Origin of the sequence: Paraburkholderia sp. MM5384-R2, from assembly GCF_014201025.1 — a bacterium.
Lineage (GTDB): Bacteria > Pseudomonadota > Gammaproteobacteria > Burkholderiales > Burkholderiaceae > Paraburkholderia > Paraburkholderia tuberum.
Map to the genome: position 1 here is coordinate 109866 of NZ_JACHDI010000018.1, position 57671 is coordinate 167536.

General features: G+C 63.2%; 48 protein-coding genes (2 of these 48 cut by a window edge). 23 read left to right on the forward strand and 25 right to left on the reverse strand.

What is annotated here, in order from left to right; all coding sequences use genetic code 11:
- A protein-coding gene (locus HDG37_RS40080; RefSeq protein WP_311541590.1) for a sacsin N-terminal ATP-binding-like domain-containing protein crosses the window boundary here: on the reverse strand, positions 1-1917 show its 5' portion. The gene continues 1368 nt to the left of window position 1, outside the view; only the first 1917 of its 3285 coding nucleotides appear in the window; the start codon lies at positions 1915-1917; the stop codon falls past the left edge of the window.
- A 123-nt stretch (positions 1918-2040) separates the two neighbouring features.
- Between HDG37_RS40080 and mads1 the strand changes: the two genes are divergently transcribed.
- The 8 genes from mads1 (at position 2041) to HDG37_RS25725 (ending at position 17685) form a co-directional block, all read left to right on the forward strand.
- Positions 2041-2253: a methylation-associated defense system helix-turn-helix domain-containing protein MAD1 gene (mads1, locus tag HDG37_RS25690; RefSeq protein ID WP_184052362.1), complete on the forward strand. Its 213-nt coding sequence runs from the start codon at positions 2041-2043 to the stop codon at positions 2251-2253.
- Positions 2250-5171, forward strand: coding sequence for an ATP-dependent DNA helicase (locus tag HDG37_RS25695; RefSeq protein ID WP_184052363.1), 2922 nt, complete (start codon positions 2250-2252; stop codon positions 5169-5171). Before mads1 ends, HDG37_RS25695 begins: the two co-directional genes overlap by 4 nt.
- On the forward strand, positions 5171-7114 hold the full coding sequence (locus tag HDG37_RS25700) for a site-specific DNA-methyltransferase (RefSeq protein ID WP_184052364.1): 1944 nt from the start codon (positions 5171-5173) through the stop codon (positions 7112-7114). Before HDG37_RS25695 ends, HDG37_RS25700 begins: the two co-directional genes overlap by 1 nt.
- Positions 7104-9821, forward strand: a complete 2718-nt coding sequence (locus HDG37_RS25705; protein ID WP_184052365.1) for a TnsA endonuclease N-terminal domain-containing protein — start codon at positions 7104-7106, stop codon at positions 9819-9821. Before HDG37_RS25700 ends, HDG37_RS25705 begins: the two co-directional genes overlap by 11 nt.
- A 157-nt stretch (positions 9822-9978) precedes the next feature.
- Positions 9979-11931 carry an ATP-binding protein gene (locus tag HDG37_RS25710; RefSeq protein WP_184052366.1) on the forward strand — a complete coding sequence of 651 codons (1953 nt, stop codon included), beginning with the start codon at positions 9979-9981 and terminating at the stop codon, positions 11929-11931.
- Positions 11932-12049: 118 nt separating this feature from the next.
- On the forward strand, positions 12050-13921 hold the full coding sequence (locus tag HDG37_RS25715; protein ID WP_184052367.1) for an ATP-dependent endonuclease: 1872 nt from the start codon (positions 12050-12052) through the stop codon (positions 13919-13921).
- A complete protein-coding gene (locus HDG37_RS25720; RefSeq protein ID WP_184052368.1) occupies positions 13918-15771 on the forward strand; it encodes an ATP-dependent helicase in 1854 nt (617 codons plus the stop codon). Before HDG37_RS25715 ends, HDG37_RS25720 begins: the two co-directional genes overlap by 4 nt.
- A 789-nt stretch (positions 15772-16560) precedes the next feature.
- Positions 16561-17685, forward strand: a complete 1125-nt coding sequence (locus tag HDG37_RS25725) for a class I SAM-dependent methyltransferase (RefSeq protein WP_184052369.1) — start codon at positions 16561-16563, stop codon at positions 17683-17685.
- A gap of 25 nt (positions 17686-17710) precedes the next feature.
- Here HDG37_RS25725 and HDG37_RS25730 read toward each other — a convergent pair whose 3' ends face one another.
- On the reverse strand, positions 17711-18982 hold the full coding sequence (locus tag HDG37_RS25730) for a TIGR03862 family flavoprotein (protein WP_184052370.1): 1272 nt from the start codon (positions 18980-18982) through the stop codon (positions 17711-17713).
- 442 nt (positions 18983-19424) lie between these two features.
- On the opposite strand from HDG37_RS25730, the gene HDG37_RS25735 reads away from it, so the two are divergent.
- Positions 19425-19634 (forward strand): DUF1059 domain-containing protein, encoded by a 210-nt coding sequence (locus HDG37_RS25735; RefSeq protein ID WP_018420089.1) that lies wholly within the window; start codon positions 19425-19427, stop codon positions 19632-19634.
- A gap of 135 nt (positions 19635-19769) precedes the next feature.
- Here the strand turns inward: HDG37_RS25735 and HDG37_RS25740 are convergent, their stop codons facing one another.
- A complete protein-coding gene (locus HDG37_RS25740; protein WP_090802066.1) occupies positions 19770-20090 on the reverse strand; it encodes a DNA-binding protein in 321 nt (106 codons plus the stop codon).
- Between the two features lie 388 nt (positions 20091-20478).
- Here HDG37_RS25740 and HDG37_RS25745 point away from each other — a divergent pair, with 388 nt between their 5' ends.
- A complete protein-coding gene (locus HDG37_RS25745) occupies positions 20479-21321 on the forward strand; it encodes an SAM-dependent methyltransferase (protein WP_184052371.1) in 843 nt (280 codons plus the stop codon).
- A gap of 20 nt (positions 21322-21341) precedes the next feature.
- Here HDG37_RS25745 and HDG37_RS25750 read toward each other — a convergent pair whose 3' ends face one another.
- Together HDG37_RS25750 and HDG37_RS25755 are read right to left on the reverse strand one after the other, a co-directional pair.
- Complete coding sequence (locus HDG37_RS25750; RefSeq protein WP_184052372.1) at positions 21342-21896, reverse strand: DUF1415 domain-containing protein; 555 nt, start codon at positions 21894-21896, stop codon at positions 21342-21344.
- Positions 21897-21954: 58 nt separating this feature from the next.
- On the reverse strand, positions 21955-22602 hold the full coding sequence (locus HDG37_RS25755) for a TetR/AcrR family transcriptional regulator (protein ID WP_184052373.1): 648 nt from the start codon (positions 22600-22602) through the stop codon (positions 21955-21957).
- A gap of 153 nt (positions 22603-22755) precedes the next feature.
- Between HDG37_RS25755 and HDG37_RS25760 the strand changes: the two genes are divergently transcribed.
- Together HDG37_RS25760 and HDG37_RS25765 are read left to right on the forward strand one after the other, a co-directional pair.
- On the forward strand, positions 22756-24039 hold the full coding sequence (locus tag HDG37_RS25760; protein WP_184052374.1) for an MFS transporter: 1284 nt from the start codon (positions 22756-22758) through the stop codon (positions 24037-24039).
- A gap of 193 nt (positions 24040-24232) precedes the next feature.
- A complete protein-coding gene (locus HDG37_RS25765) occupies positions 24233-24826 on the forward strand; it encodes a nitroreductase family protein (protein WP_184052444.1) in 594 nt (197 codons plus the stop codon).
- Positions 24827-24929: 103 nt separating this feature from the next.
- On the opposite strand, the gene HDG37_RS25770 is transcribed toward HDG37_RS25765, so the two are convergent.
- The gene (locus HDG37_RS25770; RefSeq protein WP_184052375.1) at positions 24930-26423 is read right to left on the reverse strand and encodes an MFS transporter; all 1494 of its coding nucleotides are present in this window, start codon (positions 26421-26423) and stop codon (positions 24930-24932) included.
- A gap of 188 nt (positions 26424-26611) precedes the next feature.
- Here HDG37_RS25770 and HDG37_RS25775 point away from each other — a divergent pair, with 188 nt between their 5' ends.
- Complete coding sequence (locus HDG37_RS25775) at positions 26612-27862, forward strand: Hsp70 family protein (protein ID WP_184052376.1); 1251 nt, start codon at positions 26612-26614, stop codon at positions 27860-27862.
- A gap of 134 nt (positions 27863-27996) precedes the next feature.
- Here HDG37_RS25775 and HDG37_RS25780 read toward each other — a convergent pair whose 3' ends face one another.
- Complete coding sequence (locus HDG37_RS25780; protein WP_007180251.1) at positions 27997-28200, reverse strand: cold-shock protein; 204 nt, start codon at positions 28198-28200, stop codon at positions 27997-27999.
- 430 nt (positions 28201-28630) lie between these two features.
- Between HDG37_RS25780 and HDG37_RS25785 the strand changes: the two genes are divergently transcribed.
- Positions 28631-30226 carry an APC family permease gene (locus HDG37_RS25785; RefSeq protein ID WP_184052378.1) on the forward strand — a complete coding sequence of 532 codons (1596 nt, stop codon included), beginning with the start codon at positions 28631-28633 and terminating at the stop codon, positions 30224-30226.
- A 118-nt stretch (positions 30227-30344) separates the two neighbouring features.
- On the opposite strand, the gene HDG37_RS25790 is transcribed toward HDG37_RS25785, so the two are convergent.
- The 7 genes from HDG37_RS25790 to HDG37_RS25820 all read right to left on the reverse strand — a co-directional run bounded on the left by HDG37_RS25790 (position 30345) and on the right by HDG37_RS25820 (position 36510).
- Entirely contained in the window at positions 30345-31130 is a 786-nt protein-coding gene (locus HDG37_RS25790) for a class III extradiol ring-cleavage dioxygenase (protein ID WP_184052380.1), read from the reverse strand.
- 134 nt (positions 31131-31264) lie between these two features.
- Complete coding sequence (locus tag HDG37_RS25795; RefSeq protein WP_184052382.1) at positions 31265-31867, reverse strand: UbiX family flavin prenyltransferase; 603 nt, start codon at positions 31865-31867, stop codon at positions 31265-31267.
- A gap of 40 nt (positions 31868-31907) precedes the next feature.
- A complete protein-coding gene (gene grxD / locus HDG37_RS25800; RefSeq protein ID WP_018420101.1) occupies positions 31908-32219 on the reverse strand; it encodes a Grx4 family monothiol glutaredoxin in 312 nt (103 codons plus the stop codon).
- Positions 32220-32331: 112 nt separating this feature from the next.
- The gene (prmC, locus tag HDG37_RS25805; protein WP_184052384.1) at positions 32332-33219 is read right to left on the reverse strand and encodes a peptide chain release factor N(5)-glutamine methyltransferase; all 888 of its coding nucleotides are present in this window, start codon (positions 33217-33219) and stop codon (positions 32332-32334) included.
- 10 nt (positions 33220-33229) lie between these two features.
- Entirely contained in the window at positions 33230-34312 is a 1083-nt protein-coding gene (gene prfA / locus HDG37_RS25810) for a peptide chain release factor 1 (protein ID WP_184052386.1), read from the reverse strand.
- 121 nt (positions 34313-34433) lie between these two features.
- Complete coding sequence (gene hemA / locus HDG37_RS25815) at positions 34434-35720, reverse strand: glutamyl-tRNA reductase (protein WP_184052388.1); 1287 nt, start codon at positions 35718-35720, stop codon at positions 34434-34436.
- 79 nt (positions 35721-35799) lie between these two features.
- Positions 35800-36510 (reverse strand): response regulator transcription factor, encoded by a 711-nt coding sequence (locus HDG37_RS25820; protein WP_184052389.1) that lies wholly within the window; start codon positions 36508-36510, stop codon positions 35800-35802.
- Positions 36511-36739: 229 nt separating this feature from the next.
- On the opposite strand from HDG37_RS25820, the gene HDG37_RS25825 reads away from it, so the two are divergent.
- Genes HDG37_RS25825 through HDG37_RS25835 form a run of 3 tightly spaced genes read left to right on the forward strand, consistent with a single transcriptional unit; the run spans position 36740 to position 39508 of the window.
- Positions 36740-37018, forward strand: a complete 279-nt coding sequence (locus tag HDG37_RS25825; protein WP_184052391.1) for a hypothetical protein — start codon at positions 36740-36742, stop codon at positions 37016-37018.
- A gap of 18 nt (positions 37019-37036) precedes the next feature.
- Positions 37037-38851 (forward strand): aminopeptidase P family protein, encoded by a 1815-nt coding sequence (locus HDG37_RS25830; protein ID WP_184052393.1) that lies wholly within the window; start codon positions 37037-37039, stop codon positions 38849-38851.
- A 33-nt stretch (positions 38852-38884) separates the two neighbouring features.
- On the forward strand, positions 38885-39508 hold the full coding sequence (locus HDG37_RS25835) for an HAD family hydrolase (RefSeq protein WP_184052395.1): 624 nt from the start codon (positions 38885-38887) through the stop codon (positions 39506-39508).
- A 14-nt stretch (positions 39509-39522) separates the two neighbouring features.
- Here HDG37_RS25835 and HDG37_RS25840 read toward each other — a convergent pair whose 3' ends face one another.
- The 6 genes from HDG37_RS25840 to ugpB all read right to left on the reverse strand — a co-directional run bounded on the left by HDG37_RS25840 (position 39523) and on the right by ugpB (position 46962).
- Entirely contained in the window at positions 39523-40647 is a 1125-nt protein-coding gene (locus HDG37_RS25840; protein ID WP_184052397.1) for a DUF748 domain-containing protein, read from the reverse strand.
- Positions 40648-40803: 156 nt separating this feature from the next.
- Positions 40804-42468 carry an energy-dependent translational throttle protein EttA gene (gene ettA / locus HDG37_RS25845; protein WP_184052399.1) on the reverse strand — a complete coding sequence of 555 codons (1665 nt, stop codon included), beginning with the start codon at positions 42466-42468 and terminating at the stop codon, positions 40804-40806.
- 230 nt (positions 42469-42698) lie between these two features.
- Positions 42699-43787, reverse strand: a complete 1089-nt coding sequence (locus HDG37_RS25850) for a sn-glycerol-3-phosphate import ATP-binding protein UgpC (protein ID WP_184052401.1) — start codon at positions 43785-43787, stop codon at positions 42699-42701.
- Positions 43788-43837: 50 nt separating this feature from the next.
- Entirely contained in the window at positions 43838-44683 is an 846-nt protein-coding gene (ugpE, locus tag HDG37_RS25855; RefSeq protein ID WP_090802035.1) for a sn-glycerol-3-phosphate ABC transporter permease UgpE, read from the reverse strand.
- Complete coding sequence (ugpA, locus tag HDG37_RS25860) at positions 44680-45564, reverse strand: sn-glycerol-3-phosphate ABC transporter permease UgpA (protein WP_184052403.1); 885 nt, start codon at positions 45562-45564, stop codon at positions 44680-44682. Before ugpA ends, ugpE begins: the two co-directional genes overlap by 4 nt.
- 72 nt (positions 45565-45636) lie before the next feature.
- Entirely contained in the window at positions 45637-46962 is a 1326-nt protein-coding gene (gene ugpB / locus HDG37_RS25865) for a sn-glycerol-3-phosphate ABC transporter substrate-binding protein UgpB (RefSeq protein ID WP_184052405.1), read from the reverse strand.
- Positions 46963-47367: 405 nt separating this feature from the next.
- On the opposite strand from ugpB, the gene HDG37_RS25870 reads away from it, so the two are divergent.
- The gene (locus HDG37_RS25870; protein ID WP_184052407.1) at positions 47368-47781 is read left to right on the forward strand and encodes a hypothetical protein; all 414 of its coding nucleotides are present in this window, start codon (positions 47368-47370) and stop codon (positions 47779-47781) included.
- A gap of 77 nt (positions 47782-47858) precedes the next feature.
- Here the strand turns inward: HDG37_RS25870 and ychF are convergent, their stop codons facing one another.
- Positions 47859-48953, reverse strand: a complete 1095-nt coding sequence (ychF, locus tag HDG37_RS25875) for a redox-regulated ATPase YchF (RefSeq protein WP_184052409.1) — start codon at positions 48951-48953, stop codon at positions 47859-47861.
- Positions 48954-49221: 268 nt separating this feature from the next.
- On the opposite strand from ychF, the gene HDG37_RS25880 reads away from it, so the two are divergent.
- The 5 genes from HDG37_RS25880 to HDG37_RS25900 all read left to right on the forward strand — a co-directional run bounded on the left by HDG37_RS25880 (position 49222) and on the right by HDG37_RS25900 (position 54661).
- The gene (locus tag HDG37_RS25880) at positions 49222-49590 is read left to right on the forward strand and encodes a hypothetical protein (protein ID WP_260321397.1); all 369 of its coding nucleotides are present in this window, start codon (positions 49222-49224) and stop codon (positions 49588-49590) included.
- Positions 49591-49833: 243 nt separating this feature from the next.
- Positions 49834-51006, forward strand: coding sequence for a UbiH/UbiF family hydroxylase (locus HDG37_RS25885; RefSeq protein ID WP_184052411.1), 1173 nt, complete (start codon positions 49834-49836; stop codon positions 51004-51006).
- A 205-nt stretch (positions 51007-51211) separates the two neighbouring features.
- Positions 51212-51937, forward strand: a complete 726-nt coding sequence (locus HDG37_RS25890) for a DsbC family protein (RefSeq protein WP_184035963.1) — start codon at positions 51212-51214, stop codon at positions 51935-51937.
- A gap of 145 nt (positions 51938-52082) precedes the next feature.
- Positions 52083-53873: a M61 family metallopeptidase gene (locus HDG37_RS25895; protein ID WP_184052413.1), complete on the forward strand. Its 1791-nt coding sequence runs from the start codon at positions 52083-52085 to the stop codon at positions 53871-53873.
- A 191-nt stretch (positions 53874-54064) separates the two neighbouring features.
- A complete protein-coding gene (locus tag HDG37_RS25900; protein WP_018420121.1) occupies positions 54065-54661 on the forward strand; it encodes an FMN-dependent NADH-azoreductase in 597 nt (198 codons plus the stop codon).
- A 126-nt stretch (positions 54662-54787) separates the two neighbouring features.
- Here HDG37_RS25900 and HDG37_RS25905 read toward each other — a convergent pair whose 3' ends face one another.
- From HDG37_RS25905 to trpD, 4 genes are all read right to left on the reverse strand, one after another.
- The gene (locus HDG37_RS25905) at positions 54788-55603 is read right to left on the reverse strand and encodes a uracil-DNA glycosylase (protein WP_090802020.1); all 816 of its coding nucleotides are present in this window, start codon (positions 55601-55603) and stop codon (positions 54788-54790) included.
- A gap of 85 nt (positions 55604-55688) precedes the next feature.
- The gene (locus HDG37_RS25910) at positions 55689-56315 is read right to left on the reverse strand and encodes a CYTH domain-containing protein (RefSeq protein WP_090802018.1); all 627 of its coding nucleotides are present in this window, start codon (positions 56313-56315) and stop codon (positions 55689-55691) included.
- 62 nt (positions 56316-56377) lie between these two features.
- Entirely contained in the window at positions 56378-57163 is a 786-nt protein-coding gene (gene trpC, locus HDG37_RS25915; RefSeq protein ID WP_184052415.1) for an indole-3-glycerol phosphate synthase TrpC, read from the reverse strand.
- 18 nt (positions 57164-57181) lie between these two features.
- Positions 57182-57671, reverse strand: the 3' end of a protein-coding gene (gene trpD / locus HDG37_RS25920) for an anthranilate phosphoribosyltransferase (protein ID WP_090805481.1). The gene runs 542 nt beyond the window's last position; 490 of the gene's 1032 nt are visible here — the last part of the coding sequence; its start codon lies off the right edge, out of view; it ends in the stop codon at positions 57182-57184.

Consider the following 57671-nt stretch of genomic DNA (forward strand, 5'->3'; position numbering starts at 1 on the left):
GTCGTATTCGTGGTCGACGACCAAGATGTCGGGCACGCCGGCGAAGAGCTGCTGCAGGCGGTCGGTGGCGATGTAGATGTCTCCGGGCTTGGCGGCGTAGGCTTTGCCATCGCCGGTGTCGACCACCATCACAAAGGTGGTATCGCGTAGGGCTGAACGGAGCTTTTCTTTCTGCGCTGTTGAGTCGGTACTGAAGGCAGCACGGATGCGCTCGATGTCGGCAGCGTAGACGTCGTCGCCCACATCCACTTCTTCCTGCTGGTACTTCGGGAGGAGGTTCCAGATCACGTCATCTACCGGATCCGGTTCGGTGATGCCCAGCGAACTCAGGAACAGGCGAACCTCGGGTGTCGCGCACACTGCGCGGCGCATAGTCGGGAAACTCGTGGCAATGGCGCTGGGCAGGAAGGCCTTGGCTTTCCCGTTCTCGCGCGCGACGACGTGGGTGCCATCATCAAGGCGGATGAGCGGAACAGTGTCGAGGTGGCGACGCAGAGCCTTCTCCTGGCCGCTCAGAAATTCGTACAGCCGCAACACCCACTCGTCTGATTGTGTCTCAAGGAATGACTTGGCTAGGCTCGGCAGTAACTTTGTTGGCGTGATCTCGTCGATGTCGAGTTCGCGCATCAGGTACTGGCGAATCTCGGGTGCCTTGTCCTGAGTGATGTCGCCAGATAACCAGGCGGCGACCTCCGAACCGAACAGCGCCGCAACTTGTTCCGGGCTGAACAGCTCACGCAACTCTTGCGTGCGCGCCAGCCTGGCCTGATGGGCGGTGACATGCCTGCCGTCGAAGGCCGGAAGCAGCGCCTCCTCCTGAAATGCCAGCCGGACGCCATCGAACATCGGAGCGAACCGCGAATTTTCGGGGAACTTCTCGCGGTCAAGCGGCAGGCAGCGCAGCGCCGAGACATCCAGCATCTCCTTGTCACGCATCCAACGCATCGCTTCCACCAGTAGGTTGGACGTTTCCTTGACCAGATGTTGGTTCCACGGCTCGCTAGGTGGGATGTTGTCGCGGCTGGGCGTGGTGCGATACGGCCCCTGCACGAGGAAGCCAAGGTGGCTCTCAACCACGGTCGGGAAGAACACCACCAGCGGCGATTTGGCTAACGGCTGCACAGCCCAGCGACCCGGGGCGTCCTTCACCGCCGCGACCAGCGAGAAGGCGATTTCCACCCGCCCGACCTTCTTCTGCTCGGAAGAAAACACATCGCGGTGGAAAACGAGCCAGTTCTGATCGACTTCGGGCCGATCATCCTCTTTGCCGATCACCGTGATGCGCTGGACATTCGGTCCGAGCGGTTCCGGGATATTGCGTAGGTAGAACCCGGACGCGCGGCCCTCGACGCTCCAGTTGATTTCGTCAATGTGGCGCAGGAACAGCAGCGCGCCTGGCCCCAAGTTGCGGAACCCAGCCGTGATGTCCTGTGCTGCGCTCCTGTCCTCCGGTTTAAGGGGGAGGATGATCTGCGTCTCGTCCGCCGCGCGCGCCGAGCATTCCAGCCGTTTGGGAAAGACGTAATTCTCAATGGCGAAGTCCTCGTCGCCAGAGTGAATTTCCGGAAGATCTGTGACGGTGTAGACGGACTTGAAGCCGAGGCCGAAGCGGCCAATGGAGGACTCGTTCTTAGTGCTCTCGGCAATGTCGCAGACGCTTCGGACGTCAGCCTCGTCGAACGGCTTGCCGAAGTGGGAGAGCGTCAAGCGGGTCGGGTTCAGCGTGAACGAAACCGTGCGCGATCCGTGCCAGTCGCCCCGCCTACCGAGGGCGTCCTCGGCGTTTTGCATCAGTTCGAAGATGAAGTGCGTGCGGTCGTCGTACAGCCCGGCTGCCAACCTCCCGGACTTCTGAGCGCCTTTGGTGCCGTAGTTCTCCCGATTTTCCTCGCAGATTTTCTCGTAATTCGATGCCACCGCCGTTCCCTCTCGGTCAGGCATCCATCTGATGCCAAGTTTGCCCAAGTCTGCCCAACAACGAAATATCATGACAAAATATGCCAGCAAACTAAGCTCGGTGCAAACGACATGGGAAAGCCAATGAGCGACCAGCTAGACGAGATCCTCACGATTGACGAGGTTGCCGCCTACCTGAAGGCAGGCAAGCGCACGGTCTATCGCCTTGCAGCGAGTGGCGAGCTCCCGGCGTTCAAGCTCGGCGGCACTTGGCGTTTTCGTCGCGGTGAGCTGGATCAGTGGATCGCCAGCCGCATCGGCAAGGCGATTGTGGATGACGACGAGGGGGCAGAATGACCTCCAGTGCTACCGCCCTCCAGTCCAAGGCAAACCCCCAGCAGCTCGAAGCCATCCTTGCCACCGACGGCCCGGTGCTCATCATCGCTGGCCCAGGTTCGGGAAAAACTTTCACGCTGGTCGAGCGGATCGTTTATCTGATTACGCAGAAGGGAGTCGCGCCTGAATCGCTGTTCGTCGTCACGTTCACCGACAAAGCCGCGCGAGAGCTGACCACCCGCATCTCGAACCGGCTGGCCGAGGTGGGCATCAAATTCAACCTGAACGAGATGTACCTCGGCACCTTCCATTCGATCTGCCTGCGGCTGCTGGAAGATTTCCGCGAGTTCACGCGCCTCAAGCGCAGCTTCACGCTATTTGATCAGTTCGACCAGCAATACTTTCTGTACCAGCACATCAAGGATTTCCGCGAACTGCCAGACGCGCAGCTCGTCATGGGCGACGACCAATCCGGCCGCTGGGCACAGTCGGAGAACTTGCTCAAGTGGCTCAACAAGGTCAGCGAGGAAGCCCTCAGCTTCGCCGCGCTGGCGGCGGCCCCCGCCGTGGAAATTCGCGCGCTGGCAGCGTGTTTCGCCAAGTATCAGGAGTTGCTGCATGAGAACAACTCACTCGACTTCTCCGGCATTCAGTACGAGGCTCTGCAACTGCTAGAAAAGCGATCGGAGGTGCTGGCGCAGTTGCGCGAGACGCTGACATATTTGATGGTGGACGAGTACCAGGACACCAACACCATTCAGGAGCGCATCCTGTTGCTGCTGGCGGGCGAGAAGTGCAACCTGTGCGTCGTGGGCGACGACGACCAAGGCTTGTACCGGTTCCGGGGTGCGACCATCCGCAACATTCTGGAATTCCCATCGCTGTTTGCCGAAGGGCAGTGCAAGCAGGTCAAGCTGACTGTCAACTACCGCTCGCACCCGGACATCATCCGCTTCTACAACGAATGGATGCGCGAACAGACATGGGACGACGGCACGCGCGTGTTCCGCTTCGCCAAGCAGATCGTGCCGCGCGAGGACGACTTTCCCGACGTGCCTACGGCGGTGCGGCTGTCCGCCACCGACAACAAGGACGAAACCACCAACTGGCATGCCGAGGTGCTGGTCTTCCTCAACGGCCTGAAGGCATCGGGCCAGTTGTCGGACTGGAATCAGGTCGCCTTCCTGTTCCGCTCCGTCAAAAACGACAAGGTGGTTGCCCTGGCCCGCTTCCTCGAAACCGAGGGCGTACCCGTGTTCTCGCCCCGCTCGAACATGTTCTTCGAGCGCGAGGAAATCCGCTTGATGATCGGCGCGCTGATCTTCCTGTTTCCCCAATTTCCCAAGGTACGGGCGTGGGCCGAAGGCGTCACGCTGCCCATCTGGGACTACTACGACCACCAGTGCTTCGCGGCCTTCGCCGCCGAACTGCGCAAGCCGGAGAACAAGCCCTTGCTGGATTGGGCACGCCCGCTGGCCAAGCACCATGTCGTGCTTACGCAGAACACCGACTACGCCTTCTCCGGGCTGTTCTACCAACTGCTCCAGTTCCCGCTATTCTCACGCTTCCTCGCCGACGAGGCTGTGCGGGGCGTGGACAAGGGCCGCGCGGCGCGCAACCTCGGCACTTTCTCCAAGCTGCTCACCAAGTTCGAGTACCTGCACTACGTCAGCGTCTTGAACCCTGAGTGGCTGGAAAAGAACATCCGCGACTTGTTCAACCAGTTCTTACGCTTCCTCGTCGATGGCGGCATCGGTGAGTACGAGGACGAAGCCGAGTACGCGCCCAAGGGCTGCCTGTCCTTTCTAACCATCCACCAGTCGAAGGGCCTGGAGTTTCCGGTGGTCGTCTGCGGCTCGCTGGAGGCTGTGCCGCGCAAGCAGTACAGCGCGCTCGACGTGCTGCTGGAGGACGGTGGCTACCTTTCCAAGGAGCGCTTCGAGCCACTCGACCACATCAAGAACTTCGACTTTTGGCGGCTGTTCTACACAGCTTTCTCCCGTGCCCAGAATCTGTTGGTGCTGGCCGCGCAGGAGCGGCAGGGACGGGGCTTGGGCAAGTCGCCGTCCAAATACTTCGAGCGCTTGTTCTACGAGCTGCCGAGCTGGCGCGACGTTGACCTACCGGCGCTGAGCTTCGATGCGGTCAAGCAGATCAACCTCAAGCGCGAATACTCGTTCACCTCGCACATTACCGTGTTCGAGAACTGCGCAGAGCAGTACCGCTTCTTCAAGGAACTGGAGTTCGCACCCATCCGCGAAAGCCCGATGTTGTTCGGTACGCTGGTGCATCAAACCATCGAGGACATCCACAAGACGGTGCTGCGCGGCGAGGAAGGAACCCTTAGCCGCGATGCCATTGAGGGCTGGTTCTCGGCCAACTACGCCATGCTATCGAAGAAAGAGCGCGTGTACCTCGCACCCCGTTCGCAGCAGGCTGCGCTGCTGCACGTGCTGCGTTACTACGAGCGCGAGAACGGCAACTGGGATCGCGTGAAGGAGGCCGAGGTCGAGATTTCGCTCGTCAAGGATCAGTACATCCTCAAGGGCAGCGTTGACCTCATCCGGGGCGAACACGACACGGTCGAGATCATCGATTTCAAGTCGGAGAAGAAACCCGACATGGAGAAAGATCGGGACCGGCTGCGCCAGTACCAGCACCAGTTGGAGGTGTACGCCCACTTGGTCGAGGAGCGCACCGGCCAGAAGGTCAGCCGGATGCATCTTTACTACACCGGCGAGGATGGTGGCAACCCCTACGTCTCCTTCAACAAGGACAACCGCGCCATCGGCAAAACCATCGCGCGCTTTGACGATATTGTGGCGCGCATCGAGCGGCAGGACTACGGCATCGCCGCGCGACCGGCCAAGCTATGCCAAAACTGCGACATGCGCGCGTACTGCGACAACAAGAACTGGAAATTCAGGAAGAGCGACTAATGACGAAGACGAACACACTTGCGCAGGAAAGCCTGCAACTGGTCGCGTCCGGTGCCGGTGCGACCAACGTCGAGAAGTATGAGTTTGAGCCGATCAAGGGCTATCCGATGTTGAACTGGCGCGGGAAGCGTCCGTTCAACTCGACGCAGTACTACCCCGCGCAATTGAAGGAAGTCCACGGCGAGGAGGTGGACGGCTGGCGCAACAAGATTTTCTGGGGTGACAACCTACAGGTGATGAGCCACCTGCTCAAGCAGTTCAGAGGCAAGGTTGACTTGATTTACATTGACCCACCGTTTGACTCGAAGGCAGATTACAAGAAGCGCATCAGGCTCAAAGGCGGTTTGGTTGAAGGCGACCAGAGTTCATTCGAGGAAAAGCAGTACGGCGACATCTGGAACAACGATGAGTACCTCCAGTTTCTTTACGAGCGACTCGTACTGCTGCGTGAGCTTTTGACGGTTAGCGGCTCAATCTACGTCCACTGTGATGCCAACCGTGGGCATTACATCAAGTGCCTCATGGATGAAGTGTTCGGACCCGGGAATTTTCGGAACGAGATCATTTGGAAGAGAACGAGTGCGCGCGCCGATTCCAGCACCTACAACCACGTTCACGACACCATTTTCTACTACAGCAGGTCTGAAGCATTTACTTGGAATAGGCAGTTCACCGAGCACAGCGAGGCGTACCTAAAAAGCAAGTACAGCAGCGTTGACAAGAACGGACGCAAGTACCGTCTGGATAACATAACCAGCCCGAATCCACGGCCAAACATGACCTACGAGTGGAAGGGGTTTCCACCGCCTGCAAATGGCTGGAGATACAGCCAAGAAAAGATGGCTGAGTTGGATGCAGACGGCCGGATCTGGTATCCGGACGACAAGACCAAGCGGCCGCAACTCATTCGCTACTTGGATGAATCGGACGGTCGCCCACTGGATTCCGTGTGGACGGACATCTTCCCGGTCAACTCGCAAGCGAGCGACCGGCTCGACTATCCAACCCAGAAACCCGTTGATCTGCTGGAGCGCATCATCAAGGCATCCTCGGATGCTGAGTCACTCGTGTTTGATTGCTTCATGGGCTCAGGCACGACACAAGAGGTCGCGATGCGCCTGGGCCGTCGCTTTATCGGCGCGGATATCAATCTTGGCGCGATCCAGACGACGGCAAAGCGCCTGATCGGCGTCGCCGACGACCTGCGCCAGAAAGGCCTTGACGGTGAGGTCAAGCACTTCACTGGCTTTGAGCTTCACAACGTCAACCACTACGACGTTTTCCGCAACCCGATTCAGGCCAAGGAGCTGCTGATCGAAGCGCTGGAGGTGCAGAAGCTGGAGTTCAGCACCGTGTTCGACGGCGAGAAGGACGGGCGCATGGTCAAGATCATGCCCGTCAACCGCATCGCCACGCGCGCCGACCTGAACGAGCTGATCGCGGGTTTCGACTACAAGGCTTGGGAGCGCAAGCAGAACGAAAACCCGAACCGCCCGGTCGAAAAGATCACCCTCGTCTGCATGGGCCACGAGCCAGACTTGGCCGCCCAACTGGAACTGGCCGCCAAGCCCTTCAAGATCGACGTGGAAGTGATGGATATCCTGCGCGACAAGGCCGATCTGGAGTTCAAGCGCGACTCGCAGGCCAAGGTATCCATCAAGAAAGGCGAGCTGGTCATCGACAAGTTCTACCCGATGAACCTGCTACAGAAGCTCTCGCTCCAGAAGGAGTCGGTCGACGATTGGAAGGAGCTCGTCGAGAGCGTGCTGATCGACTGGAACTACGACGGCGCGGTGTTGCAACCGGCGGTGCTGGACATTCCGGGCAAGAACGATCTGGTCAAGGGCGCGTACAAGGTGCCGGACGATGCGGGCACCATCCGCGTGAAGATCACTGACCTTCTCTCGGAATCGTGGGAAGGGAGCGTCGGCAATGGCAACTAAACGCACAGTGACCAAGGCCGGCGGCAAGGTGGCCAGCACGTCCGGCGCGTCGCTCGACTTCGCCTTCTTCCGTTTTCTGTGGCGGTTCTACCAGGACAACCGGGGCGCGATCCGGCAGAACTACAAGGAGCTGAGCCGCAAGTTCCTCGACTTTAACAACCCCGACAAGAACCCCAAAGCCTTCCTGCGCCAGCCGCAGTTCGAGGCGCTGGAGACCTACGTCTTCCTCAAAGAGTTTCTCGGCAACGCCAAGGTCGAGGAAATCTTCCAGGCGTGGTACGAGCGCAGTGGCAAGTTCGAGGGCCGCAAGTTCGGCTCCTTCCTCGGCAACACCGGGCAAGAGATGTTCGAGTTCGGCGAAAGCGATGAGCTGGAACTGAACTCGTACAAGGTGCTGTTTGAGAAGATGCGCAAGAACTCGCGCGTCTACCCAAATTACATCTTCGCGCTGACGATGGGCACAGGCAAAACCATTCTGATGGCGACTTGCATCTTCTACGAGTTCCTGCTGGGTAATAAATTCGAGAAGGACGCGCGCTACTGCCACAACGCCCTGGTGTTCGCGCCGGACAAGACGGTGCTGTACTCGCTGAAGGAAATCGAGTCCTTTGACCTCACTCGAGTGGTGCCGCCGGAGTACGTCAACTTCCTGACCACGCACCTGCGCTTTCACTACCTTGAAGAAGCGGGCACATCGCTAGACACGCTGGATCGCTCGCGCTTCAACATCATCGTTTCCAACACGCAGAAGATCATCCTGAAGCGCCAGCACAAGGAAAGGACTTCCGTTGACAAGCTGTTCGGCGCGACCGGCGAAACGCTCGCGGCCACCGGCGTCTATGCCGATGCCGCCGATCTCTACAACTTCGACCAGCCGGAAGAGGAAGGCGAACTGACCACCAACCAGCGCTTCGAGAAGCTGCGCCGCTTGGAACAGTTGGGCATCTACGTGGACGAGGCCCACCACGCCTTCGGCAAGGCGCTGGCCAAGGACATGGGCGTCGGCGCGAAGGAAACAGACACCAGTCTGCGCACCACCATCGACATTCTCGCGGCCAGCCTCAACGCAGCAGGCACCCGCGTGGTGGCCTGCTACAACTACACGGGCACGCCCTACGTCGGGCGCGAGGTGCTGCCCGAGGTGGTGTACGCCTACGGGCTGAAAGAGGCCATCGAAAAGGCCTACCTCAAGAAGGTGGTCCTGCACGGTTACGCCAACACTCGTACCGATGAGTTCGTGGACATCGCCGTCGAGGGCTTCCTGAAGGAGTCCGGCACACTGCGCCCTGAAGGTCTACTGCCCAAGCTCGCCTTCTTCGCTGCCACCATTGACGAGTTGATCAGCGAGCTGAAACCGGCGGTTGAGCGCACACTTATTAAGAACGGCATACCGACCTCGCGCATTCTGGTCAACGTGGGCGACGACAAGCTCACCACCAACGACGACATCCGCGAGTTCAATCGGCTCGATACCGAAGGCTCGGAAAAGCAGTTCGTCCTGCTGGTCAACAAGGGGCGGGAAGGCTGGAACTGCCGCTCGCTGTTCGGCGTTGGTCTGTTCCGCGAGCCGAAGTCCAAGGTGTTCGTGCTGCAAGCCACGATGCGCTGTCTGCGCGCCATCGGCGAGGCCCAGCACACCGGCCATGTCTTTCTCTCGAACGACAACCTTAATACCCTGAACGACGAGTTACAACAAAACTTCCGCATCAGCGCCGACGAGTTGCAAAAGACGGGCAGCGACAAGGAGCGCGTGGAAGTGCGCGTTGTGGAGCCGCCGGTCAAGATCAAGCTCGTGCGCGTGCGCAAGCAATACCAGATGCGCGAAAAGCAGCTTGTTCCTGGGCAGGAACTGATCCCTGAACGCTCTAGCCGAGAGAAGTGGGCGGAGTTAGTTGAGAAGTACCGGCTAATCGAAACGCAGCAGGAGGGTTTGACCGCCGCCGACGCCGCACGTGCGTCGGGCAGTCGCACCTTCGACCTGACCGAGCGCCGCGAAAAGCGCATCTTTTCACGGATGACGCTGGTGGCGGAGGCGTCCCGCTACCTCAATCTACGCCCACTCGACATTGAGGAACTGCTGGACTCGACGAAGGAAGGCGTCGACGAGCTGGTGGCGATAGCCAACGAGTTCAACGAGTTGCTGTATGACGAGATCATCCCGCGCCTTTTCCGCCAGCTCTACGACCTCGACGAGTCGCAGCAAACCGAGGAGCATGAAGTCGATCTGATCAAGATGCCCCCGAACGGATACTACGAGGTGTCGGCGGCCAAGGACAAGATCGTCCGGATGAACGACGCGCAGATCAGGGGCGAGGAACGCTTGAAGAGCTTCCACCTCGACACCTACTGCTTTGACTCTGGCTCGGAGAACTGGCTGTTCTGGGATCTGCTGCGCGAGCAGCGGGTGAAGAAAATTTACTTCACTGGAATGCTGACCCACGGCCAGTCCGACTTTTTCATCCAGTACATCGATCCGGATTCGCGCACTGTGCGTAGCTACTACCCGGACTTCATCTTCCAGCGCGAGGAGCCGGATGGCAGCCTGAAGTACGTGATCGTCGAAGTGAAGGCCGACAACCAGATCGAGGACGCTGTGGTGTTGGCCAAGATGGACTTCGCTCAGCAGATCGCGGTGGCCAGCGGTATGGAGTACCGCATCCTCAAATCCTCCGATGCGGACAAGCGTCACTTCCGAATGCTGCTATAGCTGGCGTGGCAGGTGAAGAACACCCAGTCGGCATTCGAGACTAGGCGGTCGAGATATCGGTTGTGTTGAAGACATTCAAGCGATGCGTGGGGACAATGCGCGCCGCTCCGCTGAAGCGAGAACGGATAGGGGAAGAATGATGGCAAAGCCAAAAAGAATGACAGACACAACCACGGCGTCGTTCTTTGAAGAGGACTACCTGGTGCGCACTCTTGGGCGGATCGCGCACGATCCGGAGGTTGCGCTCACCGAACTTGTGGCCAATGCTTGGGATGCTGGTGCGTCGCTGGTCGACCTGACGATTCCGCCGACGCGCGAACTGGCCTTGACCGTCGTAGACGACGGGCATGGGATGAGCGCAGCACAATTCAAAGGCCGTTGGATGAGGCTAGGCTACGACCGCATCAAGCACCAAGGGCCGAACGTGGAGTTCCCTGCCGAGCGCAAGGATTGGCGCCGCAGAGCCTATGGTCGCAACGGGGTTGGCCGCCACGGGCTGCTGTGCTTCGCAAGCCAGTATTCCGTGGAGACTTGGCGCGACGGCAAAGGTGCAGGCTTCGAGATCGGAACGCAAGGCCAGGAGACTCCTTTCCGCATTGAGAAGGAAACTTCGTTTCTGCACCAAGGGCACGGCACGAAGCTTTCAGTGGTAGTAGAGCGCCACTTGCCCGACCCGGACAAGATTCGCGAAATCCTGTCGGCGCGGTTCCTGCACGATCCGCAATTCGTGGTGCGCGTCAACGGTCAGTCGGTGTCGCTGGCCGATCAGACCGGGCTGATCGAGAGAGCCGATTTGGCAATCGAGGGTTGTCCTCTCGCTGAGGCCTACGTTGTGGACTCAACCCGTGCGGCCAAGTCGACGCTCTACCAAGGCATCGCCTTCTGGGTGAACGGCCGGCTGGTGGGGGCCCCCGGCTGGGTCGTGGGGGCCGAAGCCGTCATCGATGGCCGCGCGCGCTTTGCCAAGCGGTACTCGATCGTGGTCAAGACCGGCGATGGCTGGATGGCCGAGGTCGAGCCGGATTGGTCCCGCTTCAAGCCTGGTCCCAAGGCGGAAGCCCTGTTTGAGGGGGTGCGCCAGTATGCACAACGCGTCTTTGCTTCTCTCTCGTCGACGTTGGTGGAGGAGAGTTCGGAGGAGGTGCTAGTCCGCAACAGGGAGCAGTTCAAGGATCTCTCGCAACTTGGCAGAGCAGAGGTGGCTACTTTTGCCCGCGAGCTGGTGAAATCGACTCCCACGGTTTCGCAGGATGTTCTATCCGCCGCAGTGCTGGCACTGATCAACTTGGAGAAGGCGAGAGGTGGGGCCGCCTTGCTTGAAAAGCTTACAAAGCTGGATGAGTCGGACATCGAAGGCCTGGATCGTTTGCTGGGTCAATGGACAGTGCGCGATGCCCTTTCAGTTCTTGACGAGATCGACCATCGGCTTGCGGTGCTTGCCGCAATCGAGAAACTCAGCGGAGATGAGGCAGCCGACGAGCTGCACACCCTTCACCCGTTGGTGACACAGGCTAGGTGGCTCTTTGGTCCCGAGTTCGACAGCAGCGAGTACGCTTCGAATGTGAGCCTACGGACGGCAGCAGAGAAGGTCTTCAAGAAGCGAGTATCTACGGATGCCTTCGTCAACCACAAACAGCGGCCAGATATCATGGCGTTGGCCGACGCGACTTGTTCGATTGTTGGAACCGAAGGCTTTGATCCAGCGGATGCGAGTCTCACCCGCATCCAGAACGTCTTGATCATCGAACTCAAGAAGGGCAAATCAGCGATCGGTCGCGAGGAGATGACCCAAGCCGATGGCTACGTACAGGACTTCCTGTCTAGTGGGGCGTTGGATGGGACACCGATGTTCCGAGCCTTTGTTGTAGGGCACGAGATTGCTCCGAAGACCACGAAAGAGAAGGAGCTCAGAGAGGAGGGCGTCCTTCGAGGGCGCGTTGTTGCCGCCACTTATGGGCAGCTTACGCGCTCTGCGCACCAGCGGCTTTTCCGGCTCAAAGAGCGGATTCCCGCACGGTATGAGGATGTGTCGGGCGCGGATCTGTCGGCAAAGGTCATGCAGACTGCCACGCAGGCTCCGCTTGCATTGTTCGGGGCAAAACGGGAATGAGCGTTGAATCAGGGGGCGAGATGTCAGCGCGCTGCGTCGGTCGCTCGGCGCCGAAGCTGATAGGGAGGGCGCTTCACCGCGCGAAAACTCATCGGCATTGCGAAAGTGAGAGGGACCTATGCCTAATTATGCGCCAGAAAGCGGCGTTGCCATCACCGACGTTCGTGTCAGCAACTTTCGCTCGTTGGCCAATATTGAGGTCGAGCTCAATGACTTGACCGTGCTCATTGGAGCAAACAACGCCGGAAAAACAAGCTTCCTTGACGCGATGTTCGCGGCTATAGGCTCCGGACGCAAGTTGTTGGGGCAAGACGACATTCGGCTGATGCACGGCGAGGCGATGCCGCCAAAAGACCGGCGGGTTCTCGTCGACATTCGGATTCGCCCGGTCGACGAAAACGGAAAGGTCGTCGATAAATTCCCGGAGGGCAGCTTCTGGACGGCTTTGTGGGGGCCCGGCATCGTGCTGGACGATCGCGATTTTGACGAGTTCATGGCCTTTCGCACGACGCTGGCTTGGCGTGTCGAAAAGGCGGACTACGTCGTCGAAAGGCTCTTTCTCAAAGAATGGAAGCCGTTTGAGGACTGGATCGACACGCCGACGCAAGACAAGCCAATCACGGCGGCCCAACTCGAACCTGTCGCCTTGCATTACATCGACGCCAAGCGCGACCTGGAGGATGACTTGCGCCGCCAAGGGTCGTTCTGGCGACGAATGACCGAGGATCTCGGCTTGTCTGGTGACGAGGTGGCCGAATTGGAGGCTGCACTGACCGGGATCAACCAGCAGATCGTAGATAAGAGCTCGATGCTCCAACGCTTGAAGGCGAATTTATCGGATTTGCAGGCGGTGGTTTCCGCCGATAGCGCGGGCATCGACATTGCTCCGGTCGCGCGGAAACTGCGAGACCTGTCGAAAGGCGTCGACGTGTCCTTCTCGACCGCCGGGGCGCAGTCGTTCCCGCTCGCTCGCCACGGGATGGGCACGCGGAGCTTGGCCTCTCTGCTCGTCTTCAGGGCGTTCACCGCTTGGCGCGGGGACGTGGCAGCGAAGAACAACGACAAATTGCATTCTGTTCTGGCCTTGGAAGAACCGGAGTCGCACCTTCATCCGCAGGCGCAACGGTCGTTGTTCGCGCACATCAAAAAAATCAAGGGGCAGCGCGTCGTCAGTACCCATTCACCATATTTTGCAGGCCAAGCTCAATTGGAGGACCTTCGGCTCTTCATCAAGAAAGGCGGAGACACGGGAGCGCGTAAGCTTGACTTGTCGAAGCTCGAGAAGGTCGACGATATCCGAAAGTTGCAGGAGACAGTCATCGAGTCGAGAGGGGACATCCTCTTTGCGAGGGCCGTGGTTTTGTTCGAGGGGCAAACGGAAGAGCAGTCGCTGCCGATTTGGGCGGAAGCCTATTGGGGAGCGTCAATTCACGAATTGGGATTCAGCTTTGTACGGGCGAACGGAACAGACTACTTCCCGTTCATCTGGCTTGCGAAGAGCCTTGAAATCCCTTGGTATGTCCTGGGGGACGGGGAGCAGAAGCCAATCAACGACTTGGAAGCGGCCTTGAAGAAGGCGGGGCAGCCCAACATCGCTTCGTCTTTCAACGTCGTTGTCGTGTCCTCTGGTAAAAACTTCGAGACGCAGTTGTTGGACGACGGCTATCTTGCCGAAATCGAAACCGCCCTGAGCGAAGCGCACGGCCGGGAGTCCTTCTTGGACGAATTCATCGACAAGCATCATGGACTGGAATTGGCGAAGGGAAAGGGCGTCAGGGACTACAAGAGCGATGGAGGTAGATCTCGCGCCGCCGCTGATGCCATGAAAGGTTCCAAAACACGCCTCGCCAAGCCGTTAGCCCGAACGATCTCCGGTTTGAAGGACCCGGAGAGACGTTTTCCGAAGCACATCGAGAGGCTGTTTTCGGTCATCGGAAAAAATCACGGAATTCAAAAGCTGGCAGTAGAGGCGGAGGCCGAGGAACAATGAACAGTCCAACCAAGTTGCGTCTGTCGACGCTGCAAGCCCAGGTCGTCGAACATGTCGACGGCGCGTTGCTCGTGGTAGCTGGTCCGGGTTCCGGCAAAACTCGCGTGCTGACGGAGCGAGTCCGCTCCCTTCTCACGAATGTTCCCGGTCACTTTCGCGTGCTGGCGCTGACGTTCACCAATAAGGCCGCCGACGAGATGCGCGATCGCCTCTCTGACTTGGGTCAAGACCGGCAACGCGCGTTCATTGGCACGCTCCACAGCTTCTGCCTACAAATGCTCGCCGAGAGAGGGAAGCTTGTGGGTGTGGAGGGCGAGCCGCACATCTTTGAGCAGCATAAGGACCGCAAGGAAATTTTGTTGGAGGCGATTCGGCAGGATCCTGTTCTCGACGAGGAGGTCAATCAGATCGTCGATCGCAAGGAGCGCAGCAGGCGGGTCGACACCTGGCTTCAAATGATCTCGCGCATCAAGGCACACCCCATCACTTGCGCGGTTCTTGATGACGAACTCGACAAGCGGGTCTTGGACGCCTATGACGCCGGGCTGCGCGCTTGTGGCGCCTACGACTTCGACGATCTTTTGCTGCTTGGCTACCGGCTGCTGATCAACAATCCAAAGCTGGCCGATTTTTATCGGAGGCTTTACAGATTTGTGTGCGTTGACGAGGCGCAGGATCTAAACGAAGCGCAATACGCGCTGCTCTGCGCGCTCTGCGGAGACTTGTATAAAAACGTCATGATGGTGGGAGACCCCAAGCAGTCGATCTACGGATTCAACACGTCAAGCCCCGAATATATGGATAAGTTTCGGCTCGAGTTCGCGGCGAAACTGATCGAGCTGACTGAGAATTTTCGCTCTTCGCAGGCAGTGGTGGATGTCGCGCGATCCGTTGATCCGAATTACTTGGTTGACGCGCAGCTTCCGATCAAGGGTGACGCTCGCATCCTCGTGGGGGACGACGAAGCGCACGAGGCGGGGCTGATTGTTGACGAGCTTGAATTGCTGTTTGCGCAAGGGCACCCTGACGTTGAGGGTGGCGTTGAGCCGTCGAAATGTGCGATTCTGGGGCGAACCCGCTTCGCCTTGCTCGAAATAGAGAAGGAGCTGCGCCGCCGCGACATTCCGTTCTACAAACGATTGACGGCCAATCACGAGAATGAATCCGACCTTGTCGACGAGTTCTTGTTGTCGTTGCGCGTCGTGGCGAACCCTAGGGACCGGCTGCATTTGGCGGCGTTGGCCACGAAATGGAAGACACAGCCTCCAGAAACAGCAGCCGATGCCATGGCCGCACTGTCTGAGATGACGCAAGCCTCGGATGAGCCGCGAGCCAAGGCAGTCGCGGACTCGGTCGCATCGGTTGTCCGAAATACGGCGCGTCTTGATCTCATGCCGGCGTTCAAGTCGTTGAGGGACTACGCCGACTCGCTGGACGAGAATGCTCGCCGGGCGATCTATGAGGACACGGCGGTCTTTCAGCAGGAGTGGGACCAATATCTGCGCTCCGATGGCCCTTCGCGTACGCTACCTGGATTTATGAGCAGCAAGGCACTGGGCGCTACCCAAAAGGCCCATCGCGACGGCGTTGCCTTGTTGACTGTTCACTCTTCCAAGGGGCTGGAATTTGACGTTGTGTTTGTCGCGGGCATGACGGAAGGAACATTCCCGGACTATCGAGCGATCGGACGCACGCGCGAAATGGCAGAGGAGAGCCGCAATGCGTTTGTGGCGGTCACGAGATCGAAGCGCTTGCTGTATCTGACTTATCCCCGGGTCAAGCTCATGCCATGGGGGGATTATCGCGCTCAGCAGGCATCTCGATTTGTTTCTATGTCTGGAATTGGTTGAGGGGGAATCGGCCGGGGGAGCGTGCGCGGGCAGGAAACTATACTTGCTTGCTCCAGCATCTAGGCTTCGATCTTGTCGTGCCACATCCGAGGCATGTCGAGCGGTCGGTGCCGCTAATACTTCTCGGCCGGCGCTGGGATTTTATGTCCTTGGATCCGGTCGGGCGGCTATATTGACGATGGGCGACCAAGCGTGGGACCTGTTGACCGGCTACGAAGCTTTGACAGCCTGCTGGCCTCGAACCAAAGTTAAAACAGTTTTTGTTGGTACATTTGTTGGTACAAAAGAATACCAACATGCTGAGAAACCCTGTAAACGCTAGAGATTGGACGACTGTTCGGGGCCTGCAGCCGCACCAGATTGCTTTATCAGCAGTAACTGGAAATGCTAGAAAACCCCGTCGAAGCACACGCTTTGGCGGGGTTTTTCTTTTTTCGGTGGAAATTGCCCGGATCGTTGCTGATGCCGATCACCGAAGCCTTGGCCAGGCTTGTTTGCGACGAGGGTTTCACGCACGTCAAAACGTGCGAGGCAGCGTGAGGTGAGCCGCGCGATGGCTCAAAAATCATGGTATCTCTTTCACCTTGTCGATTGTAGACATGATTGTCTACTTTCGGTGCGTCTAGACTCACCTCATCACCGTCACCAATTCATGCCGCGCCGCGAATCCGCACGGCGGCGGTACGTTACTATTCGGGCGTCGCCCGGGATGGCGGGCAGCCGCCGGACATTCCGGGTCCACTGCCGCAGTCCACGTCGCAGGCGACGTCACATCGACTCCATTGCACCATGACCAGCCCCGCAACTCTCACCTGGCCAGAAGCCGACGGCCCGCGCACCGCACGCTGGCGTTCCGAAGCGGCCGTACCGCCGCCGAAGCGCGTCGTCGTCGCCGACGACCGCACCACCGCCGATTCGGCCTACCGCCTCGCCTGCGAAGGCACCGCGCTGCTGTGGCGCGGCGACTTCCAGAACGCGCGCCAACTGCTGCAGGCCGTCACGCGCCGGCTCGAACGCAAGCCGCGCAAGCAGGGAGCCACACCGCTCGACGCGTTCAACCAGCATCGGCAGGCGCAGTCGCAGCGCGCGCGCACGCTCGGCATGATCCTGATTCCGCTCGATGCCGACTACGCCATTCCGCTGCGTCGCGCGCCCGACGTGGGGCAGGCCTGCATCGAAGCTTATGGACCGGCGTGCGGTGACGCGTCGGTCGTGTCGTTGCGCGAGTTGCTCGGTTTGATCGGCGCGCACGAATGGCGCAAGAAGGGCGTCGAGATTACGGCGCTCGGCGAACGCATCCATCCGCACTACGGTGTGTTCTCACCGGTGCGCGGCGAGTACGTCGATCTGGTCGCGCGCACGCCGCTGCCGTCGCTGGACCTCGCGTTCGATATCGGCACCGGCACTGGCGTGCTGGCCGCGCTGCTGGCCAAACGCGGCGTGCGCAAGATCGTCGCGACGGACCAGGATGCGCGCGCGCTTGCGTGCGCTCGTGAAAATCTCGCGCGTCTTGGTTACGCCGAGCAGGTCGAGATCGTGCAGGCCGATCTGTTTCCGGACGGTCGGGCACCGCTCGTCGTCTGCAATCCGCCGTGGGTGCCGGCGCGGCCCGCCTCGCCGCTCGAATACGCGGTCTACGATCCGGACAGCCGCGTGCTGGTCGGCTTCCTGAACGGCCTCGCCGATCATCTGACGCCGGGCGGCGAGGGCTGGCTGATCATTTCGGATTTCGCCGAGCACCTTGGGCTGCGTACGCGCGAGTGGCTGCTCGCGGCGATCGAGCACGCGGGGCTCAGTGTCATGGGACGCGAGGACATTCGTCCACGGCATCCGAAGGCCAGCGATCAGAACGATCCGTTGTATGTTGCGCGAGCGGCCGAGGTCACGTCGTTGTGGCGGCTCAAGGCGCGGTGACGGCGACTGCGGGCGACTGCGCGCGTCACGCCGGCGTGCCGTGCGCTTCCAGATACGCGCACGCGCCCCGGCCAGCGACCAGCCCGCTGGCAAAGCAGGCGGTCAACAGATAACCACCGGTCGGCGCCTCCCAATCGAGCATTTCGCCCGCGCAGAAGGCGCCGGGCATCCGGTCGATCATCAGATGCGCGTCCAACGCCTCGAACGGGATTCCACCCGCCGTACTGATCGCTTCCTCGATCGGTCGCGCGCGCAGCAGTCGCATCGGCAGCGCCTTGATCGCGTGGGCGAGGCCGCGCGCATCGGCGAAGGCTTCTTTCGACAGAATCTCGTGCAACAACGCCAGCTTGACCCCGCCGATTCCGATTCGCCCGTGCAGATGACTCGCGATCGAGCGTGAGCCGCGCGGCCGCGTCACTTCCTCCACGACTCGCTCGAGCGGCAAGCCTGGCGCGAGATCCAGCGCGATCGTGACCTCGCCGCCGGCGAGAATCCGCTCGCGGATCGGCGCCGACAACGCGTAAATCAGGCTCCCTTCGAGGCCCGTTTCGGTCAAAAGTATTTCACCTTGTCGATTGTGGACTTTTCCGTCTACACCGGTGACGGAAATCGCGACCGTCTTGATCGGCTGACCCGCGAAACGCTCGCGCAGATACGGGCTCCAGTCCGCGTCGAAGCCGCAGTTCGCGGGACGCAGCGGCGTCACCGGCACGTCGCGCGACGTCATCAGCGGCACCCACGCGGCGTCGGAGCCGAGACGCGGCCAACTGGCGCCGCCGAGCGCGAACACGACCGCGTCGCAGTTGATCGTCTGCTCACCGTTGGGCGTGTCGAAGCGCAACGCGTGGGCGGCACCGTCTTCGGATGTTGACGCCCAGCCGCTCCACTTGTGACGCATATGAAACTGCACACCCGCTTCGCGCAGCCGATGCAGCCACGCGCGCAGCATCGGCGCGGCCTTCATGTCGGACGGAAAGACGCGCCCCGAACTGCCGACGAACGTCTCGACGCCCAACTCGCGCAACCATGTGCGCAGCGCGTCGGGACCGAACGCGTCGAGTAACGGCGCGATGCGCTCGCGGCGCGAGCCGTAGCGCTCGAGAAACGGCGCGAGGGCTTCCGAATGCGTGATGTTCATGCCGCCTTTGCCCGCCATCAGGAATTTGCGGCCGACCGACGGCATCGCGTCATATACGTGGACTTGCACGCCGCGCCCGGCAAGCGTCTCGGCGGCCATCAGGCCGGCGGGGCCGCCGCCGATCACGGCGACGCGGGCGGAATCGAGCGAGAATGACATGCGGTTCAGCGGATCAACGGGGAGAAAAGGCGGTGCGCCGCGGTGACCGAACGGATATGCGGCGCGAAGGGCGCTATTGTCACACCGCGCGCGGCGCGCGGCAAACGCCGACAAACTCTGTCGAACTGTGCTCGGTACTCGCAAACAGGCGGCTATTCGGCCAGGCGACCGGGCTCGATCGCCCCAGACCGGAAAATACTGGATTCAGTCTTTCTCCCGGCCGTTGCGCATCGCGTTCACCGCTTGGCCCGCGCCGCACGCGACCTATACTTTTCAAACATCTTCCATCGGACGCCGTTCGCGTCGTTCCTCGCGTCAATCCCCAACCACGTCGCTTGCGACGCAGCCGCTGCGGCGCGCTTCGCTGCCGCGTGCCGGCAGCCGACGCGAAGCGCCTGTTGAATCGGTGGAAGAGTCGATCGTCTGGTTCAAGGAGATTGCCATGACCCGCAAATATATCGACTGTCGCGAGTTTCCGAGCGAAACGAACTGCACTGTCGCGCTATCCGCCGACAGCGACGGCGAACTGCTCGAAGCCGCGGTCCAGCATGCCGTCAGCGTTCACAAGCACGCGGATTCGCCGGAGTTGCGCGAGCAGCTGAAGACGCTATTTCATGAGGGAACGCCGCCCGTCGAGGCGCCGCACGCTTGAGACACCCGCGGAAGGGGAGTGTGGAAGCCCGCGTCGCGAGCGGCATCCAGCCGCCCGCGTGCGGGCGCGTTGCAGCAGTCTTGTGGTGACACGAGGAACGCGATACCAAGCCAATCTAACCAGGATGCCGACGCGCTAACCCGGATACGCCTCATCGACCTTCAGCCCGGCGAGCTTGAAGATCACCCGCAACGTCTGCGGCTTGATGTCGCGTCGCGACGCGAGCGTCGTCATCACGAAGTCGAGCACCTTGGCGTACTTGAGCATCGTCAGGCAGGTCTCGAGGTCGACGTTGCCGTCACGCATGACCTCGGCGAGCCGCAGCATTTCCGTGGAGATGTCGCGAGCCATCTCCAGTTCGAGTTGCTGTTTCTCCGACCATGCCGGCGCGGCGGTGAGCTTCGCCATCATTTCCTGAAACTTCTGTTCGACATTTCCGTTGGGTACCGTATCCATTGCCGCCTCTTCTGTGATCATCCGAGCGCGCGACCCGTTGCAAAGCCGGCCGCTGCTGGTTACGTAACGTTCGGCCCTTGTTGCGGGACCGCTCTCCCCACGTGCATCCGGTTCGCGTGTCCGGTTGCACGGCCGGACCGCCTCCTGTTTTCGGCGACGCGGCTTGCACCCGCAGGCTCAGCCGGCGCTCAAGCTGTTTTCAGCCATTCTCGAGACACTTCCGCGCAGCGCCTTTCGAGCAGGAAGTGTTCCCAGTGGACCGCCTGTCTCGCGTGACCCGGGCGGCGTACTCGCTGGGATTGCCGCACTTTGGGTAAACTGGCAGCAACTTTTCTCTTTTTCCGTCATCTGTCGCACGTTCGCACTGCAATTGATGGCGGCCCATACGATGTCCGGCAAAACTCACGAAATCCGTCCCAACCAGTCCGTCGAACTGCTCAAAGAGCTCCACATCCTCACGCGCGACGGCAAGATGAATCAGGACAGCCGTCGCAAGCTGAAGCAGGTCTACCATCTGTTCCAGTTCATCGAGCCGCTACTCAAGGACCTGAAGGACCAGCAGGGGGCGCTGACGCTCGTCGATCACGGCGCGGGCAAGTCATACCTCGGTTTTATCCTGTATGACCTGTTTTTCAAGGAGTTTCAGGACGTCGCTGGTGGGGCTTCGCACATTTACGGCATCGAAACGCGCGAAGAGCTGGTGACGAAGTCCGAAGAGCTGGCGGCGCGGCTCGGCTTCAAGGGTATGTCGTTTCTGAATCTGTCGGTGGCGGAGTCGATCACGTCGACGCGGCTGCCCACCGAAATCGACATCGTGACCGCGCTGCACGCGTGCAATACCGCCACCGACGACGCGATCCGTTTCGCGCTCGAAAAGCACGCGAAGTACATCGTCGTCGTGCCGTGCTGCCAGGCCGAGGTGGCCGGCGTGCTGCGGCAGAACAAGGGCAAGGCTCTGAAGACCGCGCTGACGGAAATCTGGCGGCATCCGCTGCACACGCGCGAATTCGGCAGCCAGATCACGAACGTGCTGCGCTGCCTGCAGCTCGAAGCGCATGGCTATCAGGTCAGCGTGACCGAGCTGGTCGGCTGGGAACACTCGATGAAAAACGAGTTGATCATCGCGCAGTACAAGGACCTGCCGCGGCGCCGGCCCGCTGAGCGGCTCGGCGAAGTGCTGGACACGCTCGGGCTCGATGCGCTGAAGGAGCGATTTTTCGTGCCGGCCTGAGGCGCGGCCTCGCGCTTCATTTAGCGCTTCATCAACGCATCCCAGCCCGCGAGGCCAATGCGCCGCAGCGTTTCCTGATTGCGCTCGTAGATCTCTTCCGCGTCGGGAAAGGCCTGCACGGCCCGCTCGATGCTGTCCTCGCGCAGCAGATGCAGGATCGGATAGGGCGCCCGGTTCGTGTAGTTTTCGATATCGTCGGGCTCGCTGCCTTCGAACTGGTAATGCGGATGAAAGCTCGCGATCTGGATGACGCCTTCGAGCCGCAACTGCTGGACCAGCCGGTCGGCGAACAACAGGCAGTCGTTGAAGCCGAGAAAGTCCTCGAACGCGCGCGGCAGGATCAGCAACGTCGTGTCGATGGCGGCGGGGTCGGCGGCGACGAGGGTCTGCAGCTCGGCTTCCAGGTCGGTCAGCACCGCTTCGAGCGTGTCCGCTTCGCTGAGCGCATAGCGAATCTGCCCCTTCACATGCACGGCCTTCGCGAACGGACACAGGTTCAGGCCGATCACGGCCTCCGTCAGCCAATGACGGGTCGCGGCGATAACGGCATCGTGGAATTCGGCGGGCAACGGCATGGCGGACGGATGTGACGGGAAAACGCACAATTCTAAAGGACCCAGCTGACGGACTGGCTCAGCGAATCGGCTTCTCCGCGCAAGCGGCCGCTATCAACTGCGCGGCGACTTTCGGCGCGGCGAGGATCGGCCCGCAACCCGGCCCGTAAGTCTGGCTCGCCGCGTACACGCCCTCGATCAGCAGGCCGAGCCCATCGGCCAGCGCTTGCGGATCGCCGGCGCCGGCCGCTGTCGACAGTTCGACGAGGCGCGCCATCAAGCGCTGCTTGTTGCGGAACACGAACTGCCGCGCCGGATGCGCGGTATCCGAAAACTCCACCGACACGTTCACGAACGGGCAGCCGCGGTAATCGTCGACCGAGGCGCGCACCGCGAGGTCGTCGAAGTACTGCTGAAGCTGCTTCGCCGGCTCGCCCGGACGCTTCGCGAAGCTCTTCTCGACGTAGCGGAAGAACTGCTCGTCCTTCTGCTCCAGATACGCCATCACGAGCTCGTCCTTCGACGAAAACTGCCGGTACAGACTCATCTTGTTCACGCCCGCGCGCTCGACCACCGCATCGACGCCGACCGTGCGCACGCCCTCGCGATAGAACAACTCGCTGGCCGCGCGCAGCAGATGCTGCTGCGCCTGCGGCCCGGCGGTCTGTGCGCCGCGCGCGCGCCGCGCACGAGTAGGGGCGGGCTTGGGGGTTTCGCTGTCGGACATGGCAAGTCACCCGAATGAGATTGACGCCTTGACATGTTACCGACCAGTAACTAAGATCGCAACACTATTGTGACCGATCTGTAACAAGTCATTCACCGAGGCCGTAATAATACGAACGACGCCGCCACCCGGGCCGCGTCGATGGGAGAATCGATGAACTGGGCTGCGCGATTGATAGGCGGGCGTTTCCACTACGGCTGGTTGACCGTCGCCGTGGTGTTCCTGGTGTTGCTCGCGGCTGCGGGTACGCGAGCGACACCGAGCGTGATGATGGTGCCGCTCGAGCACCAATTCGGCTGGAGCCGCGCGACGATTTCGCTCGCGATCTCGGTGAATATCGCGCTGTACGGGTTGATGGGGCCGTTCGCGGCCGCCGCGATGCAGCGCTTCGGTGTCCGCCCCACGCTGCTAAGCGCGCTCGGCGCGATGGCCGCGGGTGTCGCGCTGTCGTCGCTGATGACGCATCCGTGGCAAATGGTGCTGATCTGGGGCGTGATGGTCGGCGGCTCGACAGGGGTAGCGGCGCTGTCGCTGTCGGCGACGGTCGTGACGCGCTGGTTCACGACGCGCCGCGGTCTCGTGATGGGTATCCTGACCGCCAGTTCGGCGACCGGCCAACTGGTGTTTCTGCCGCTGCTCGCGGCCATCGCCGAGCATTACGGCTGGCGTCAGGTCGTGTGGGTCGTCGCGCTCGCGGCGGGCGTCGTGATTCCGCTCGTCGCGTTCCTGCTGCCCGAGCATCCGGCCAGCATGCAGCTGCGCCCGTACGGCGAACCGCATGACGCGCCCATCACGACGACCGTCGCCAGGCAGAATCCGCTCGCGATCGCATTCGGCACGCTCGCGTCGGCGAGCAAAACGCGCGACTTCTGGCTGCTGTTCTTCAGCTTCTTCATTTGCGGCGCGAGCACCAATGGCTATGTCGGCACCCATCTGATCGCGATGTGCGGCGACTACGGGATGACCGAAGTGCAGGGCGCGTCGTTGCTCGCGGCGATGGGCGTGTTCGACCTGTTCGGCACGACGATGTCGGGCTGGCTGTCGGACCGCTTCAATAGCCGCGTGCTGCTGTTCTGGTATTACGGGCTGCGGGGGCTGTCGCTGATGTATCTGCCGCACGCGTTCGGCATCGACTTTTTCGGACTGCCGCTGTTCGCGGTGTTCTACGGTCTCGACTGGATCGCCACCGTGCCGCCGACCGTGCGGCTTGCGACCGACGTCTACGGCAAGGAATCGGCGCCGATCGTGTTCGGCTGGGTGGTCGCGGGCCACCAGCTCGGCGCGGCGTTCGCGGCGCTCGGCGCGGGCATGCTGCGCGCGAGTCTTGGCACCTACACGGTCGCATCGATGATTTCCGGCGGCTTGTGTCTGATCGCCGCGGTGATCGTGCTGCGCATCAATCGCCCGGCCAAGGTGCCGACGCCGCAGGCAATCTAAGGCGCCCTCGCGAGCCGCGCGGATTCACCGTCAGCGAAGCAACGACGCACGGCCCCATAACGGGGCCGTGAGCGTTTTCTCAGCCAGCACGCATAGCGCCGCGCCGCAACTTGGAGCGCGCACCGAAAGCCCGTTATGCTATGTGACCTCGGGCAGCCGCCCGGAGAACATGAATATCTACCGAGAGAAGCGCATGGCCACCAAACCCGCCTCAACCGAAGTTGCCATTCACGAGCTCATTGCTGGCCGCTGGAGCCCTCGCGCGTATTCGAGCGAGCCGGTGAGTCGCGATCAGTTGCGAGCCGTGCTCGAAGCGGCGCGCTGGGCGCCGTCTTCATATAACGCGCAGCCCTGGCGTTTTGTCGTATTCGATCGCAGCGTCGACGAAGTGGCATTCAAGAAGGCTTTCGCCACGCTGGTGCCGTTCAACCAGGGCTGGAATGCGCCCGCGCCGGTGCTGATCGCGGTGACCGCGCACACACTGACCAACAAGGGCGACGTAAACCGCTGCGCGTTCTACGACGCTGGCGCGGCGGCGATGGCGCTGGTGCTGCAGGCGCACGCGCTCGGCCTCGCCGCGCACCAGATGAGCGGCTTCGACGTGAACGCGTTCCGTACCACCTTCGAACTACCAAAGGACGTCGAGCCGATCGCGATGATCTCGCTCGGCCATTACGGCGACGTCGACAAACTGGATCCGGTCCTGCGCGAACGCGAGAAGGCGCCGCGTCAACGCGCGGCGCTCGCGGATATCGCGTACGCCGGCGCCTGGAAGAAGGCGTTCTGAGCGATGGATTCGCCGCGCTTGCCGCGCTATTTCGCGTAAAGCGAGGAAAGCGGTCGATGAGCAACGAAGCAGTCAGGCACGCGCGGCACGGTCCGCGCGTTTTTCATGCAGCGCCGTCCATGCCGTTCTCGCCATCCGTCACGCTCGACAGCGGCGCGGCCACATGTTCGAGCGACTTGCGCTCCGCGTCGACACCCCAGATCGCCGCGACGAGCGCCGCCGCGAGCATCAACGCCGAGCCGACCAGATAGCCCGAAAACACCTCGCTGCGCTGATGCGTATCGATCAGCCGACCGAAAAACGCCGGCCCGATGATGCCGCCGAGCGCGGTGCCGAACGCATAGAAAACCGCGATCGCGAGCGCGCGGATTTCGAGCGGAAACGATTCGCTCACGGTCAGATACGCGGAACTCGCGGCCGCCGACGCAAAGAAGAAAATGACCATCCAGGCGACCGTCTGCGTGACGACGCTCAGCAGTTGCTGCTCGAACAGATAACCGGACAGCGTCAGCAGGATCGCCGACATCGCGTAGGTCGCGGCGATCATCTTGCGTCGGCCGATCACGTCGAACAGCCGCCCGAGCACGAGCGGCCCCAGGAAATTGCCGAGCGCGAAAGGCAGCAGATACCAGCCGATGTCGTCGCCCGGCACGTGATAGAAGTCGGTGAGGACGAGCGCGTAGGTGAAAAAGATCGCGTTGTAGAAGAATGCCTGCGCTGTCATCAACGTGAGACCGACCAGCGCGCGGCGCCGGTGCACGTTGAACAGCGTGTGGAACACCTCGCGCAACGGCGTATGGTCGCGCGCGCGCAGCCGCAGCCGCGTGAGGGCGTCGTCGGCGAGCGTGTGACCGGCGTTGCGATAACGCGTCTCGATGCCCTCGACGATCGTGCGGGCGTCGCGCTCGTCGCCGTGCGTGAGTAGCCAGCGCGGGCTTTCGGGTATCCAGATGCGCATCGGCAGGATCACCAGCGCGAGCACCGCGCCGATGAAAAAACACGCGCGCCAGCCCCAGTCGGAAGGCAGCAGGTGCGGATCGAGCAGCACCAGCGAGCCCGCGGCGCCGAGCCCCGCGCCCACCCAGAACGTGCCGTTGATGCCGAGGTCGGTCCAGCCGCGCACGCGTGCCGGCGTGAATTCCTGGATCGTCGAGTTGATCGCCGTGTATTCGCCGCCGATACCCGCGCCGGTCAGGAAGCGGAACAGCATGAAGCTCATCAGATTCCACGACAGCGCGGTCGCCGCGGTCGCGGCCAGATACAGCGTCAGCGTGACGAAAAACAGCTTGCGGCGGCCGAGCCGGTCGGTCAGCCAGCCGAAGCCGAGCGCGCCGAGCACCGCGCCGGCAATGTATGCGCTGCCCGCGAGGCCGACCTCGGCATTCGAAAAGCGCAGCGCCGGGCTGGTTTTCAGCGCGCTCGCGACCGCGCCGGCGAGCGTCACCTCAAGGCCGTCGAGCAGCCACGTCACGCCGAGCGCAACCACGATCAGCGTATGAAAGCGGCCCCACGGCAGACGGTCTAGCCGCGACGGCAGATCGGTTTCGATCAGCGTGGCGTGCTGGTCATCGACGGCGGCGGTGGGCGGCACGCTCATGACGCGAAGTCTCCTCGATGGCGAAGTGGGGCGGCATATCCGGTCGGACGCAGCAAGATCCATTCCGCGCCAAGATTTCAAACGATCTTGCGGCCGTCCCGGCAGCTTCAGTTGATGCTGCCGGAGTTTTCGTGATACAAAGCCGCTCCCCTTTCTTTGCGCGCCAGCCGTGAGCGGCCATTCCTGCCATGAACTATTGCGCGATTGACTTCGGTACTTCCAATTCGGCCGTCGCGGTTCCGATCGGCCCGCAGCTGAAGCTGGCGCCGGTCGAAGGCGCGTACACGACGCTGCCCACCGCGGTCTTCTTCAATACCGACGAACACACCAGCGAATTCGGGCGCGCGGCGCTCGCTGCTTACATCGATGGTTTCGACGGCCGGCTGATGCGCTCGATGAAAAGCATTCTCGGCTCGCCGCTCGCCGAGAATACGACCGATCTCGGCGACGGCAGTGCGATCAAGTACACCGACGTGATCGCGACGTTCCTGACTCACCTGAAGCGCGCGGCCGAGGCGAGCGCCGGCGGCGCGATCGACCGCGCGGTGCTGGGCCGCCCGGTGTTCTTCGTCGACGACGACCCGCGCGCCGACCAGATGGCGCAGCAACAGCTCGAAGCCGCTGCGCGCACGGCCGGCTTGCGCGACATCCACTTTCAGTATGAACCGATCGCGGCTGCGTTCGACTACGAATCGCACCTGAGCGCCGAGGGGCTCGTGCTTGTGGCGGACATCGGCGGCGGCACGTCGGACTTTTCGCTCGTGCGAGTGGGGCCGGAACGGATGAAGCGCGTCGAGCGCAAGGACGATGTGCTCGCGCACCACGGCGTGCACGTCGCGGGTACGGACTTCGACCGCCGCGTCGAACTCGCCACGATACTGCGCGAACTCGGCTACCAGTCGCGCGATCCGCAAGGGCGCGAAATCCCGAACCGGATTTATTTCGATCTCGCGACCTGGCACCTGATCAATACCGTCTACACGCCGAAGCGCGTCAGCGAACTCGCGCTGATGCGGCACCTTTTCACGGAGACGAAGCACCACGACCGGCTGATGCGCGTGGTCGAGCAGCGTTTCGGGCACGCGCTCGCCGCCCACGCGGAAGAGGCGAAGATCGGCGTGGCGGCGGGCGGCGAGACCGTGATCGATCTCGAGCAGGTGGAAGAGGATCTGCGTCTCGCGTTCGACGAAGCGCAGCTCGTCAAGGCAGGCGAGGAAGAAACGCGACGCATCGTGCAGGCCGCGCGCGATACGGTGCAGGCGGCGGGCGTCGCGCCGCGCGATGTCGACGCGATCTATTTCACCGGCGGGTCGACCGGCCTCGCGTTTCTGTCGGGCGCGTTGGCCGCGGCGTTTCCAGACGCGCAAGCGGTATTCGGCGATCGTCTCGCGAGCGTGGCGACTGGCCTCGGTATTCATGCGCGGCGTGTATTCGGATAATCCCGAATAATCAACAAATAATCCGCCGCGGATTGCGAAGTAACGCGAAGTTAATCGGCGCATTCAGATTGGCCGCCGTAATAAAAAACCCCGCCGAGGCGGGGTTTTTTTGCGTCCAGAAGGAAGCGCGGAGCTTACACCGGCTTGATGTTAGCCGCTTGCTTGCCCTTCGGGCCCGTCTTCACTTCAAACGTGACCTTCTGGTTTTCTTGCAGCGTCTTGAAGCCTTCAGTGCGAATTTCCGAGAAATGCGCGAACAGATCTTCACCGCCGCCGTCCGGAGTGATGAAGCCAAAGCCCTTAGCGTCGTTGAACCACTTGACGGTACCGGTTTCCATATTACTTTTTCCTAAAGATGGTGAATAAGGCCGAAGCCCGGGGTGCATGAAAATCAAGGAAGGGGGTAATGGGACCAACCGGAGTACCGTTGATGGGCGAACTACGAAAGAACCACTTCACTCGCCACTTGAAATCCTGCCCGAACGTTATACGGCGAATTCGGACGAAGGTCAACAGTCTAGACGAAACTTTGCCGGACTGATCCGAAATTTTCTTACAAAGCTTGCGCAGGAGGACAACTTACTGCTAGGGAGAACCCTTGGTTCGGCTGCGGTTTCGCTGCAGTAACACGGTGCAACCGTTAAACTACGCGCCGCGCGTCGGTTGCACCTATTCCGCATCTGGACGCGCTTACATGCGCGTCACCCCGTCCCCACCGCCACAAGCGATGTCACGCGGTGCCGACATGGTTCTGATTTAGGAGAAGACTTGAAAAGTTCTATACAACGGAACATCGGGCCATTCGCGCTGATGCTGACCGGTCTGGGCTCGATCATCGGTTCGGGTTGGCTGTTCGGCGCGTGGAAGGCTGCAAAAATTGCCGGTCCGGCTGCGATTTGCGCATGGATCATCGGTGCGGTCGTGATTCTCGCGATTGCGCTGGCCTACGCGGAACTTGGCGCGATGTTTCCGGAATCTGGCGGGATGGTGCGCTATGCGCGCTACTCGCACGGCGCGCTGGTCGGTTTCATCAGCGCGTGGGCCAACTGGATCGCGATCGTGTCGGTGATCCCGATCGAGGCCGAAGCATCCATCCAATATATGAGTACGTGGCCCTATCCCTGGGCGCATGCGCTGTTCGTCGACGGGTCGTTGACGACCAACGGCCTGCTGTTGTCCGCCGGGCTCGTCATCATCTATTTCCTGCTCAACTACTGGGGCGTCAAGCTGTTCGCGCGCGCCAACTCGGCGATCACGATCTTCAAGTTCCTGATCCCGGGCGCAACGATCGTCGGCCTGATGATGACAGGCGTCCACACCGAGAACTTTGGTCAGACGACCACGTTCGCGCCGTACGGCTGGTCGGCGGTGCTGACCGCGGTCGCGACGAGCGGCATCGTGTTCGCATTCAACGGTTTCCAGAGCCCGATCAACCTGGCCGGTGAAGCGCGAAATCCGGCCAGGAGCGTGCCGTTCGCGGTGATCGGCTCGATCCTGCTCGCGCTCGTGATCTACGTGTTGCTGCAGATCGCATACATCGGCGCCGTGAATCCGGCCGACGTGATGAAGGGCTGGAGCCACTTCAGCTTTGCTTCGCCGTTCGCGGAACTGGCGATTGCGCTGAACCTGAACTGGCTGGCGATCCTGCTGTACGTCGACGCGTTCGTGAGCCCGAGCGGCACCGGTACGACCTACATGGCAACCACCTCGCGCATGATCTACGCGATGGAGCGCAACAACACGATGCCCAAGATGTTCGGTAACGTGCACCCGTTCTATGGCGTTCCGCGCAACGCGATGTGGTTCAACCTGCTCGTCTCGTTCATCTTCCTGTTCTTCTTCCGCGGCTGGAGTTCGCTCGCGGCGGTGATTTCGGTCGCGACCGTGATCTCGTACCTGACCGGCCCGATCAGCCTGATGGCACTGCGCCGCGCGGCAACCGATCTCGAGCGCCCGCTGCACATCGCCGGCATGAAGGTGATCGCGCCGTTCGCGTTCGTCTGCGCGTCGCTGATCCTGTACTGGGCGAGGTGGCCGCTGACCGGCGAAATCATTCTGCTGATGGTCGTCGCGCTGCCGGTGTATTTCTACTTCCAGGCGAAGTCGGGCTTCGAGGGCTGGGGCCGTGACCTGAAGGCTGCCTGGTGGCTGGTCGCGTATCTGCCGATCATGGCGATCCTGTCGCTGATCGGCAGCAAGGAGTTTGGCGGCTTCGGCATTCTGCCTTACGGCTGGGACATGCTCGTCGTGATCGCCTTCGCGTTCGTGTTCTACTTCTGGGGCGTGAACAGCGGCTATCGTTCGGAGTATCTGGACGAGCGGCTCGTGCACGACGAAGTGCTCGAAGTTATCGGCGCGCATTGAGCGCCGGTCGAAACCGAAGATCCGCTCGACGCGGGTCTTTCGGGGCCGATAAAAAGCCCGCCCGATCGATGATCAGGCGGGCTTTTTGTTTGACCTTTGTGCGCGACCCCGAGCCGGATCAGGCGGTCCCGAACACGTAGTTCGTCATCGCGAGCGAGCGTTGGTAGGTGCCGAGCGACTGGATCGCGAGCGAATAGTCGTCGTCGGCGGCACCGAGCGCGGCGAATACCGGCAACAGATGCTCGTCGGTCGGATGCATCAACACCGCGTGCGGCGCCTGGCGGCGATAGTCGAGCAGCGCGTCGATATCGCGCGCGACGAGCTTGTCCTCGAACCAGTCGGTGAATTCCGCCACACGCGGATCGGCGTCTTCCGGGCGCGCGGAGAAATCGGCGGCGCGCAGGTTATGGGTGATCTGGCCGGAGCCGATCACCATCACGCCTTCGTCTTTTAGCGCGCGCAGCGCGCGGCCGACGCGGAAATGATGCGCGGCGTCCTTGTGCGGTTGGATCGACAGTTGCGCGATTGGCACGTCCGCTCGCGGAAACATCAGCAGCATCGGCACCCATGCGCCGTGGTCGAGTCCGTGCGGCTGCACGTCCGCGACAATGCCGCTCGCGCCGAGCAGCGCGGCGGCACTACGTGCGATGTCGGGCGCGCCCGGCGCCGGATATTGGATTTCATAGAGCTGGCGCGGAAAACCATAAAAATCGTGGATGGTTTCAGGCGCCGTCGCGATGCTCGCGAGTGGCTGCGCGGTGCCCCAGTGCGCCGACAACATCAGGATTGCCGCGGGACGCGGCAATTGCGTGCCGAGCGCGCCGAACTCGGCGGACGGCATCGACGGATCGATCGGCAACGTGGGTGCGCCGTGAGACAGGAAAAGCGAAGGTAAGCGGTTCATGACAGCAACGCGGCCGTGTAAGCACAACACGGAGAAATTGGGTTGCTACCAATATAGGTCCGCACGCCAGCTTGATAAATGGGTTCGGCGGGAATTGATTGCGTCGCGGCCGTTGTTAATCCGCGTTGTCGCCGTTAATCCTGCGCGCCCCGCAATCCTTCCCACGCCGGCGACAACGCCGGCCCCAGCGCAAACAGATCGAGCACGCGTGCGACAGTGTGGTCGACCATCTCGTCGATCGAAGCAGGCCGGTTATAGAACGCGGGCAGCGGCGGGAAGATCACTCCGCCCATTTCGGTGACGGCCGTCATATTGCGCAGATGCGCGAGATTGAACGGCGTTTCGCGCACCAGCAGCACGAGACGGCGACGCTCCTTCAGTGTGACGTCGGCGGCGCGGGTGATCAGGTTGTCGGCGAAACCGTGCGCGATGCTCGCGAGTGTTTTCATCGAGCAGGGCGCGACGATCATGCCGTCGGTCGCGAACGAGCCGGACGCGATGCTCGCGCCGACGTCGCGCACCGAATGGACGACATCCGCGAGCGGATGCACGTCTTCCTTGCCCAACTCGAGTTCATGCTGGATGTTGAGCCAACCCGCGCTCGAAATCAGCAGGTGGCTCTCGACGCCGCCGAGCCGCCGCAGCGTCTCGAGCAGCCGGATGCCGTAGATGGCGCCGGTGGCGCCGGTGATCGCGACGATCAGCCGGCGAGGCACCGCGGTGCGTGCTTGCTGCATGGCTCGCGGCGCCTGATGGAACGAACGAAGCGTAGAACGCTCAGGCCGCGGCGAACAGCTGCTGCAGTTCGCCCGATTCGTACATCTCCATCATGATGTCCGAGCCGCCGATGAATTCGCCCTTCACGTACAGCTGCGGAATGGTCGGCCAGTTCGAGAACACCTTGATGCCCTGACGGATTTCGTCGTCTTCGAGCACGTTGACGGTCTTGATTTCACCGGCACCGCACGCCTTCAGGATCTGGATGGCGCGGCCGGAAAAACCGCACATCGGGAACTGGGCCGTGCCCTTCATGAAGAGAACGACGTTGTTGCCGTCGACGATTTGCTTGATGCGTTGTTGCGTATCCATGACTGACCTTGCGGTTCCGATAAAGGATGGGAATAGGCTGAAATGATAGCGGATTTCGCTACCGGTGGCCGCAGCCACGTCGCGCCTGGGGTTTTAGCCTCGGCGACCGCGCTCAGGCCGCAGCGGCGCGCAGCACGCCGCCGCTGATCCGCTCGATGCCGGCGAGATCGCGCGCCGAGCGGACCTCGGCAAAACCGCGTTCGCTCAACAATGCGCGCACGGCTTCGGCCTGGTCGTAGCCATGTTCGATCCAAAGCGTGCCGTCGGCGGCGAGACGCTCGGGGGCGCCGGCGACGATCGCGCGGATCGCGCTGAGGCCGTCGGCCTCGTCGGTGAGCGCGCCGCGCGGCTCGAAGCGCAGATCGCCCTCACGCAGATGCGGGTCGCCGCTCGCGATATACGGTGGATTGCTGACGATCGCATCGAAGCGCAACGCGGCGTCGAGCGAGCCGTACCAGTCGCTGGGCAGGAAAACGACGGCGCCCCCCGGGCGTTTCACGTCGAGCAGGCGCGCGCCGTTGCGTGCGGCGACGGCGAGCGCGTCGGCCGAGCGGTCGAGCGCCCAGACCTGCGCGTCGGGCCGCATCGACGCGATTGCCACCGCGATTGCGCCGGTCCCGGTGCCGAGATCGAGCACACGTGGGCGCGGCCTAGGTTCGATCGCCGCGAGCGCGGTCTCCACCAGCAGCTCGGTCTCTGGACGCGGAATCAGCACGTGCGGCGTCACTTCGAATTCGAGCCCGAAGAACTCGCGCGCACCGACGAGCTGCGCGACCGGCTCGCCGGCCATGCGCCGCGCCTCGAGCGTGCGATAACGCTCGACGCTTGCGCGTTCGAGCGGCTCCTCGCCGCGCGTGATCAGCTGCGTGCGCCTCCAACCGAGCACATGCGTGAGCAGAATCCGCGCTTCGAGCGGCGGCAGCGGCGATGCGCGCATTAGCGCTTCGGCCGTGGGGGGCAGAGCGGTGGGGTCGAGCGGAGCCGGGGAGGCGTCGGTCATTGTCGGGGCGTTAGTCCGCGTCGCCGAGCGAAGCCAGCAGTTCGGCCTGATGCTCGCTGACGAGCGCCGCGATCAGTTCTTCGAGATCGCCGTCCATGATCGCGTCGAGGCGATACAGCGTCAGGTTGATGCGGTGATCGGTGAGGCGCCCCTGCGGGAAGTTGTACGTGCGGATGCGCTCCGAACGGTCGCCCGAGCCGATCAGGTTCTTGCGCGTCGCAGCTTCCTTCGCCTGCTGCTCGTGCGCCTGCTTGTCCTTGATGCGCGCGGCGAGCACCTTCAGCGCGCGATCCTTGTTCTTGTGCTGCGAGCGGTCGTCCTGACATTCGACGACGATGCCCGTCGGCAAGTGCGTGACGCGCACCGCCGAGTCGGTCTTGTTGATGTGCTGGCCGCCCGCGCCCGACGCGCGGAACGTGTCGATACGCAGATCGGCCGGATTGATCTCGACTTCGCCGATCTCGTCCGCTTCCGGCATCACCGCGACCGTGCACGCCGAGGTATGGATGCGGCCCTGCGTTTCGGTGGCCGGCACGCGCTGCACGCGATGCCCGCCCGACTCGAACTTCAGCTTCGAATACGCGGCATCGCCGGCAATTCGCACGATCACTTCGCGATAGCCCCCGAGGTCCGATTCGCTCGCCGACATCATCTCGACCTGCCAGCGGTTGCGCTCGGCATAGCGCAGATACATGCGCAGCAGATCGCCCGCGAACAGTGCGGATTCGTCGCCGCCGGTGCCCGCGCGGATTTCGAGGAAAATGTTGCGCTCGTCGTTCGGGTCTTTCGGCAGCAGCATTTTCTGCAGTTCGACGCCGAGCGTCTCCATACGATCGCGTGCTGCGCGGATTTCCTCTTCGGCAAAATCGCGCATCGACGCGTCGGCGAGCAGTTCCTGCGCGGTGGCGGCGTCGTTCTGCGCCTGGCGCCACAGCCCGTAATGCTCGACGACCGGGTCGAGCTCCGCGTGTTCGCGCGTCAGCTTGCGGTATTGGTCGAGGTTGGCGGTGATGTCCTCGCGGCTCAACAGGTCGTTCAGTTCGGCCAGCCGGGTGGTCAGCTGGTCGAGCTTGCGTTGCATGCTCGTTTTCATCGGGCGGGTAGCGGAGCGGAGTCCGGAATGGATGCGGCCAGGGGAACGGGCGAGTGCCCGGGGCGGAAGCACTTTGCGAGCCACGGCGGTGGCGCGCGGGGGTGCGGCGAGCACTGCGCCGCTAACGCTCGGTAGAGCCGGGGTGTTTGTAGAAGCCGCTCATCAGCTCGATCAGCTTGTCGCGGTTGTCGGTGCTCGCGCGATTCAGCGCGTGCGTAGGACCATGGATCAGCTTGTTGGTGAGCGATTGCGACAGTGCCTCGAGGACTGCGGCCGGATCGTCGCCGCGCGCGAGCATTTTCTGCGCGCGTTCGACCTCTGCGCGGCGCAGCGTGTCGGCCTGCGTGTGCATGTGGCGGATCACCGGCACGATGCTGCGCGCATCAAGCCACTGCATGAAGGTCTGTACGCGCGTTTCGATGATCGCTTCGGCCTGCGCGACCGCGGCCTGGCGCGACGCATTGCCTTCGCGGACGATCGCGCCGAGGTCGTCGACGGTGTACAGGAACACGTCTTCGAGCTGGCCGGCTTCGGGTTCGATGTCACGCGGCACCGCGAGGTCGACCATGAAAATCGGCCGGTGACGGCGCGCCTTGACCGCGCGCTCGACCGCGCCAAGACCGATGATCGGCAACGTGGACGCCGTGCACGACACGATGATGTCGAATTCGTGCATCCGCGCGGGGAGCTCGGAGAGCGGAATGGCGCGGCCGTTGAAGCGCTCGGCGAGCCGCATGCCGCGCTCGGCGGTTCGGTTCGCGACGACGAGTTCCCGCGGATGCTGCGCCGCGAAGTGCGTCGCGCAAAGCTCGATCATTTCGCCAGCACCGATGAACAGCACGCGCTGGTTCGCGATCTTGTCGAAAATGCGTTGGGCGAGGCGTACCGCGGCGGCGGCCATCGACACCGACTGCGCGCCGATCTCGGTGGTGCTGCGCACTTCCTTCGCGACGGCGAAGGTACGCTGGAATAGCTGATTCAGGTAGGTGCCGAGGGCGCCGGCTTCGGAGGCGGTGCGCACCGCGTCCTTCATTTGTCCGACGATCTGCGTTTCGCCGAGCACCATCGAATCGAGCCCCGACGCGACGCGGAACGCATGGCGCACGGCTTCGGACTGCGGCAGCGCATAGACGTGCGGCGCGAGTTCATCGATCGGGAGGTTGTGGTACTTCGACAGCCACTGCACCGAGGCTTCGCGCGCGGCGAGGTCGTCGGTCGCGCAATAGAGTTCGGTGCGGTTGCAGGTGGACAGAATTGCCGCCTCGGGCGCGTTGGGGGCCATGTGGCCCAGCCAGATGCCTTTGAACGTATCCAGAGCGGGCTTTATCTGTTCGAGCGGAAACGCCACGCGTTCGCGCAAGGCGACAGGCGCAGTGTGATGGTTGATTCCGATCGTTAGAAGCTGCATGTGGGGGAGCTATCGTTCAGCCATATATTATAGCGTTTCCACGATACTCACATCCTGCCCGCCATATATCCCGCATGCGTCAGTTCGCGCCTGTCAGGCTCTCCGGCGGGATCGCGTCGAGCTGGTAACCGTAACCATAGACCGGCGTCAGCGTGTAGCCAAGCTCCGGGCGCAGTTGCAACTTGCTGCGCACGCGCGACGCGTGGGTGTCGATGGTGCGCGACTTTACGTCACGGCGGCGGGCCCACACGGTTTCGAGAATATGCGCGCGCGACACCGGCCGCGCGAGATTGTTGAACAGCACCAGCGCGAGGCGGAATTCCTTCGGCGTCAGGATCACGGTCAGGTCGCGGAATGTCACGGCCAAATTCGCCGCGTCGAACGTATAGCCGCCGATCACGTCGCGTCGACGGTTGGGCGGCCGCCGCAGGCCCGCACGGCGCTGCAGCGCCTCGACGCGCGCGAGCATTTCGGGGCCGCGCACTGGCTTGGCGAGACAGTCGTCGGCGCCGGCATGCAGCGCGGCGACGATCTGGCATTCGCGCGGTGCGCTCAGCAGCATCATGACGGGCAGGCCTGGCAGAATGGAGCGCGCGCGCGGGATCACGTCTTCGGCGCAATGGTCGCCGGCCCAACTTTCGGTGATCAACAGGTCGAAAAATTCGTCGGTAGCGCGCTGCAGGAACGTGGCGCTAGTGGTGAAGTGATGGCACGCGTGGCCGCCGGCGAAAATGAGCCGGTCGACCAGTTTGGCGTGTTGCACGTCGGGTTCGATAAGGGCGATGCGCATGGCGCTGCGTCAGCCTGGCAACGGGCGAAGCATGAGGCGTTTTCGTCAGACTTACAACTTGCCTAAGCACACCCCGATCCCTAAACTCAACCGCTATGCGGAAAGCGCCGTGCTGAACTTGTATAGTTGAGGAGGCAAAAATGGTAGCGTTGGCGGCTCCTTTCGCCTATGAGACGAATCCGAAATCGATCTTGCCGTGTTTGAGCGCCCAGTCTGGAGTCGACGCCTGATGGGTTGGCCAGGCATTCTCGTACTCGGCGCGGTGATCGGCCTCGCGGGCTGGTGGTTGCATCCGCAGCGCCGCGCGAGCCGCGCCCGCTGGTGGGCCGCGCTGTTGGCCGGTGTGCTCGGCACGAGCTTCGCGCGCATGGCCGGCAATGTGACAAGTCTCTTCCATGACGGCGACATGCTCGAATGGCCGATATGCACCGCCGTCGCGCTCATCGCCGTCGCCGTGACGGTCGGCCTCTTGTCGCGTCAATCAACGCGCCGGTCAATCCGTCGATGAATCCTTGCAGGTAACTCCATGAACGCCCGACTTCCCGAAACCTCCTCCATTCCCGAGCGCCTCGCGAGCCTGCGCGCCGCGATGGCGCGCGAAGGCATTGCCGCTTACCTCGTGCCGTCGGCGGATCCGCATCTGTCCGAGTATCTGCCAGGGCGCTGGCAAGGCCGCCAGTGGCTGTCGGGCTTCACCGGCTCGGCCGGCACGCTGATCGTCACCGCCGATTTCGCCGGCGTCTGGACCGACAGCCGCTACTGGGAGCAGGCGAGTGCGCAGCTCGCCGGCAGCGGTGTCGAGCTGATGAAGATGACCGGCGGCCAGCTCACGACGCCGCATTTCGAATGGCTCGCGCAGAACGTCGCGAGCGGCGGCACGGTCGGTGTGGACGGCGCGGTGCTGGGCGTCGCGGCCGCGCGCGCGTTGAGCGCCGCACTGAACGCGCGCGGCGTGCACTTGCGCACCGACCTCGACCTGTTCGACGCGATCTGGGCGCAGCGCCCGGCGCTGCCCGCCGACGCCGTCTTCGAGCACGCCGCGCCGCAAGCGGGCGTCACACGTGCGGACAAGCTTGCGCAGGTGCGTCGCGCGATGGGCGAGAAAGGCGCGCAGTGGCACTTCATCTCGACGCTCGACGACCTCGCCTGGCTGTTGAATCTGCGCGGCGCCGACGTCAGCTACAACCCGGTGTTCGTCGCCCACGCGCTGATCGGCGTGGATCGGGCGGCGCTATTTATCGCCGACGGCAAGGTGTCGCCGGCGCTCGCCGAAGTGCTCGCGCGCGACGGCATCAGCGTCGAGCCGTACGCGAAAACCGCCGACGCGCTTGCTGCGCTGCCAGCCGGCAGCACGCTGCTGATCGATCCGCGCCGCATCACGTACGGCTTGCTGCAGGCGGTGCCGTCGTCGGTCAAGGTGGTCGAGGCGGTCAATCCGTCCACTTTCCTGAAGTCGTGCAAGACCGCTGCCGATGCCGCGCACGTGCGTGAGACGATGGAGCAGGACGGCGCCGCGCTCGCCGAATTCTTCGCGTGGTTCGAAAGCGCGCTCGGCCGCGAGCGCATCACCGAGCTGACGATCGACGAGCGTCTGACGGCAGCTCGCGCGCGCCGTCCCGGCTTCGTGTCGCTGAGCTTCGCGACGATCGCGGGCTTCAATGCGAACGGCGCGATGCCGCACTATCGCGCGACCGAGGAGTCGCATGCGGTGATCGAAGGCAATGGCCTGCTGCTGATCGATTCGGGCGGCCAGTATCTGAGCGGCACGACCGACATCACACGCGTCGTCCCGGTCGGCACGCCGAGCAGCGAACAGCGCCGCGATTTCACCGTCGTGCTGAAGGGCATGATCGCGCTGTCACGCGCGCAATTCCCGCGCGGCATCCGCTCGCCGATGCTCGACGCGATCGCGCGCGCGCCGATCTGGCAGGCCGGCGCCGACTATGGCCACGGCACCGGTCACGGGGTCGGCTACTTCCTGAACGTTCACGAAGGCCCGCAGGTGATCTCGCACTACGCGCCGGCCGAACCGTGGACCGCGATGGAGGAGGGCATGATCACGTCGAACGAGCCGGGTCTGTATCGGCCGGGCAAGTGGGGCGTGCGAATCGAAAACCTCGTGCTGAACGTGGCCGCGGAAAAAACCGAATTCGGCGACTTCCTGAAGTTCGAAACGCTGACGCTGTGCCCGATCGACGCGCGCTGCATCGAGCTGTCGCTGCTGCGCGACGACGAGCGCGCGTGGCTCAACGCGTATCACGAGACGGTGCGGGCGCGCCTCGCGCCGCATGTATCGGGCGACGCGAAAGCGTGGCTGGAACTGCGCACGCAACCCATCTGAGCATAGCGGCGACCTTCCAAAGGAGCGTGGTGCATGGCGATCAAGGCAGTGGTGTTCGATTTCGGCGGTGTGCTGATCGACTGGAGTCCCGAGTACCTGTACCGCGAGCTGATTCCCGACGAAGTCGAGCGCCGCTGGTTCCTCACGCACGTCTGCTCGATGGACTGGGTGATCCGCCAGGATGGCGGCCAGCCGATCGTCGAAGCCACCGACGAGCTGATCGCGCGGTTTCCCGATCACGAACCGCTGATCCGCGCGTTCTATGAGCGCTGGCACCAGATGGTGGCGGGGGTGCTCGACGACGGCATCGCGCTGATGGAAAAGCTCGAAGCGGCCGAGGTGCCGCTCTTCGGGCTGACCAACTGGTCGGCCGAGACGTTTCCATACGCGTGGGAGCACTATCCGGTGCTGCGGCGGTTTCGCGACGTCGTCGTGTCGGGGCGCGTGAAGCTCGTGAAGCCCGACCCGGCGATCTTCGCGGAGATGCGCCGGCGCATCGAACTGCAAATGCCCGGTGTCGAGCCGGCCGAACTCGTCTTCATCGACGACAACGCGAAGAACGCCGAAGCCGCGACGGCGCTCGGCTGGCACGGCGTGCATCACACGAGCGCCGCGCAAACGGAAGCCAGGCTGCGCGAATTGGGCTTGCCGGTTTGAGCTGACCGCCGCCGCTACTGCCCCAGCAGATTCTTCAGCGCATTGCCGAGACCCTTGACGGTCTCGCCCGCACCCTTCGCGACGCCTTCGACGCTGACCCCGAGCGCCTTCGCAAACCCCGCGCCGATGCGCGTGAGGATTCCTTCGCGCACCGAGAACTTCGGATCGCGCAGATCGCCGTCGAGCACGAAATGCAGCGTGATGTCGCCGTTATGCGTCTTCAGCGCCGCGACGGCGGCGTGGGTCGGAATCGACATGAACGTCTCGAGCGGATTGTCGGATTCGGCGAGTTGCAGATTGTGGACCGTCACCGTGCCGGGCGCATGGAGATGATAGTTCCGCACCGTCGATTCGATCGTCAGGTCGACGGTGCCGCCCGTCACCTGTGCGCGCGTGCCGGCCTTCTTCAGCAGATACGGATCGAGCATCGCAATATCGACGCCGCGCAGCGTGCTCGTCGTCTGCGAATCGCGGCTGGCGATTTTGATCCAGCCGTCGAACGTCACGGTGCCCGTATGCGCCGGCCCCTTCATCGAGCCGCGAACGCTGACATCGGTCGGTTCGGTAAGCGCCGGCAGATGCAGATGGTCGACGCTCGCGTTGGCGTTGCTGACCGTGACCTTGAACGGCGGCGGCCCGACAGTCATGTCGTAGAAATGGAAGTTGCCGTGTTCGAAGCGGATATGGTCGACCAGCTTTTCGCGCGGGATCGGCGGCGCCGTGCCGGCGGTGCCCGGCTGATCGCCGCGGTTCAGCGATTCGCGCAGGTTCGGCAGCAGATTCAGCGAGCCGTCCTTCGTGCGTAACACGGCCATGTCGAAGCCGCGCACGACGACCTCGCGGATATGCATGCGCCGCGCGATCAGATCGCGCACGTCCGGGGTGATCGTGATTTCGTCGGCGCGTAGCGGTTCACCCGCTGGCCAGCCAGGCGGCGCTTTTAGCACGACGTGGGTGAGGCGTACCGAGGTGAGGCCGACGTCGATACTGTCGGCGCTGCCGAGTGGCCCGAGCGCCGCGCTGACGCGATTCTTGACTTCCTGTTGCGCGAATTGCATCGCGCCGATCGCGATCAGAACCAACGCCAAAAGCGTTCCGCCCACGATGACGATCCAGCGCCTGCCCTTCGACATCGCCATGCCTGTCTCCTCGTCGCCGCGTCGCGCGGCGCTGTGTTGACCGTCTGTCGCGTGCGCGAGACTTTCACGCGCGCCTCCATCTAGCGACGGTTAGCAACGCGCATGCCCCGCGGCCCGTCCGGCATCGCGCCAGACGGGCCGTCGTCCGCCCGCTTCTTAACGCGAGATCGGCTTGTAGCGCAGGCGCTTCGGCCGTGCGCCTTCCTCGCCGAGACGCGCGCGCTTGTCCGCTTCGTATTCCTGGTAGTTGCCGTCGAAGAACGTGACTTGCGAGTCGCCTTCGAACGCGAGGATATGCGTCGCGATGCGATCGAGGAACCAGCGATCGTGCGAAATCACGAGCACCGAGCCCGCGAATTCGAGCAGCGCGTCTTCGAGCGCGCGCAGCGTTTCGACGTCGAGGTCGTTCGACGGTTCGTCGAGCAGCAGAACGTTGCCGCCCGCGATCAGCGTCTTCGCCAGATGCAGACGACCGCGCTCGCCGCCGGACAGATTGCCGACGATCTTCTGCTGGTCGCCGCCCTTGAAATTGAAGCGGCCGATATACGCGCGCGATGGTGTTTCGTACTTGCCGACCGTCAGCACGTCCGCGCCGCCCGAGATTTCCTCGAACACGGTCTTGGTGCCTGCGAGCGCTTCGCGGCTCTGGTCCACGTAAGCGAGCTTGACGGTCGGACCCTGCACGATTTCGCCCGAATCGGGTTGCTCGCGGCCGGTCAGCATACGGAACAGCGTCGATTTGCCGGCGCCGTTCGGACCGATGATGCCGACGATCGCGCCGGCCGGGATCTTGAAGCTGACGTTATCGAGCAGCAGCCGGTCGCCGTACGACTTGCTGACGTTCTTGAACTCGATCACTTCATTGCCGAGGCGGTCGCCGACCGGAATGAAGATTTCCTGCGTTTCGTTGCGCTTCTGGTAGTCCTGGCTGTTCAGCTCCTCGAAGCGCGCGATACGCGCCTTCGACTTCGCCTGGCGGCCCTTCGGGTTCTGGCGCACCCACTCGAGTTCCTTCTTGATCGCCTTCTGGCGCGCGGACTCCGACGCTTCTTCCTGCTTCAGACGCTCTTCCTTCTGATCGAGCCAACTGCTGTAGTTGCCCTTCCACGGAATGCCGTGACCGCGGTCGAGTTCGAGAATCCACTCGGCGGCGTTGTCGAGGAAGTAGCGATCGTGCGTGACGGCGACCACGGTACCCGGGAAGCGCGTCAGGAACTGCTCGAGCCATTCGACCGATTCCGCGTCGAGGTGGTTGGTCGGCTCGTCGAGCAGCAGCATGTCGGGCTTTTGCAGCAGCAGCTTGCACAGCGCGACGCGGCGCTTTTCGCCCCCCGACAGATGCTCGATCTTCGCGTCCCATGCCGGCAGGCGCAGTGCGTCGGCGGCGATTTCGATCTGCTGCTCGGCGCTGCCGTCGGTCGTTGCGAGGATCGCTTCGTACTTCGCCTGCTCGGCGGCCAGCGCGTCGAAGTCGGCGTCCGGCTCCGCGTAGGCCGCGTAGACTTCGTCGAGCTTCTTCTGCGCGTTGAACACGTCGCCGAGGCCTTCCTCGACCGCTTCACGCACGGTTTTCTGCGGATCGAGTTGCGGCTCCTGCGGCAGATAGCCGATGTTCAGGTTCGGCATCGGTGTCGCTTCGCCTTCGATCTCCGTGTCCACACCGGCCATGATGCGGATCAGGGTCGACTTGCCCGAGCCGTTCAGGCCGAGCAGGCCGATCTTCGCGCCGGGGAAGAACGATAGCGAAATGTCTTTCAGGATCTGGCGCTTGGGCGGCACGATTTTGCCGACCCGGTTCATGGTGAAAACGTATTGGGCCATTAGCTTGCAGTAGACGTTGACGACGCCGGCCGCGTGCGGGCGGGCAGTCGGGGGTGAATGGGTAATCGGTGTGAGGGCCGGGCGGAACATCCGGCGCCGGCCAGCGCGGCGTCGGATTCGACGACGCTGCCGCGCGCGGCATGTGGTTCAGGTGGCATTGTACTTCGCGGCGAGGGCCGGGCGGCAGGGGGGCCGGCGGCGGGCCGCCGTCGCGGCGCGCCGCGGGCGTCTCAGTTCGCGCGCCGTCCAGTCGCCGGATCGAAGAAGTGCAGATGCTGCGCGGGCAGCACGACCTGCAGCGCCTCGCCGGCCGCGGGACGATGCGCGTGCGGCAGCCGCGCGGTCACATCGTGCTTGCCCCAGCGGCCGTGCGCGAGATTGTCCGCGCCGAGAATTTCGCAAGAATCGACACTCAGTGTCGCGAACGGTGCGTTGGCCGTGCCCGGGCTCAGATGCTCGGGGCGAATGCCGAGCGTCCACTCGCGGCCTGTCGCGACTTCGCGGCCGATCGACGGCACGCCCGCGAGCGGCAGCTTCGGGCCGTTGCCGGCGACGTCGAAGGTCGAGCCGTCGTCCGCGACACGGCCTTCGAGCAGGTTCATCCCCGGCGAGCCGATGAAGCTCGCGACGAACACCGTGGCCGGCCGCTCGTAGACTTCGGTCGGCGCACCGATCTGCTCGGCGTGGCCCTGGTTCATCACGATCACGCGCTGCGCCAGCGTCATCGCTTCGATCTGATCGTGCGTGACGTACAGACTCGTGGTCTTGAGGCGCGCATGCAGGCGCTGGATTTCGAGGCGCATCTGCACGCGCAGACGCGCGTCGAGATTCGACAGCGGCTCGTCGAACAGAAACACCGCCGGCTCGCGCACGATCGCGCGGCCCATCGCGACGCGCTGCCGCTGCCCGCCCGACAGCTCGCGCGGCTTGCGCTGCAGCAGCGCGCCGAGCTCGAGAATCTGCGCGGCGGCTTTGACGCGTTTCGCGATCTGCGTACGATCGACGCCCGCGATCTTCAGCGCGTAACCCATATTCTCGGCCACGCTCATATGCGGATACAGCGCGTAGTTCTGGAACACCATCGCGATGTTGCGATCCTTCGGCTCCAGCTCGTTGACGACCTTGCCGGCGATCGAAATGCTGCCGTCGGAGATGCGCTCGAGCCCGGCGACCATTCGCAGCAAGGTCGATTTGCCGCAGCCGGACGGGCCGACCATGACGACGAATTCGCCGTCGGCGACGTCGACGTCGATGCCGTGCAACACGAACTGTTTGCCGTCGTAGGTTTTCTTAACGCTTTGCAGAGTCAGTGCAGCCATGCCGTTCTAGCCTTTGATTTTGAGTGCTTGTCGCGGTCCGCCCTACCGGATCATTTTTCCGAATCCACGAGGCCGCGCACGAACCAGCGCTGCATCGTCAGCACGACGGCGAGCGGCGGCAGCATCGCGAGCAGCGTGGCCGTCATCACCAGATGCCATTCGGTCGCGGTATCGCCCGAGGCAATCATCCCCTTGATGCCGATCACCGCGGTGATCAGCGACTGCTGGCTGGTGATCAGGATCGGCCACAGATACTGGTTCCAGCCGTAGATGAACGTGATCACGAAGAGCGCTGCCATCGTGGTCCGCGACAGCGGCAGCACGACGTCCCAGAAGAAGCGCAGCGCGCCCGCGCCGTCGATGCGCGCGGCTTCCATCAGCTCGTCCGGCAGCGTCTTGAAGAACTGGCGGAACAGGAACGTCGCGGTCGCCGACGCGATCAGAGGCAGCGTCAAACCGGTATACGTATTGCTCAGATGCATCGACGACACCACCTGCACGGTCGGGAAAATCCGCACTTCGACCGGCAGCATCAGCGTGATGAAGATCAGCCAGAACGCGAGTGTGCGGAACGGAAAGCGGAAGTAGACGATCGCGTACGCGGAGATCATCGACACGGCGATCTTGCCGATCGCGATGACGAGCGCCATCACGAGGCTGTTGACCAGCATGCGATTGAACGGCGCCGCGGCGTTGCCGGTGCCCTGCGTCCAGATCGTGACGATGTTCTCGAACAGATGCGTGCTCGGCACGAGCGACAGCGGCACCGTGAACACCTCGTGCTCGCTCATCGTCGCCGCGCAGAACGCGACGTACACCGGAAACACCACCAGCGCGACGCCGATGATCAGCACCGCGTGACAGAACAGGTCGAAACCGCGTCGGTTCTCGATCATGAGTATTGAACCCTGCGTTCGATGAAGCGGAATTGCACGACGGTCAGCGCCACGACGATGATCATCAGCACGACCGACTGCGCGCCCGAACTGCCGATGTCGAGCCCCTGGAAGCCTTCGGCGAAAATCTTGTAGATCAGCGTGCGGGTGGCCTGGCCTGGGCCGCCTCCGGTCGCCGCGTCGATCACGGGAAAGGTGTCGAAGAACGCGTAGGTGATGTTGATCACCAGCAGAAAGAACGTGGTCGGCGACAGCAGCGGCAGGGCGATGCCGAAGAAGCGGCGCACCGGACCGGCGCCGTCGATCGCGGCCGCTTCGATCAGCGAGCGCGGAATCGCCTGCAGGCCCGCATAGAAGAACAGGAAGTTATAGCTGATCTGCTGCCAGACCGACGCGAGCACGACGAGGAACATCGCCTGACCGGGGTTCAGCGCGTGATTCCATACGATGCCGTGTTTCGCGAGCGCATACGTGACGAGGCCGATGCTCGGGTTGAACAGGAACGACCACAGCACCGCGGCGATCGCGGGCGCGACCGCGTACGGCCAGATCAGCAGCGTTTGATAGGCCTTCGCGCCGCGCGTCACGCGATCCGCGCAGACCGCGAGCAGCAGCGAGATCACGAGGCCCGACACGGTGACGAGCGTGCAGAACACGATCGTCGTGTTGAACGACGCCAGATACAGCGGGTCGGCAAACAACTGTTTGAAGTTTGCGAGTCCGACGAACTCGCTCGACGTACCGAACGCATCCTGGGTTTGCGTCGATTGCCAGAGCGCGACGCCCGCCGGCCACAGGAAGAACACGAGCGTGATGAGCAGCTGCGGCGCGACGAGCAGGTAGGGCAGCGCGCTGGTGCCGAAGTAGGAGCGCTTTTCCATCGGGATGTCCAGAGTGTGCTGCAACGACGGGTTCCCGCGCGGGAGCGCCGGAACCCTGCCTGCAGGCGATGCTTAGTTACCGGCCTTTTCGAAGCGGCGCAGCAGGTCGTCGCCGCGCGCGACGGACGAGTCGAGCGCCTGTTGCGGCGTCTTCTTGTCCGCCCACACCTGCTCGAGTTCTTCGTCGATCACGGTGCGGATCTGCGGCATGTTGCCCAGACGCAGACCCTTCGTGAACGGCAGCGGCGGCTTGTTCAGCATCTGGCGGATCGCGGTGTCGCTGCCGGGGTTCTTGTCGTAGAAGCCCTGCTGGCGCGTCAGGTCATACGCGGCGGTCGTGATCGGCAGATAGCCGGTGTCCTGATGCCACTTCGCGGCGACTGGCGCCGTGGCCAGATAGGCGAGGAACTTCGCGACGCCCTTGTAGACGGCCGGGTCCTTGCCCGACAGCACCCACAGGCTCGCCCCGCCGATGATCGCGTTCTGCGGCGCGCCCTTCACGCTGTCGTCGTACGGCATCATGCCGGTGCCGAAGTTGAACTTCGCGTATTTCTTGATCGTCGCGAGCGAGCCTGACGAGTTCGTGATGATGCCGCAGTCGCCGCTATAGAACTTCGACACCGGTTCGTCCTTGCGGCCGACATAGGTGAACGTGCCGTCCTTCGCCATGTTCTGCAGGAACTGGATGTGCGCGACCTGCAGCGGCTTGTTGAATTCGAGCTGCGCGTCCATGCCGTCGAAGCCGTTGTTACGCGACGCGAACGGCGCCGCATGCCACGCGCTGTAATTCTCGAGCTGAATCCAGCTTTGCCAGCCCGACGAGTAGCCGCACGACATGCCCGAGGCCTTCAGCTTCTGCGCATCGGTGTGCAACTCGGCCCAGGTCTTCGGCGGCTGGTTGGGATCGAGGCCAGCCTTCTTGAACGCATCCTTGTTGTAGTACAGCACCGGCGTCGAGCTGTTGAACGGCATCGAGATCAGTTCGCCGGTTTTCGAGTCGCTGTAATAGCTCGCGATGGTCGGCACGAAGGCTTTCTGATCGAGCGGCAGGCCCGCGTCCTTGAATACCTGCGTGACCGGGACGATGGCTTTCTTCGCCTGCATCATCGTCGCGGTGCCGACCTCGTAGACCTGCAGGATGGCCGGCGCATTGCCGCTGCGATAGGCGGCGATGCCGGCGGCGAGGGTCTGGTCGTAGGTGCCCTTGAACACGGGCACGATCTTGTAGTCGTTTTGCGATTTGTTGAAGTCGTTCGCGATGTCGTTCAGACGTTCACCCAGTGCGGCTTCCATGGCGTGCCAGAACTGGATTTCGGTCGCGGCGTGAGCCGCCTGGCTGACGCCGATGCTCAATACAGCGGCGACGGAAAGTGAACGGAACAGCGGCTTGTAATTCATCGATTTGTCTCCGGTTCGGAAGGGGCGCGGACGCGAATCGCGCGATTCTAGTTGTGTTCGATGACATTCCGGCGTCGGCGCGCCGGAAGCCGAAATTTAGCATTGGCTGTCAGGGAAAGGAAATAAACGGGAGGCGAATCGGGAAGATAGCGGGTGATGCAGGTCATGGCGAGGTGTCGCATCGATGTGCTTCCGCGACCATTACCACTTTTGACATTCGCCCATCTGGCGATACCGTAATTGAGGTGTCCAACATGACTTGGACGTATCGCCAGACTTCGGGAAACCTGTCCCGAGACGGCAACCTGGTCGCTCGCGGATACTCGGACAATGGTGCTTCGGGTGGAACGATGAAAAAATTCCTTGCGCCGCTGATCTTGCTGTGCGTCAGGAGCAGTGGGGGCCGTGCCAGGCAAGACGCCTGCTGAGGTATCGGCGGCGATCCGCCGGCAAGGGGCAAGCGCGTCTTTCAGGTCGCTGGACGAAGCAGTTGTCGATAGGCTTTTCGAGCGGATCGGGACAGGCCAAGCAGATTGGGTTGCACTTGCGCCCAAACTGGCCGTAGGGGCCGACGGCGCGAACGCGGAAGGTTTGGGAATCGCTCTTGCCTATGCGTTGCCGAGAAATCCCGCAGCTGTGCTGAAGGTCGTAGACCCTGTCGAAGGCGACAGTCACATTCTCGCGGTATCGCGTGTGTGCGGCATTCCGTTTCTTGACGATGCGCCGAAAAACTACAAGGCCAAAGCGTTGCACGCTGTTTCGGCGGTCACGACTGCAAATCCCAAGGCCCGTTGTCTCGACGCGTTGCGAAAGTCGTAGCGCGCAAACAAAAAAGCCCGCAACCCCGGAGGGTTCGCGGGCCTTAAGCGCGCAACGCAGTTTGCGCTGCTTCGCGCTTACACGTTGAACAAAAAGTTCATCACGTCGCCATCATGCACGACGTACTCCTTGCCTTCCGCGCGCATCTTGCCGGCTTCCTTCGCGCCTTGTTCACCCTTGTAGGTGATGTAGTCGTCGAAGCTGATCGTCTGCGCGCGGATGAAGCCGCGCTCGAAGTCGGTGTGGATTGCGCCGGCCGCCTTCGGCGCCGTATCGCCGACGTGGATCGTCCACGCGCGCACTTCCTTCACGCCGGCCGTAAAGTAGGTCTGCAGGCCGAGCAGCTTGAAGCCCGCGCGGATCACGCGGTTCAAGCCCGGCTCATGCATGCCCATGTCGGCGAGGAAGACTTCCATGTCGGCTTCGTCGAGGTCGGCGATTTCCGCTTCGACCGCCGCGCACACGGCCACGACCGGCGCGCCTTCAGCAGCCGCGAACTTCGTGATCGCGTCGAGGTGCGGGTTGTTCTCGAAGCCGTTTTCCTTCACGTTGGCGACGTACATCGTCGGCTTGGCGGTGATCAGGCAGAACGGCTTGAGGGTAGCCTTTTCTTCATCGGTCAGCTCGAGCGCGCGGACCGGCTTCGCCTGGTCGAGCTGCGCGCGGACCTTCTCCAGCACCGCCGCGTTCTTCGCGGCTTCCTTGTCGTTACCCGACTTGGCCGCCTTGGAATAGCGCGCGAGCGCCTTCTCGACGGTGGCGAGGTCGGCAAGCGCGAGCTCGGTGTTGATCACCTCGATGTCCGACAGCGGATCGATCTTGTTCGCGACGTGAATCACGTTGTCGTCTTCGAAGCAGCGTACGACGTGCGTGATCGCGTCGGTTTCGCGGATGTTCGCGAGGAACTGGTTGCCGAGGCCCTCGCCCTTGCTCGCGCCGGCCACCAGACCGGCGATGTCGACGAACTCGACCACGGCCGGCAGGATGCGCTCCGGCTTGACGATTTCGGCGAGCGCCTTCAGCCGCGCGTCCGGCACCTCGACGATGCCGACGTTCGGCTCGATCGTGCAGAACGGATAGTTTTCGGCGGCGATTCCCGCCTTGGTCAGCGCGTTGAACAGGGTGGACTTGCCGACGTTGGGCAGGCCGACGATGCCGCATTTGAGGCTCATGAAAATCCTTCAGTGAATCAGTAGGTTGCGTGATGCGCTCGACGCTGCGCGCGGATTCGGAACGCCTTCGCGTAAGGTGGGGCGCGGCAGGCTCAGCGGAGCGGACAAGACACCGAATCGGGGCGTTGGCTCGACGATTGAGTGCGAGTTTTCACGGAAAGCGCAATTGTAACCCGTTCGCCCGCGCGGACCCGCCGGCGCATTGGCGCGAAGCCACTGTAGAATCGTCAGTTCAAAGCCGGCCGAGCTCAATTTCCGGGGGAGCAACGTGGGACTCATCAGATGGGTTGGGATCGGCGTGGTCGCCGCGGTCGTGGTGGGCTCGGTCGCGACATGGGTCGCGCCGAATTTCGACGAAGCGCAGGCCACCACGGACCGGCAGACCATCGATTGTTTGACGACCCACCTGTCGCACGAAGATCACGCCGACATCGCGCGGTTCGCCGATAAGAACGACTACGACTCGCTATGGCGCGTGTTCGACCGCGTGTTCCCCGACTGCGCGGTACGCAGCGATCAGCGCGATCGCAAGGCGGAGCTCGAGGCGGCCGCGTGGCGCAACCTCTCGTCCAATCGCGACTTCATGCGCATGCGCGAGGCGAACGCGGCGCTCGCGGCAAGCGCCGCGACGCATTAGCACGACGCATCGAGGCCGCGCGGCCGCGCGGCCACCGGCCCGGGACTCAAATGCGCGTGGCCGCCAACGCATGAAGTGCGGGTTGCGCGAGCGGTCGGCATCAGACTCGCACAGTCCCGCCAACAACTTCAGGCTCTGCCCCCAGACACCATGTCCGGCACGAGCCCGCGAGGCCCCGCGCACAGCGCCCAACGGCCGCGCCCGTCGATCCGTCCCCCGTACCCCCGCGGCTATAATGCGCGCATGAACGCACACCACCAGACCTTTGATGCCGCCGTGATCGGCGGCGGGCTCGTCGGCAAGACCGCGGCGCTCGCGCTCACGCAAGCCGGACTGCGCGTCGCACTGCTCGCGCAGCCTTGCGCGGCGCTGCCCGCCGGTGCCGTCTTCGACTCGCGCGTCTATGCGTTGTCGTCGAGTTCGCAGGCCTTGCTCGAACGGCTGCGGGTCTGGCAGGCGCTCGATCACACACGGCTCGGTCCCGTCTACGACATGCGCGTCTATGGCGACGCGCACGCCGAGCTGCATTTCTCGGCGTTTCAGGCATCGGTACCGCAGCTTGCGTGGATCGTCGAGTCGTCGGTGATCGAACGCGCGCTCGATGCCGCGCTGCGCTTCCAGCCGAACCTCACGTGGTTCGACGCGCGCGCGCAGGCGCTCGATTTCTCCGTCGACAACGCGAGCGTCGGCCTCGCGAACGGCAGCGTGCTCGAAGCGGATCTGGTAGTCGGCGCGGACGGCGCGCACTCGTGGGTGCGCGCGCAGATCGGCTCGAAAGTGGTGCGCCGCGACTACAGACAGATCGGTGTGGTCGCCAATTTCAAGGCTGCGAAGCCGCACGGCGAAACCGCGTATCAGTGGTTCCGCGACGGCGAGATCATCGCGTTGCTGCCGATGCCGGACGGCCACGTGTCGCTGGTCTGGTCGGCGCGCACCGAACACGCCGAGCAGTTGCTCGCGCTCGATCCCGAGCGGCTCGCCGCCGAAGTCGAGCACGTGAGCGGTGAACAGTTCGGTGCGCTCGACTGCGTGACGCCCGCGCAGGGCTTCCCGCTCGCGTTGCAGACCGTGGACCGGCTCGTCGCCCCGCGGGTCGCGCTGGTCGGCGATGCCGCACATCTGATCCATCCGTTGGCAGGACAGGGCATGAACCTCGGCTTGCGCGACGTCGCCGCGCTCGCGAGCACGATCGGCGGCAAGGAGTCGTTCCGCGATCTCGGCGACATGGTGCTGCTGCGTCGCTACGAACGCGCGCGCCGCGAAGACATTCGCGCGCTGATGATCGCCACCGACGGTCTGCAGAAACTGTTCTCGGTGCCCGGTCCGCTCGCGCGCGCCGTGCGCAATACCGGCATGGCGTTCGTCGGCGCGCAGCCATTCATCAAGCGCTGGCTCGTGTCGGCGGCGCTGGGGTAAACCGCGACGAGGCGTCGGGCGGATAGCCGATGGCCGGTCACCGGCGCCCGGGACAGGTATCATGACCGGATCGACGCGCTGCGATCCGCCCCTTATCCGACCCCCGATCGAACCTGATCGAGCCTGATTGAACAGATAGGCGGCCGAAACTCGCGGCCGGAACGTAAAGAACGCGCAGGTGCGCGACTGACTCCAGGACTCCAGCATGAAAAAGACCTTCCGCATCGCCGCCGCCGCGCTCGCGATCGGTGCCGCTACGCTCGGCTGCTCGGCGCAGGCCGACCAGACCACCGACAAGCTCAAGGCCACCTTGCAAACCCGTCTTTCCGACGTGACGATCAAAAGCGTGTCGAAGACGCCGATCGCGGGCCTGTACGAAGTGAATCTCGGCACGCAGATCGTCTACAGCGATGCGAGCGGCGACTACCTGATGCTCGGCGACATGGTGGACTCGAAGACGCGCAAGAATCTGACCGAGGCACGCCTGTCGGAAACCAACCGCATCGACTTCGCGAGCCTGCCGTTCGGCAACGCGGTGAAGGTCGTGCGCGGCAACGGCGCGCGCAAGATCGCGGTGTTCTCCGATCCGAACTGCCCGTACTGCAAGCAGCTCGAAAAAACGCTGCTGTCGATCGACAACGTGACGGTCTACACGTTCCTGTACCCGGTGCTGTCGCCCGATTCGACGGCCAAGTCGAAGTCGATCTGGTGCTCGGCCGATCGCGCGAAGGCGTGGGAATCGTGGATGCAGGACCGTCAGGCGCCGACCGCCGCCGCCACCTGCGACACCGCCGCGATCGACAAGAACCTCGCGCTCGGCCGTTCGATGAACGTCGAAGGCACGCCGACGGTGTTTCTCGCCGACGGTCGCCGCCTGCCCGGCGCGGTGCCGGCAGATCGGCTCGACAAGGAGCTGTCGGCCGTGCACTGAACAGCGCGCTGGCCACAGCGCCACGCCCGCCCCGGGCGCGCAACAGATGCAACGTTCAAACTGAAGGAGGCGCACGAAGCGCCTCCTTTCGCATCGAGCCCCGAACTTCTCCGCCTCACTCTCCTGACACTCCCAAGCGCCGCCGATGAAGCCGATCCGCTACACCATCGTTCCGGGTAACCCCGCCGCCCACCTGTTCGAAGTCACCGTGACCGTCGCCGATCCCGATCCGGCCGGCCAGCGTTTCATGCTGCCGGTGTGGATTCCGGGCAGCTACATGGTGCGCGAGTTCGCGCGCAACATCGTCACGCTGCGCGCGGTAAACGATGCGGGCCGCAAGGTGCGCATCGAGAAGATCGACAAGCACACGTGGCAGGCCGCGCCGGTCAAGGGAGCCTTGACGCTGCGCTACGAGGTGTACGCATGGGACCTGTCGGTGCGCGCCGCGCATCTGGACGACACGATCGGCTTTTTCAACGGCACCAGCGTGTTCCTGTCGCCGCTCGGCCATGAGGACGCGCAGTGCGTCGTCGATATCCAGAAGCCGCAGGGCGCCGCGTATCGCGGCTGGCGCGTCGCGACCGCGCTGCCGGAAGCGCGCGGCACGAAGCGCTACGGCTTCGGCGAATACCACGCGCAGAACTACGACGAACTGATCGACCATCCTGTGACGCTCGGGGAATTCGCGCTCGCGACGTTCAAGGCGCACGGCGTGCCGCACGACGTCGTGATCGGCGGTCGCGTGATCGGGCTCGACATGGAGCGTCTGTGCAAGGATCTGAAGCGCATCTGCGAAGCGCAGATCGCGTTGTTCGAACCGAAGTCGAAGAAGGCGCCGGTCGAGCGCTACGTGTTCATGACGCAGGCTGTCACCGACGGTTATGGCGGGCTCGAGCATCGCGCGTCGACCGCGCTGATCTGCAATCGCACCGATCTGCCGGTGCAGGGCCGCGAGCCGATGAGCGAGGGCTACCGGACCTATCTCGGTCTGTGCAGCCACGAGTATTTCCACACGTGGAATGTGAAGCGGATCAAGCCAGCCGTGTTCGCGCCGTATGACCTCGGCGTCGAAAACTACACGTCGATGCTGTGGCTGTTCGAGGGCTTCACGTCGTATTACGACGACCTGATTCTCGTACGCAGCGGGGTGATCTCGCAGGACGACTATTTCGGCCTGCTCGGCAAGGTGATCGGCGGGGTGCAGCGCGGCAGCGGGCGCCTCAAGCAGAGCGTCGCCGAAAGCTCGTTCGATGCGTGGGTCAAGTACTACCGGCAGGACGAGAACGCGCCGAACGCGATCGTCAGCTATTACACGAAGGGCTCGCTGATCGCGCTCGCCTTCGACCTGACGATCCGCGCGCAGACCGGCAACCAGAAATCGCTCGACGACGTGATGCGTCTGCTGTGGAAGCGCTTCGGCCGTGACTTTTATCGAGGCAAGCCGGTCGGCGTCGACGAAAGCGAGATCGAGGCGATTTTCGCGGAAGCGAGCGGCGCGCAACTGGCCGAACTGTTCGCCGAGGGCGTGCGCGGCACGCGCGATCTGCCGCTCGACGCGCTGCTCGCGCCGTTCGGCGTGGCGCTCGCGGCGGACGTCGACAAAAACGGCAAGCCGTCGCTCGGCGTGCGGCTACGCGGCGGCGCGGATTGCGCGCTCGCGACCGTGCACGAGGGCAGCGCCGCGCAGAAGGCCGGCCTCTCCGCTGGCGACGTGCTGATCGCGATCGATGGTCTGCGCGTGACCGGCGGGAATATCGATGCTCTGCTGTCGCGCTATCAGCCGGGCGCGAAAGTCGAGGTGCACGCGTTCCGCCGCGACGAGCTGCGGGTCACGCAGGTGAAGCTCGACGGTCCCGAAGTGGCCCGCTACAAGCTCACGGTCAGCGATCACTGTCCCGCCGCGCGCAAAGCCCTTGAGCGCTGGCTGACGAAGTGATCGGCGTGGTGGTGGGCCGCACCGGGCGGTCCACCGATCGTCGCCTGTCCCGTCGTCAATCGGCGGAGGAGGGCGGTGGATTGTTCTACGCATGCAACAATCCTTCGCCGCTGGACGGCTTTTTCGCCGGCCGGTAAAAAAACACAATGACTTCACTCGCGCAACACTGCGCGCCCCTACTGGAGTCAACCATGACCACGATCCTGCAAATCAACTCGGCAGCCCGTTCGCAAGGCGCGAACTCGACGCTTCTCGTCAACGAGCTGACTGAAAAGCTGCAACAGTCGAATCCGGGCGCGCAAGTCGTCGTCCGTAACCTGCAAGCCGAACCGTTGCCGCACCTCGACGACGCCGTGCTCGGCGCGTTCTTCACGCCGGCCGACCAGCGCACCCCGGAACAGGCCGCGATCGCCGCACGCAGCGAAGCGCTGATCGCCGAACTGCAAGCCGCCGACGTCATCGTGATCGGTGCGCCGATGTACAACTTCGGCATCTCGTCGCAACTGAAGACGTACTTCGACTTCATCGCACGTGCGGGCATCACGTTCCGTTACACCGCGAACGGCCCGGAAGGCCTCGTGACGGGCAAGAAGGTCCACGTCGTGTCGGCGCGCGGCGGCAAGTATCTCGGCACGCCGAACGATAGCCAGACGCCGTATCTGAAGAGCTTCCTCGGCTTCCTCGGCATGACCGACGTGAACTTCATCTACGCCGAAGGCCTGAACTTGGGCCCGGACGCCGCGAACGCCGCGCTGAGCTCGGCACGCGAAGCGATCGCCGCGGTCTAAGCGGGTTTGTCCTGCCGCATTGCGCAGCTTCGATGCGGCGCGAGCGGTGAAAAGAATAACGCCGCGGATGGGTTCACCCTCCGCGGCGTTTTCGTTGTGTATCGCAATCTTCTGACGACGACGCTCTCACGCAAGCATTTGCGCGTCGTCCGGTAGACGCCAGTCGATCGGCTCCCGGCCGTGCTGCAACAGATATTCGTTCGCCTTCGCGAAATGCCCGCAACCGAGAAAGCCGCGATGCGCGGACAGCGGCGACGGATGCGGCGCCTCCAGCACATAGTGCGACTTGCCGCCGAGTAGCGCGCGCTTCGCCTGCGCATGCGCGCCCCACAGCATGAAGACGAGGTTCTGATGCCGCGTCGCGAGTTCGTGGATCAGCGTGTCGGTACATTTCTCCCAGCCGCGTTTCGCGTGGCTCGCGGCGCTGTCGCGCTCGACGGTCAGCACCGTGTTCAGCAGCAGCACGCCCTGTTTGGCCCAGCTGTCGAGGCAGCCGTGCTGCGGCGTCTGGTGACCGAGACTCGCGGCGATTTCCTTGAAGATGTTGCGCAGCGACGGTGGCGGCCGCACGTGCGGCGCGACCGAAAACGCGAGACCGTGCGCCTGCGGCGTGCCGCGGTCTTCGCCGTGGTACGGATCCTGGCCGAGGATTACGACTTTCACTTCGTCGGGGCTCGTCAGGCGGAGCGCGCGGAACACGTCGGCCGGATAGATCGTTTTGCCGGCGGCACGCTCACCGTCGACGAAGCGGCACAGCGGCGCGTAGGTGTCGCTGTCGATGAAGGGTTTCAGGTGCGCGCGCCAGGCCGCTGGTAGCGCGGCGAATTGTGCTTCGAGCGTGGGCGGGGCGGTGGTGGGGGCGGCGGAGGCCGGGGCGGGCGCGACATCGTCGAACAGCGATGCCTGCGGCAAACTGGAGCGGGTGCGGGAAGCGGAGGTCATGGCGGGGAAGTGTCGCAGCAAACGCGGACTAGCTCAAGTTGCGGCAAGCGAGCGCATGAGGTGCCGCGGGTTTCGGGCAACGCGCTCACCTGGCGCGCAGCCGATACCCGCGCTGCGCCTTGCTGATGTCATCCGGCGCGAGGCCGGCAATCCGTTTGCCGAGTTCGGCGGCGAGCGTGTGAAGCGCCGCTTCGTCGCCCGATTTCAGTTCGAGCTCGATCTCCGAGATCGGCGCGCGGCGCGCTTCATCGTCGACTTCGGCAAGCACGTCGCCCTGATCGATCGCCGCCTCGATCTGAGCGCCGTCGGAGTCGAGCAGCCATAGCGTGCGCGTGAAATTGGTATGGAACAGCTCGATCAGCGCAGGCGCGGCCTGTTTCAGTGCATCCGCGGCGGCGGGTTCGTCGCAAGCGCTCAGCAACGATTCGATTTCGAGCTTCGCGCCCGCGACCGGCAATTCCCATTCGTGCCGGCTATGCAAGCCGTTCGTCGCCGTGCCGACCGTCTTGAATGTCTGCAGCCAGCCGTCCGGGGTCTGCCGTAGACGCAGCGCGCTCTTTGACGACGCCAGCGTCAACTGCGGCGTATCGAAGTAAATGTTCACGAGCTTGATCGCGCGTCCGTTCTTGCCGGCGCGCGCGGCGAACCACTGCGTCGCCGCCTGCACCTGCGAAGCCGGCAGCGCCAGCTTGATTTCGCGTTCCATGCCCATGCTGGGTGTCCTAGTTGCGTGGATTTCTCTGCGCCCGATACGCGGATACGTCGATACGACGCTCAGAAAAACATCCGCGCGAGTTCCACGCCCGGCTCGTCCGCGCGCATGAACGCTTCGCCGACGAGGAAGGTATGCACGTTCCGCGCGCGCATGCGCTCGACGTCGTCGCGCGACAGGATGCCCGATTCGGTCACGACGATGCGATCGTCGGGAATCGCGTCGAGCATGCCGAGCGTCGTGTCGAGCGAGGTTTCGAAGGTGCGCAGATTGCGGTTGTTGATGCCGATCAGTGGCGTCTTCAGCGTCAGCGCTTCCTTGAGTTCATCACTGTCGTGCACTTCGACGAGCACCGCGAGCCCCAGCGAATGCGCGAGCGCTTCGAGGTTCTGCATCTCGGCGGTTTCGAGCGCGGCGGCGATCAGCAGGATCGCGTCGGCCCCCATCGCGCGTGCTTCGACAACCTGATACGCATCGACGATGAAGTCCTTGCGTATCACCGGCAACTGGCACGCGGCGCGCGCTTGCTGCAGATAGGCGACGCTGCCCTGGAAGAACTGCACGTCGGTCAGCACGGACAGACACGCCGCGCCGTGCTTCTCGTACGAACGCGCGATGTCGGCCGGCACGAAGTGCTCGCGCAGCACGCCCTTCGACGGGCTCGCCTTCTTCACTTCGGAGATCACCGCGGCGAGACCCGCCGTGTGCTTGGCGCGCAATGCGCCGACGAAGTCGCGGAGATCGCGCGACGACGCTTCGAGCCGCAGTTCTTCGAGCGGCACGCTTTGCTCGGCCGCCCGGACTTCTTCGCGTTTGACCGCGATGATGCGGTCGAGGATGTCGCTCATAAATGTCTCGCTACGTGATTACTGCTTGAATTGCTGGGTGAAGCGCACCAGTTCGTCGACCTTCGCGCGTGCCTTGCCGCTCGCGATCGCTTCGCGCGCGAGCTCGATGCCGTCCGCGATCGTGGCCGCGACGTTCGCCGAGTAGAGTGCCGTGCCGGCGTTCAGCGTGACGATTTCCCGCGCGACGCCGGGCTTGTTGCTGAGCGCGTCGAGCAGCATGACCTTCGACTCGCCCGCGTCGGCGACTTTGAGCGTGCGGTTCGACACCATCTGCATGCCGAAGTCTTCCGGATGGATCTCGTACTCGCGGATCTCGCCGTCGCGCAACTCGCCGACCAGCGTGGCGCCGCCGAGCGACACTTCGTCCATGCCGTCCATCCCGTACACGACGAGCACGTGTTTGGCGCCGAGGCGCTGCATCACGCGCACCTGAATGCCGACGAGGTCGGGGTGAAACACGCCCATCAGCTGATTCGGCGCGCCGGCCGGATTGGTGAGCGGCCCGAGG

What these genes read in the sequence shown, in the direction of transcription:
- ettA (WP_184052399.1), bottom strand. Translation starts at nt 42,468, where the DNA reads ATGGCCCAATACGTTTTCACCATGAACCGGGTCGGCAAAATCGTGCCG.
- HDG37_RS25715 (WP_184052367.1), top strand. Translation starts at nt 12,050, where the DNA reads ATGCCTAATTATGCGCCAGAAAGCGGCGTTGCCATCACCGACGTTCGT.
- HDG37_RS25740 (WP_090802066.1), bottom strand. Translation starts at nt 20,090, where the DNA reads ATGGATACGGTACCCAACGGAAATGTCGAACAGAAGTTTCAGGAAATG.
- HDG37_RS25780 (WP_007180251.1), bottom strand. Translation starts at nt 28,200, where the DNA reads ATGGAAACCGGTACCGTCAAGTGGTTCAACGACGCTAAGGGCTTTGGC.
- HDG37_RS25895 (WP_184052413.1), top strand. Translation starts at nt 52,083, where the DNA reads ATGAAGCCGATCCGCTACACCATCGTTCCGGGTAACCCCGCCGCCCAC.
- HDG37_RS25905 (WP_090802020.1), bottom strand. Translation starts at nt 55,603, where the DNA reads ATGACCTCCGCTTCCCGCACCCGCTCCAGTTTGCCGCAGGCATCGCTG.
- prmC (WP_184052384.1), bottom strand. Translation starts at nt 33,219, where the DNA reads ATGACCGACGCCTCCCCGGCTCCGCTCGACCCCACCGCTCTGCCCCCC.
- prfA (WP_184052386.1), bottom strand. Translation starts at nt 34,312, where the DNA reads ATGAAAACGAGCATGCAACGCAAGCTCGACCAGCTGACCACCCGGCTG.
- HDG37_RS25820 (WP_184052389.1), bottom strand. Translation starts at nt 36,510, where the DNA reads ATGCGCATCGCCCTTATCGAACCCGACGTGCAACACGCCAAACTGGTC.
- HDG37_RS25790 (WP_184052380.1), bottom strand. Translation starts at nt 31,130, where the DNA reads ATGAACCGCTTACCTTCGCTTTTCCTGTCTCACGGCGCACCCACGTTG.
- HDG37_RS25910 (WP_090802018.1), bottom strand. Translation starts at nt 56,315, where the DNA reads ATGGGCATGGAACGCGAAATCAAGCTGGCGCTGCCGGCTTCGCAGGTG.
- HDG37_RS25830 (WP_184052393.1), top strand. Translation starts at nt 37,037, where the DNA reads ATGAACGCCCGACTTCCCGAAACCTCCTCCATTCCCGAGCGCCTCGCG.
- HDG37_RS25770 (WP_184052375.1), bottom strand. Translation starts at nt 26,423, where the DNA reads ATGAGCGTGCCGCCCACCGCCGCCGTCGATGACCAGCACGCCACGCTG.
- HDG37_RS25730 (WP_184052370.1), bottom strand. Translation starts at nt 18,982, where the DNA reads ATGTCATTCTCGCTCGATTCCGCCCGCGTCGCCGTGATCGGCGGCGGC.
- HDG37_RS25755 (WP_184052373.1), bottom strand. Translation starts at nt 22,602, where the DNA reads ATGTCCGACAGCGAAACCCCCAAGCCCGCCCCTACTCGTGCGCGGCGC.
- HDG37_RS25700 (WP_184052364.1), top strand. Translation starts at nt 5,171, where the DNA reads ATGACGAAGACGAACACACTTGCGCAGGAAAGCCTGCAACTGGTCGCG.
- HDG37_RS25695 (WP_184052363.1), top strand. Translation starts at nt 2,250, where the DNA reads ATGACCTCCAGTGCTACCGCCCTCCAGTCCAAGGCAAACCCCCAGCAG.
- HDG37_RS25890 (WP_184035963.1), top strand. Translation starts at nt 51,212, where the DNA reads ATGAAAAAGACCTTCCGCATCGCCGCCGCCGCGCTCGCGATCGGTGCC.
- HDG37_RS25735 (WP_018420089.1), top strand. Translation starts at nt 19,425, where the DNA reads ATGACCCGCAAATATATCGACTGTCGCGAGTTTCCGAGCGAAACGAAC.
- HDG37_RS25725 (WP_184052369.1), top strand. Translation starts at nt 16,561, where the DNA reads ATGACCAGCCCCGCAACTCTCACCTGGCCAGAAGCCGACGGCCCGCGC.
- HDG37_RS25885 (WP_184052411.1), top strand. Translation starts at nt 49,834, where the DNA reads ATGAACGCACACCACCAGACCTTTGATGCCGCCGTGATCGGCGGCGGG.
- ugpB (WP_184052405.1), bottom strand. Translation starts at nt 46,962, where the DNA reads ATGAATTACAAGCCGCTGTTCCGTTCACTTTCCGTCGCCGCTGTATTG.
- HDG37_RS25765 (WP_184052444.1), top strand. Translation starts at nt 24,233, where the DNA reads ATGGCCACCAAACCCGCCTCAACCGAAGTTGCCATTCACGAGCTCATT.
- trpC (WP_184052415.1), bottom strand. Translation starts at nt 57,163, where the DNA reads ATGAGCGACATCCTCGACCGCATCATCGCGGTCAAACGCGAAGAAGTC.
- HDG37_RS25900 (WP_018420121.1), top strand. Translation starts at nt 54,065, where the DNA reads ATGACCACGATCCTGCAAATCAACTCGGCAGCCCGTTCGCAAGGCGCG.
- HDG37_RS25835 (WP_184052395.1), top strand. Translation starts at nt 38,885, where the DNA reads ATGGCGATCAAGGCAGTGGTGTTCGATTTCGGCGGTGTGCTGATCGAC.
- hemA (WP_184052388.1), bottom strand. Translation starts at nt 35,720, where the DNA reads ATGCAGCTTCTAACGATCGGAATCAACCATCACACTGCGCCTGTCGCC.
- HDG37_RS25705 (WP_184052365.1), top strand. Translation starts at nt 7,104, where the DNA reads ATGGCAACTAAACGCACAGTGACCAAGGCCGGCGGCAAGGTGGCCAGC.
- ugpE (WP_090802035.1), bottom strand. Translation starts at nt 44,683, where the DNA reads ATGATCGAGAACCGACGCGGTTTCGACCTGTTCTGTCACGCGGTGCTG.
- HDG37_RS25840 (WP_184052397.1), bottom strand. Translation starts at nt 40,647, where the DNA reads ATGGCGATGTCGAAGGGCAGGCGCTGGATCGTCATCGTGGGCGGAACG.
- HDG37_RS25750 (WP_184052372.1), bottom strand. Translation starts at nt 21,896, where the DNA reads ATGCCGTTGCCCGCCGAATTCCACGATGCCGTTATCGCCGCGACCCGT.
- HDG37_RS25795 (WP_184052382.1), bottom strand. Translation starts at nt 31,867, where the DNA reads ATGCAGCAAGCACGCACCGCGGTGCCTCGCCGGCTGATCGTCGCGATC.
- grxD (WP_018420101.1), bottom strand. Translation starts at nt 32,219, where the DNA reads ATGGATACGCAACAACGCATCAAGCAAATCGTCGACGGCAACAACGTC.
- HDG37_RS25720 (WP_184052368.1), top strand. Translation starts at nt 13,918, where the DNA reads ATGAACAGTCCAACCAAGTTGCGTCTGTCGACGCTGCAAGCCCAGGTC.
- HDG37_RS25710 (WP_184052366.1), top strand. Translation starts at nt 9,979, where the DNA reads ATGACAGACACAACCACGGCGTCGTTCTTTGAAGAGGACTACCTGGTG.
- HDG37_RS25825 (WP_184052391.1), top strand. Translation starts at nt 36,740, where the DNA reads ATGGGTTGGCCAGGCATTCTCGTACTCGGCGCGGTGATCGGCCTCGCG.
- HDG37_RS25850 (WP_184052401.1), bottom strand. Translation starts at nt 43,787, where the DNA reads ATGGCTGCACTGACTCTGCAAAGCGTTAAGAAAACCTACGACGGCAAA.
- ychF (WP_184052409.1), bottom strand. Translation starts at nt 48,953, where the DNA reads ATGAGCCTCAAATGCGGCATCGTCGGCCTGCCCAACGTCGGCAAGTCC.
- ugpA (WP_184052403.1), bottom strand. Translation starts at nt 45,564, where the DNA reads ATGGAAAAGCGCTCCTACTTCGGCACCAGCGCGCTGCCCTACCTGCTC.
- HDG37_RS25760 (WP_184052374.1), top strand. Translation starts at nt 22,756, where the DNA reads ATGAACTGGGCTGCGCGATTGATAGGCGGGCGTTTCCACTACGGCTGG.
- HDG37_RS25745 (WP_184052371.1), top strand. Translation starts at nt 20,479, where the DNA reads ATGTCCGGCAAAACTCACGAAATCCGTCCCAACCAGTCCGTCGAACTG.
- HDG37_RS25775 (WP_184052376.1), top strand. Translation starts at nt 26,612, where the DNA reads ATGAACTATTGCGCGATTGACTTCGGTACTTCCAATTCGGCCGTCGCG.
- mads1 (WP_184052362.1), top strand. Translation starts at nt 2,041, where the DNA reads ATGAGCGACCAGCTAGACGAGATCCTCACGATTGACGAGGTTGCCGCC.